At 33.2% G+C, this 57,671-nt stretch carries 51 protein-coding genes and 1 other RNA gene (1 of these 52 running past the window's edge); 27 read left to right on the forward strand and 25 right to left on the reverse strand.

What is annotated here, in order from left to right:
* Positions 1-204 precede the first annotated feature (204 nt).
* Positions 205-906, forward strand: a complete 702-nt coding sequence (locus ACNQGN_RS15570) for a LytR/AlgR family response regulator transcription factor (RefSeq protein ID WP_417988750.1) — start codon at positions 205-207, stop codon at positions 904-906.
* A 195-nt stretch (positions 907-1,101) separates the two neighbouring features.
* The gene (locus ACNQGN_RS15575; RefSeq protein WP_417988751.1) at positions 1,102-2,763 is read left to right on the forward strand and encodes an MFS transporter; all 1,662 of its coding nucleotides are present in this window, start codon (positions 1,102-1,104) and stop codon (positions 2,761-2,763) included.
* Between the two features lie 128 nt (positions 2,764-2,891).
* Here ACNQGN_RS15575 and fsa read toward each other — a convergent pair whose 3' ends face one another.
* The 3 genes from fsa to ffs form a co-directional block, all read right to left on the reverse strand.
* Entirely contained in the window at positions 2,892-3,548 is a 657-nt protein-coding gene (gene fsa, locus ACNQGN_RS15580) for a fructose-6-phosphate aldolase (RefSeq protein WP_417988752.1), read from the reverse strand.
* 137 nt (positions 3,549-3,685) lie between these two features.
* Entirely contained in the window at positions 3,686-4,489 is an 804-nt protein-coding gene (locus ACNQGN_RS15585) for an SDR family oxidoreductase (protein WP_417988753.1), read from the reverse strand.
* Between the two features lie 126 nt (positions 4,490-4,615).
* Positions 4,616-4,713, reverse strand: an RNA gene (gene ffs, locus ACNQGN_RS15590) — signal recognition particle sRNA small type.
* Positions 4,714-4,801: 88 nt separating this feature from the next.
* Between ffs and ACNQGN_RS15595 the strand changes: the two genes are divergently transcribed.
* Together ACNQGN_RS15595 and hutI are read left to right on the forward strand one after the other, a co-directional pair.
* Positions 4,802-5,851 (forward strand): glutaminyl-peptide cyclotransferase, encoded by a 1,050-nt coding sequence (locus tag ACNQGN_RS15595; RefSeq protein ID WP_417988754.1) that lies wholly within the window; start codon positions 4,802-4,804, stop codon positions 5,849-5,851.
* A gap of 10 nt (positions 5,852-5,861) precedes the next feature.
* Entirely contained in the window at positions 5,862-7,100 is a 1,239-nt protein-coding gene (gene hutI, locus ACNQGN_RS15600; RefSeq protein ID WP_417988755.1) for an imidazolonepropionase, read from the forward strand.
* 50 nt (positions 7,101-7,150) lie between these two features.
* On the opposite strand, the gene ACNQGN_RS15605 is transcribed toward hutI, so the two are convergent.
* The gene (locus ACNQGN_RS15605) at positions 7,151-8,035 is read right to left on the reverse strand and encodes a hypothetical protein (RefSeq protein WP_417988756.1); all 885 of its coding nucleotides are present in this window, start codon (positions 8,033-8,035) and stop codon (positions 7,151-7,153) included.
* Positions 8,036-8,138: 103 nt separating this feature from the next.
* On the opposite strand from ACNQGN_RS15605, the gene ACNQGN_RS15610 reads away from it, so the two are divergent.
* The 4 genes from ACNQGN_RS15610 (at position 8,139) to ACNQGN_RS15625 (ending at position 11,563) form a co-directional block, all read left to right on the forward strand.
* On the forward strand, positions 8,139-9,170 hold the full coding sequence (locus ACNQGN_RS15610) for a formimidoylglutamase (RefSeq protein WP_417988757.1): 1,032 nt from the start codon (positions 8,139-8,141) through the stop codon (positions 9,168-9,170).
* A gap of 138 nt (positions 9,171-9,308) precedes the next feature.
* Entirely contained in the window at positions 9,309-10,562 is a 1,254-nt protein-coding gene (locus tag ACNQGN_RS15615) for a DEAD/DEAH box helicase (RefSeq protein WP_417988758.1), read from the forward strand.
* Between the two features lie 175 nt (positions 10,563-10,737).
* Positions 10,738-11,214 (forward strand): Hsp20/alpha crystallin family protein, encoded by a 477-nt coding sequence (locus ACNQGN_RS15620; RefSeq protein WP_417988759.1) that lies wholly within the window; start codon positions 10,738-10,740, stop codon positions 11,212-11,214.
* A 154-nt stretch (positions 11,215-11,368) separates the two neighbouring features.
* On the forward strand, positions 11,369-11,563 hold the full coding sequence (locus tag ACNQGN_RS15625; RefSeq protein ID WP_417988760.1) for a hypothetical protein: 195 nt from the start codon (positions 11,369-11,371) through the stop codon (positions 11,561-11,563).
* 109 nt (positions 11,564-11,672) lie between these two features.
* On the opposite strand, the gene ACNQGN_RS15630 is transcribed toward ACNQGN_RS15625, so the two are convergent.
* From ACNQGN_RS15630 to aroC, 3 genes are all read right to left on the reverse strand, one after another.
* Positions 11,673-13,895, reverse strand: coding sequence for a response regulator (locus ACNQGN_RS15630; RefSeq protein ID WP_417988761.1), 2,223 nt, complete (start codon positions 13,893-13,895; stop codon positions 11,673-11,675).
* 237 nt (positions 13,896-14,132) lie between these two features.
* Complete coding sequence (locus ACNQGN_RS15635) at positions 14,133-15,413, reverse strand: dicarboxylate/amino acid:cation symporter (protein WP_417988762.1); 1,281 nt, start codon at positions 15,411-15,413, stop codon at positions 14,133-14,135.
* Positions 15,414-15,481: 68 nt separating this feature from the next.
* The gene (aroC, locus tag ACNQGN_RS15640; RefSeq protein ID WP_417988763.1) at positions 15,482-16,546 is read right to left on the reverse strand and encodes a chorismate synthase; all 1,065 of its coding nucleotides are present in this window, start codon (positions 16,544-16,546) and stop codon (positions 15,482-15,484) included.
* A 498-nt stretch (positions 16,547-17,044) separates the two neighbouring features.
* On the opposite strand from aroC, the gene ACNQGN_RS15645 reads away from it, so the two are divergent.
* Complete coding sequence (locus tag ACNQGN_RS15645; RefSeq protein ID WP_417988764.1) at positions 17,045-17,551, forward strand: hypothetical protein; 507 nt, start codon at positions 17,045-17,047, stop codon at positions 17,549-17,551.
* Positions 17,552-17,601: 50 nt separating this feature from the next.
* Here the strand turns inward: ACNQGN_RS15645 and ACNQGN_RS15650 are convergent, their stop codons facing one another.
* From ACNQGN_RS15650 to ACNQGN_RS15700, 11 genes are all read right to left on the reverse strand, one after another.
* Positions 17,602-18,030 carry a protease complex subunit PrcB family protein gene (locus ACNQGN_RS15650; RefSeq protein WP_417988765.1) on the reverse strand — a complete coding sequence of 143 codons (429 nt, stop codon included), beginning with the start codon at positions 18,028-18,030 and terminating at the stop codon, positions 17,602-17,604.
* A gap of 52 nt (positions 18,031-18,082) precedes the next feature.
* Positions 18,083-19,216 carry an N-acetyl-alpha-D-glucosaminyl L-malate synthase BshA gene (gene bshA, locus ACNQGN_RS15655; protein ID WP_417988766.1) on the reverse strand — a complete coding sequence of 378 codons (1,134 nt, stop codon included), beginning with the start codon at positions 19,214-19,216 and terminating at the stop codon, positions 18,083-18,085.
* Positions 19,217-19,292: 76 nt separating this feature from the next.
* Positions 19,293-21,296, reverse strand: a complete 2,004-nt coding sequence (locus ACNQGN_RS15660) for a heavy metal translocating P-type ATPase (RefSeq protein WP_417988767.1) — start codon at positions 21,294-21,296, stop codon at positions 19,293-19,295.
* 65 nt (positions 21,297-21,361) lie between these two features.
* Entirely contained in the window at positions 21,362-21,994 is a 633-nt protein-coding gene (locus tag ACNQGN_RS15665) for a phosphatase PAP2 family protein (protein WP_417988768.1), read from the reverse strand.
* 158 nt (positions 21,995-22,152) lie between these two features.
* Positions 22,153-25,149, reverse strand: a complete 2,997-nt coding sequence (locus tag ACNQGN_RS15670; protein ID WP_417988769.1) for a glycoside hydrolase family 3 N-terminal domain-containing protein — start codon at positions 25,147-25,149, stop codon at positions 22,153-22,155.
* Between the two features lie 13 nt (positions 25,150-25,162).
* Positions 25,163-25,645, reverse strand: a complete 483-nt coding sequence (locus ACNQGN_RS15675; RefSeq protein WP_417988770.1) for an ABC transporter ATPase — start codon at positions 25,643-25,645, stop codon at positions 25,163-25,165.
* A gap of 68 nt (positions 25,646-25,713) precedes the next feature.
* Positions 25,714-26,505: a (Fe-S)-binding protein gene (locus ACNQGN_RS15680; RefSeq protein WP_417988771.1), complete on the reverse strand. Its 792-nt coding sequence runs from the start codon at positions 26,503-26,505 to the stop codon at positions 25,714-25,716.
* Between the two features lie 59 nt (positions 26,506-26,564).
* A complete protein-coding gene (locus tag ACNQGN_RS15685; protein ID WP_417988772.1) occupies positions 26,565-27,011 on the reverse strand; it encodes an LNS2 domain-containing protein in 447 nt (148 codons plus the stop codon).
* 94 nt (positions 27,012-27,105) lie between these two features.
* Positions 27,106-28,437: a 4Fe-4S dicluster domain-containing protein gene (locus tag ACNQGN_RS15690; RefSeq protein WP_417988773.1), complete on the reverse strand. Its 1,332-nt coding sequence runs from the start codon at positions 28,435-28,437 to the stop codon at positions 27,106-27,108.
* 4 nt (positions 28,438-28,441) lie between these two features.
* The gene (locus ACNQGN_RS15695; RefSeq protein WP_417988774.1) at positions 28,442-29,407 is read right to left on the reverse strand and encodes an MlaD family protein; all 966 of its coding nucleotides are present in this window, start codon (positions 29,405-29,407) and stop codon (positions 28,442-28,444) included.
* Positions 29,408-29,456: 49 nt separating this feature from the next.
* Positions 29,457-30,617, reverse strand: coding sequence for an N-acetylmuramoyl-L-alanine amidase family protein (locus ACNQGN_RS15700; RefSeq protein WP_417988775.1), 1,161 nt, complete (start codon positions 30,615-30,617; stop codon positions 29,457-29,459).
* 83 nt (positions 30,618-30,700) lie between these two features.
* On the opposite strand from ACNQGN_RS15700, the gene ACNQGN_RS15705 reads away from it, so the two are divergent.
* Positions 30,701-33,448: a putative LPS assembly protein LptD gene (locus ACNQGN_RS15705; RefSeq protein ID WP_417988776.1), complete on the forward strand. Its 2,748-nt coding sequence runs from the start codon at positions 30,701-30,703 to the stop codon at positions 33,446-33,448.
* Between the two features lie 110 nt (positions 33,449-33,558).
* Positions 33,559-33,939: a RidA family protein gene (locus ACNQGN_RS15710; protein WP_417988777.1), complete on the forward strand. Its 381-nt coding sequence runs from the start codon at positions 33,559-33,561 to the stop codon at positions 33,937-33,939.
* Here the strand turns inward: ACNQGN_RS15710 and ACNQGN_RS15715 are convergent.
* The 5 genes from ACNQGN_RS15715 to ACNQGN_RS15735 form a co-directional block, all read right to left on the reverse strand.
* On the reverse strand, positions 33,920-34,294 hold the full coding sequence (locus tag ACNQGN_RS15715) for a methylglyoxal synthase (RefSeq protein ID WP_417988778.1): 375 nt from the start codon (positions 34,292-34,294) through the stop codon (positions 33,920-33,922). The genes ACNQGN_RS15710 and ACNQGN_RS15715 overlap by 20 nt on opposite strands.
* A gap of 5 nt (positions 34,295-34,299) precedes the next feature.
* Positions 34,300-35,151: an N-acetylglucosamine kinase gene (locus ACNQGN_RS15720; protein ID WP_417988779.1), complete on the reverse strand. Its 852-nt coding sequence runs from the start codon at positions 35,149-35,151 to the stop codon at positions 34,300-34,302.
* 143 nt (positions 35,152-35,294) lie between these two features.
* On the reverse strand, positions 35,295-36,299 hold the full coding sequence (gene gap, locus ACNQGN_RS15725) for a type I glyceraldehyde-3-phosphate dehydrogenase (RefSeq protein ID WP_417988780.1): 1,005 nt from the start codon (positions 36,297-36,299) through the stop codon (positions 35,295-35,297).
* Positions 36,300-36,373: 74 nt separating this feature from the next.
* Positions 36,374-37,360: a 6-phosphofructokinase gene (gene pfkA / locus ACNQGN_RS15730; protein WP_417988781.1), complete on the reverse strand. Its 987-nt coding sequence runs from the start codon at positions 37,358-37,360 to the stop codon at positions 36,374-36,376.
* 371 nt (positions 37,361-37,731) lie between these two features.
* Complete coding sequence (locus ACNQGN_RS15735) at positions 37,732-42,159, reverse strand: translocation/assembly module TamB domain-containing protein (RefSeq protein WP_417988806.1); 4,428 nt, start codon at positions 42,157-42,159, stop codon at positions 37,732-37,734.
* A 212-nt stretch (positions 42,160-42,371) separates the two neighbouring features.
* On the opposite strand from ACNQGN_RS15735, the gene tsaD reads away from it, so the two are divergent.
* The 9 genes from tsaD to ACNQGN_RS15780 all read left to right on the forward strand — a co-directional run bounded on the left by tsaD (position 42,372) and on the right by ACNQGN_RS15780 (position 50,476).
* A complete protein-coding gene (gene tsaD, locus ACNQGN_RS15740) occupies positions 42,372-43,394 on the forward strand; it encodes a tRNA (adenosine(37)-N6)-threonylcarbamoyltransferase complex transferase subunit TsaD (protein WP_417988782.1) in 1,023 nt (340 codons plus the stop codon).
* A 3-nt stretch (positions 43,395-43,397) separates the two neighbouring features.
* The gene (locus tag ACNQGN_RS15745) at positions 43,398-44,105 is read left to right on the forward strand and encodes a 16S rRNA (uracil(1498)-N(3))-methyltransferase (protein ID WP_417988783.1); all 708 of its coding nucleotides are present in this window, start codon (positions 43,398-43,400) and stop codon (positions 44,103-44,105) included.
* Positions 44,106-44,131: 26 nt separating this feature from the next.
* Positions 44,132-44,770 (forward strand): DUF4159 domain-containing protein, encoded by a 639-nt coding sequence (locus ACNQGN_RS15750; RefSeq protein WP_417988784.1) that lies wholly within the window; start codon positions 44,132-44,134, stop codon positions 44,768-44,770.
* A gap of 9 nt (positions 44,771-44,779) precedes the next feature.
* Complete coding sequence (locus tag ACNQGN_RS15755; RefSeq protein ID WP_417988785.1) at positions 44,780-45,280, forward strand: TrmH family RNA methyltransferase; 501 nt, start codon at positions 44,780-44,782, stop codon at positions 45,278-45,280.
* 154 nt (positions 45,281-45,434) lie between these two features.
* Complete coding sequence (locus ACNQGN_RS15760) at positions 45,435-46,385, forward strand: zinc metalloprotease (protein ID WP_417988786.1); 951 nt, start codon at positions 45,435-45,437, stop codon at positions 46,383-46,385.
* Positions 46,386-46,602: 217 nt separating this feature from the next.
* Positions 46,603-47,553 (forward strand): zinc metalloprotease, encoded by a 951-nt coding sequence (locus ACNQGN_RS15765; RefSeq protein ID WP_417988787.1) that lies wholly within the window; start codon positions 46,603-46,605, stop codon positions 47,551-47,553.
* 74 nt (positions 47,554-47,627) lie between these two features.
* The gene (locus ACNQGN_RS15770) at positions 47,628-48,719 is read left to right on the forward strand and encodes an AI-2E family transporter (protein WP_417988788.1); all 1,092 of its coding nucleotides are present in this window, start codon (positions 47,628-47,630) and stop codon (positions 48,717-48,719) included.
* 11 nt (positions 48,720-48,730) lie between these two features.
* Positions 48,731-49,903, forward strand: a complete 1,173-nt coding sequence (locus tag ACNQGN_RS15775; protein WP_417988789.1) for a THUMP-like domain-containing protein — start codon at positions 48,731-48,733, stop codon at positions 49,901-49,903.
* A gap of 3 nt (positions 49,904-49,906) precedes the next feature.
* Positions 49,907-50,476: a hypothetical protein gene (locus ACNQGN_RS15780; protein ID WP_417988790.1), complete on the forward strand. Its 570-nt coding sequence runs from the start codon at positions 49,907-49,909 to the stop codon at positions 50,474-50,476.
* On the opposite strand, the gene ACNQGN_RS15785 is transcribed toward ACNQGN_RS15780, so the two are convergent.
* Both ACNQGN_RS15785 and ACNQGN_RS15790 read right to left on the reverse strand, forming a co-directional pair.
* Positions 50,473-51,132 (reverse strand): M15 family metallopeptidase, encoded by a 660-nt coding sequence (locus ACNQGN_RS15785; RefSeq protein ID WP_417988791.1) that lies wholly within the window; start codon positions 51,130-51,132, stop codon positions 50,473-50,475. The genes ACNQGN_RS15780 and ACNQGN_RS15785 overlap by 4 nt on opposite strands.
* Before the next feature lie 550 nt (positions 51,133-51,682).
* Entirely contained in the window at positions 51,683-53,290 is a 1,608-nt protein-coding gene (locus tag ACNQGN_RS15790) for a tetratricopeptide repeat protein (protein ID WP_417988792.1), read from the reverse strand.
* Positions 53,291-53,556: 266 nt separating this feature from the next.
* Here ACNQGN_RS15790 and ACNQGN_RS15795 point away from each other — a divergent pair, with 266 nt between their 5' ends.
* The 7 genes from ACNQGN_RS15795 to ACNQGN_RS15825 all read left to right on the forward strand — a co-directional run.
* Positions 53,557-53,703, forward strand: a complete 147-nt coding sequence (locus ACNQGN_RS15795; RefSeq protein WP_417988793.1) for a winged helix-turn-helix transcriptional regulator — start codon at positions 53,557-53,559, stop codon at positions 53,701-53,703.
* Between the two features lie 208 nt (positions 53,704-53,911).
* Positions 53,912-54,076, forward strand: coding sequence for a hypothetical protein (locus ACNQGN_RS15800; protein WP_417988794.1), 165 nt, complete (start codon positions 53,912-53,914; stop codon positions 54,074-54,076).
* Positions 54,077-54,201: 125 nt separating this feature from the next.
* Entirely contained in the window at positions 54,202-54,810 is a 609-nt protein-coding gene (locus tag ACNQGN_RS15805) for a SatD family protein (RefSeq protein ID WP_417988795.1), read from the forward strand.
* Complete coding sequence (locus tag ACNQGN_RS15810; protein WP_417988796.1) at positions 54,798-55,436, forward strand: DUF3307 domain-containing protein; 639 nt, start codon at positions 54,798-54,800, stop codon at positions 55,434-55,436. Before ACNQGN_RS15805 ends, ACNQGN_RS15810 begins: the two co-directional genes overlap by 13 nt.
* Positions 55,437-55,768: 332 nt before the next feature.
* On the forward strand, positions 55,769-56,422 hold the full coding sequence (locus ACNQGN_RS15815; protein ID WP_417988797.1) for a carbonic anhydrase family protein: 654 nt from the start codon (positions 55,769-55,771) through the stop codon (positions 56,420-56,422).
* Between the two features lie 74 nt (positions 56,423-56,496).
* The gene (locus tag ACNQGN_RS15820) at positions 56,497-57,249 is read left to right on the forward strand and encodes a DUF2490 domain-containing protein (protein WP_417988798.1); all 753 of its coding nucleotides are present in this window, start codon (positions 56,497-56,499) and stop codon (positions 57,247-57,249) included.
* A 159-nt stretch (positions 57,250-57,408) separates the two neighbouring features.
* Positions 57,409-57,671, forward strand: partial view of a Gfo/Idh/MocA family protein gene (locus ACNQGN_RS15825; protein WP_417988799.1) — the beginning only. 862 nt of this gene lie beyond the right edge of the window; 263 of the gene's 1,125 nt are visible here — the first part of the coding sequence; it begins with the start codon at positions 57,409-57,411; its stop codon lies beyond the right edge, outside the window.

Raw genomic sequence — 57,671 nt, forward strand, 5'->3', positions numbered from 1 at the left:
TCTTGTGGACATGTAGGTAATGCGGATCTAAACGCCGCAAATAATATTTTGGAGAAAGGGCAATTTCTCATGGAAGCTAAAGTAGCCTGTTGAGGCAAGCTTTTTCCAAGAATCCTCCTCGCTTAAGCTGGAGGAGTTGTCAAACTTTAGAACAGCTGGTAAAGTTCAATTATTATATCATCCGTTTGCAAATACCTACTCCTAATGAAGATTAAATGTGTTTTAGTTGATGATGAACCACTAGCGATAAAAATATTGCAGAATTATTTTACCAATTTTTCAGATTTTGAAATAATTGGTACATTCAATAATGCATTGGAAGCATTGGATTTTATAAATAACAATACTGTTGATGCTGTATTTTTAGATATAAGTATGCCAATGATGACTGGTTTTGAACTCATCCGATTAATAGAGTATAAAACTAAAATTGTAATCACTACCGCCTTTAGAGAATTTGCTGCCGAAAGTTATGAGTTAGACGTTTTAGATTATTTAATAAAGCCTATACCGTTACCACGATTTATTAAATGTATCACTAAGATTTCAACCGAAATCAATTTAAAGAATAATAGCAAGGTTGAAATGCATCGGATAGAACCACATATTTTCATCAAAGTAGATAAAAAAATGGTAAAAGTAACAATTGATGAAATTCTGTTTATCGAAGGAATGAAAGAATACATTAAAGTTGTGACTACGGACAAAACCTACATTACACACAAATCTTTAACCTCTTTATCGGAAGAGCTGCCACCGGATCGATTTGTGAGAATTCATAAATCGTATACCATTGCAATTGACAAAGTAAAATCCATAGAAGGAAATAGAATACAAATACTTTCGTATACCCTACCAATAGGGAGAAATTATAGCAAAGGTGTAAAAAGCAAAATTCTAGAATAAAATTCAGTTCAATACTTTATTTGAAATCGATAAAATTTTCAAAAAAAAATCATCTTTTTGTAACAAAAAGTGATTATTCAGTAATTTTGACAATATTTATTCTAAATTATTTTTTTTTAATTTACTTAACAAATATATTTACCGTCTTACAGCAAAAAAATAAATAATAAAATTTTAAAAAACCAAAAAAAAATTATGAATTCAGAACAAACCAAGTCGAATAATTCGGCTCTTTATACATTAATTACAGTATTCTTCTTTTGGGGATTTATTGGAGCCTCAAATGGTATTTTCATACCTTTTTGTAAAGCCAAATTTGGCTTAGATCAATTTCAAAGTCAACTTATCGATTTTGCTTTCTATGGTGCTTATTATATTGGCGCTATACTCCTATTCATTTTTAGCAGCATAGCAAAAAAAGATATATTAAATGCTTGGGGATTCAAAAAAGGAATCATTTATGGATTATTGATTAGTACTTTTGGAGCTGTTTTAATGATATTAGCAGTAACACAGGGAAGTTATTTATTCATCCTTGGTGCATTATTCATAGTTGCTCTTGGTTTTTCTTTACAACAAACTTCTGCACAACCTTTTGCAGCTTCATTAGGAGAAGCTCATACAGCATCAAGCAGATTGAATCTTGCTGGTGGAATCAATTCATTAGGAACTACAATAGGGCCAATAGTTGTTTCATTTGCTTTATTTGGTGTTATCTCTGGCGTGAGTATTGAAGAGTTCGCTCAAAAAGAAAATTCATTGGATTCCATGAGAATTCTATATGTATTTGTTGGAGGTCTGTTTTTGTTGGCTGCAACCTTGTTTCATTTTTCTAAAAAATTACCATCAGGAAAAAGCGACTCAACTTTTGAAACAGCAAACAAAGCGATGAAAACCCTTATCGCAATTACAGTAGTTTTAGTAGCCATCTTTGCTTATATATTCTCTCGTTATGAAGACCCTGAATTTATTAGTCGTTTTATAGAAAATAAAGAAAAAGATTATTTGGGATTAGCCTTAACTGTTTCTACTTTACTGGTTGTAGTTATTGGATTATTTTTCGCCAACACTACAGCACAAAAAAATGCTGAAGGCTGGGGTGCAATGAAATATCCACAACTAGTTTTAGGAATGTTAGCATTGTTCGCCTACGTTGGTGTAGAGGTAACAATTGGAAGTAATCTTGGAGAATTATTGGTAACAGCTGATTTTGGTTCCATCTCTGGCCCTGAGTTATCGCCTTACATGTCTATGTATTGGGGAAGTTTAATGATTGGTCGTTGGGCAGGAGCTATTTCTGTTTTTAATCCATCATCACAATTAAAAAAGATTTTACTTATCGTTATACCGTACTTAGCTTTTGGTGTAGTTTTGGCTGCTAATGCTATTTCAGGACAAGATATTACGCCATTGTATGCGTACGCATTCGTAATTTTATTCCAAATTGCAGGTTTCTTTTTAGGTAAAGATCAACCTTCAAGAACCTTAATGATTTTTGGTTTAATGGGAATGGCAGCGATGCTTATTGGTTTATTCACAACTGGAAATATAGCTATTTTTGCTTTTATGAGCGGTGGATTGTTTCTAAGTATTATGTGGCCGTGTATTTTCTCATTGGCAATTGCCGGTTTAGGAAAATATACTTCACAAGGATCTGCATTTTTAGTAATGATGATTTTAGGTGGTGGAATTATCCCACCATTACAAGGAAAATTAGCTGATATCATTGGAATTCACGCCTCTTATTTTATTCCTGTATTGTGTTTTGCATTCATCGCATTCTATGGTTGGAAAGTGATTGGAATTTTACAAAAACAAGGAATCGGACACGACGTAGAAGTTGGTGGAGGACACTAATTTTAATAAAATATAATAACCAAAAAACCAAAAACCAAACCAATAAAAAATCCCACTTCAAATTTTGAAATGGGATTTTTTTATTTAAACCTTTAAGCTAATCAAAGGAACTTAAATTGACAACTATTTTATTTATTTCCTTTCTCGAAATCAGCAACAAACTGTGCCAATCCAATATCAGTCAATGGGTGTTTCAATAAACCATAAATTGCTGATAGTGGTCCAGTCATAACATCAGCGCCAATTTTTGAGCAGTTAACAATGTGCATGGTGTGACGTACAGAAGCTGCAAGAATTTGCGTTTCGTAACCATAGTTATCATAAATCAATCTAATTTCTTCAATCAAAGCCAAACCGTCTGTAGATACATCATCCAAACGACCAATGAACGGAGAAACATAAGTAGCTCCCGCTTTTGCAGCTAATAAAGCCTGACCAGCAGAAAATACTAAAGTTACATTGGTTTTAATTCCTTTATCCGAAAAGTATTTAGCAGCCATAACTCCTTCTTTAGTCATTGGCAATTTCACAACGATTTGATCATGTAAATCAGCTAATTCTTCACCTTCTTTGATCATTCCATCATAATCCAATGCATTTACCTCGGCACTTACATCACCATCTACAAGATTACAAATATCAACATAATGTTTCAAAATGCTATTTTTTCCAGTGATTCCTTCTTTTGCCATCAATGATGGATTGGTAGTAACTCCATCTAAAACGCCTAACGCTTGTGCTTCCTTAATCTGAGCTAAATTAGCCGTGTCAATAAAAAATTTCATAATATATCTAATTAAATTGTGTGTTTATAATTTGGGCGTAACCTGCTGAAAAGCCGGCATTCACTCTTTTGTTTTTTAAAAGTAAAAGCATAATGATTTTCACTATAATCCTTCCCGCTGCTAAAATTCGGTGCAAATTACAACTTATAATGGTTCATAAGCATTTTTTCATATACTTTATCAGGTAAAATTCTCTTCAGGACAATCGAAAATTTCTGCATAAAAACACCTACTTTGTAATGGATTTTAGGTTCCGGCGTTTGGATAATTTTATATACTGCCTCCGCCATTTCATTTGGATTGCTTCCGCTGTCAACATGCTCATCCATTGTTTTTAGAGTAGTGCCATAAGGGCCTTCATATGCAGAACCTTTTATAACTGGAGTATGAAAACGTCCTGAAGCAATGTTAGTGGCAAAATCGCCCGGGGCCACATTAGTAATATGAACACCAAAGGATTTAACTTCCATGCGTAAGGCTTCTGTAATCAATTCAAGAGCTCCTTTAGAAGCTGAATAAATGCTTCGATACGGCAAACCCATATAGGCGGCAATTGAAGTAATATTAATGATTAGACCTGTGTTTTGGATGCGCATTTGAGGCAAAACAGCTTTGATTACTTCAATTGGCCCAAAGAAATTAGTCTCAAAATTATTCTTGATTTCATGCATTGGAATTTCTTCTAGTGGTCCGGTAATCCCCACCCCTGCATTATTAATAACCACATCAAGCCTTCCAGATATCGAAATCACTTTGGCCACAGCTTTATGAATGGAATCCGTATCCCTAACGTCTAACGCTACTAAGGGAAAAACCGAATTGAAAATTTGCTCCGGATTTCTACTGGTTCCATATACAACGAAACCCTTATGGTGCAAAAACTCTCCAATAGACTTTCCTATTCCTGAAGAACCGCCTGTGATTAAGACTACTTTATTCATGTTTTTTACTTTAAATTTAAAACGTAAAGATTTTGAAACCCAATCAAATACTAAAAACGCAACATTTTTTGGATAGCCCAAAAATAAAAAAAGCCTCCCGAAGGAAGACTACTTGTAAAAAATAAAAAATGGCAAGCGACCTACATCGCACCGCTCAACCACGTACCCTTGCTATGTTCCCATCCTGGGGGAGTCTGCAGGAGCTGGTCGTGTAGGACTTGCCGGTGCAAATATACAACCTTTTTATATTTTTGCAAGTGCTTTGCTCCTATAAAAATAACGTTGTATATTGGCGCATCAAAAAATCAAACTATGAGAAATTATAACTTCCTATCTATCATTTTATTAGGAATCACTCTGGCAAACTGCAACGATACAAAAAAAGGTGAAAATACAGTCTTTACCTTTAATATTTCTAAATTTAAGGAGCGATATCAGCCTCAAGAAGCGATAGAATTAGGAATTTCAAACCCAAATTCGAAAGCGGTCGACAGTATTATTTACTATATAAATGACAAAAAAATAACGTCAAAAAAGGGACTTGACAAATACACTTTTGAATTGAAAGATCAAAAATTAGGCTATCAAAACTTAAAAGCATTAGTCTACTATGAAGGAGAAAACTCAGAAGCTACTGTGAGAGTAGAATTAGTTTCTAATATTAAGCCCAAATTATTGAAATATACCATTGTCAATACATTTCCCCATGATAAAGAATCTTTTACCGAGGGCTTAGAGTTTTATAAAGACACTTTATTTGAAAGCACTGGCCAACACGGAAAATCTTATTTTAGAAAATACGATTATAAAACTGGAAAAATATACAAACAGGTCGACCTTGACGCAAAATACTTTGGAGAAGGAATCACTATCTTAAACAATAAAATTTACCAATTGACTTGGCAGGAAAAAACTGGTTTCATCTATGATGCTGCTACTTTAAAACTGGAAAAAACTTTTGCTTACGATAAAGATATAGAAGGTTGGGGAATGACAAATGACGGTAACTATATTTACCAAACAGATAAAACGGAAAAAATCTGGAAAATGGATCCAAACACTCAAAAAATGATTGATTACATCAATGTGTATTCCGGAGAGTCAAAAATCAAATCGATCAACGAGTTAGAATGGATTAACGGCAAAATTTACACTAATGTTTGGCAAAAAGATGCGATTGCTGTCGTAAATCCTGCAAATGGGGCTGTGGAAGCTATTTTAGACCTTTCTGGCTTGAGAAAACTGATTAATGTAACTCCGGACGACTTTTTAAACGGAATTGCCTACAACCCAAAAACTAAAACTATTTTTGTAACTGGAAAAAACTGGGATAAAATGTTTGAAATAAAAGTTTCAGAGTAATTAAAAAAAAATGACAACGCTAATTATCAATATAAGAGAATTACTTCAGGTTCGGGAAACTTTAATTTCTAAAGTTTCCGGTGCAGAAATGGCCATTCTCCCAACACTTAAAAATGCCTTTTTAGTACTTAAAGACAACTTAATTGCTGATTTTGGCTCGATGAATAATTTGCCTCAGATAAATGCTGATAAAACTATCGACGCGACGGGAAAAATGGTTTTACCTACCTGGTGTGACAGTCATACCCACATTGTGTATGCTGGTAATCGAGAACAAGAATTTGTCGATAGAATAAATGGTCTTACCTATGAAGAAATAGCCAATCGTGGCGGTGGAATTTTAAATTCGGCAAAAAAACTCAACGAATCCACCGAAGTTGAAATCTACGAACAATCTAAAATGCGATTGGAAGAAGTTATCCGTTTGGGAACTGGAGCAGTAGAAATCAAATCAGGATATGGCCTGACGTTCGACGGAGAGCTAAAAATACTGCGCGTAATTCAACGTTTGGCGCAAAACTATCCCATAACTATAAAAGCAACTTTTCTGGGCGCTCATGCATTCCCATTGAAATATGCAGCAAACCATCAAGGCTATATTGATTTAATCATTAACGAAATGCTTCCTGAAATTGCCAAAAATAAACTGGCAGACTTCATTGATGTATTTTGTGAAACCGGTTATTTTACTGTAGCAGAGACAGAACAAATCATGGAAGCTGGAATTCGTTTTGGCTTAATACCAAAAATTCATGTCAATCAGTTCAACTCTATTGGAGGAATTCAAGCTGGGATAAAGTACAACGCACTTTCTGTCGATCATCTTGAAGTGATGACAACTGAAGATATTAAAGCTTTAAAGGATACCGAAACAATGCCTGTTGCTTTACCTTCCTGTTCTTATTTCTTGAGTATTCCTTATACGCCTGCACGAGAAATGATTGCTGCCGGGCTCCCCCTGGCGCTCGCAACGGATTACAATCCTGGTTCCACTCCATCTGGAAATATGAACTTTGTAGTAGCAACTGCTTGCATTAAAATGAAAATGACTCCGGAAGAAGCTATAAATGCAGCTACAATCAATGGAGCTTATGCGATGGGGATTTCCGATACGCATGGAAGTATAACCATTGGAAAAAAAGCGAATCTGATTATTACGAAACCTATTCCCTCCTACTTTCAATTGCCGTATGCTTTTGGAAGTAATCTAATTGACAGTGTTGTAATTGAAGGTGAAATTTTTGCATAAAAAAAGAGAAACGCTAAGTTTCTCTTTTTTTATGCAAAAATTTAGAAATATTATCTCAAAATAAAACTTGTTTTTGAAACTAATATATCTCTGTCAAAAATATTAATATAATACGTTCCTTTAGCAAAATCTTTTCCTCTTAAGTCCTCTGAAACAGTAACTGTTTTGTTTTCATATTTAACATTAGTTGTAAAACTATAGGTTAAAGTATTATCTCCAAAAGTTTCTGTTTTTTTATCGCCTAAAACATTATTCTTACTATCAATTACCTGAACGTAATACATTTTATCACCAGATTTAGCAATTGGGTTTTCAGGAATTGTAAAACTAACTCTAAGAACATCAGCTCTACTTGCTTTATCAGTTTCTATTTGTTTACCAGAACTTCTTAGTTTAAAAGCGGATCCTCTAGTGTTTAGAACTGTTAATTTCGAACCTATTTCAACTGCTTTTGCCAATTCTTCATTTTGGCCTGTTAACGCTTCTACATTCTTTTTAGTTTCTCCTAATACTACAACCGTACTGTCACGTTGCACCGTTAAAGTCGTATTTTCTTTTTTCAAACCTTCATTCTCAGCCATTAAAACTTTCATGTTCCCTTGCAAAGCAACGAACTGTGATTTGTACTTTGACATAGAAGCTACATCTCCTTTAGACTTACTTAAATCAGACATTAAGTTTACCACTTTATCTCTTTCTTGAATTAGTTCATCAGACATTGATGTGTTTTCCGCAATTGCCGCATCATAAGTAGATTTTAATTCCTGTAAATCTTTCATAACGGATTCTTTCTCGGTCAATGTAGTTTTTAATTCTGTTTTAACTACATCGGCATCAGACGTCATTTTAAAAATATACACTAAACTTCCCACTAATAAAACTGCCAAAACCGCTATAACCGCTTTAAGACTTGAACTGCTTTTTTGATTTTCCATAATTTGATTTTAATTTTTATTTTATACAAATTTAACAATATATAACTAGGTAATAACGTAAGTTAATACAATTATATTATTTTTGGGAAAAATATTTTTTTTAATGGAAAAAATTATCCCGTTTACTATCAATGATCTTGCAAAAATTACAAACCACAGAAGTGGCGAAATAAAGTTTGGAGAAAAAATGATAACAGTTCCAAAAGAGGCTGACCCTATTGCGTTTCTAAAAACTTGCGACGCTAAATATGTATTGTTAGGAATACCTGAAGACATAGGAATAAGAGCTAATTTTGGCAGACCTGGGGCAGCATCAGCTTGGGATAGTGCGATAAAAAGCATTGCCAACATTCAGCACAACCGTTTTTGTAAGGGAAGTCAATTAGTTGTCTTGGGACAATTAAATGTGACCGCAGAAATGAAAGAAGTGGAGCATTTAGATTTTAATGACATTGATGATCGCTTCAAATTAAGTCAACTGGTGGAGAAAATTGATAAGGATGTTTCTCATATAATTTTTAACATTATAAAATTAGGAAAAACACCAATAGTTATCGGTGGAGGACATAATAACGCCTATGGAAATATAAAAGGTGCGGCACTTGCCAAAGGAAAACCAGTAAATGCAATAAATTTTGATGCTCATTCTGATTTTAGAATTTTAGAAGGACGTCACAGCGGTAACGGTTTTTCATACGCTTTTGAAGAAGGTTTTTTAAAAAAATATTTCATTTTCGGTTTGCATGAAAATTACACTTCTAAAAGCGTCCTGGACATCATAAAAAAAATCGAAGACCGTGTTCGCTATAATACCTATGATAGTGTAAACATCCGAAAAGAAAAAGAATTCAACCAGGAAATGGCCCAAGCCTTAGAATTTATAAATGACGATTATTTCGGAATTGAAATTGACTTAGATGCAATTCCAAACATTGCGTGCAGTGCGATGACTTTAAGTGGTTTCTCAGTGGAACAACTACGTCAATTTATATCCTATTTTGCAAAAAATAAAAATGCTGCTTATTTGCACATTTGTGAAGGTGCACCGGACTTAAGTGAAGAAAAAAACAATCATTTAATAGGTAAACTTATTGGCTATCTTGTAACCGATTTTATTAAATCTAATAATCAATAGTCTGTTTTATTGTTGAATTTCTTCTTTGAAACTCCAGAAATTCTTTCCAGAAGGCCGCATAAATAGCCATCAAAAATATTAATAGTATCTTTGCAAAACTATCTATGTACTTAATACAAGATATTTAATACCAAAATTATGTTATTCGAAGATTTATCGCTCTCAAAAAGTATACAAAAAGCCGTATTTGAACAAGGCTACACCAACCCAACTCCTATTCAAGAACAAGCTATCCCGCTAGTATTATCGGGACGTGATTTAATAGGTTGTGCGCAAACTGGAACAGGAAAAACAGCTGCATTTGCTATCCCAATTATACATCAGTTACACCGAATTGTAGGTTCTTCAAAAAAAGCCAAGCAAATTCGTGCTTTAGTAGTAACTCCAACTAGAGAATTAGCAGTCCAAATTGGACAAAGCTTCGATACATACGGAAAATACACTAATTTGACCCAACTGACCATTTTTGGTGGAGTTTCACAAAACCCACAAGTTGATACCTTGAGGAATGGTGTTGATATTTTGATAGCAACACCAGGAAGATTACTTGATTTACACAAACAGGGTTTTATTGATTTAGATCATTTGCATACGTTAGTTCTTGACGAGGCCGATCAAATGCTTGATATGGGGTTTGTAAACGATGTAAAAAAAATTGTAAAGCTTACGCCAAAAAATAGACAAACATTATTTTTCTCTGCAACAATGCCTATCGCTATTAGAGAATTAGCTGAAATGTTTCTAACGGATCCCGCTACAGTAACTGTTTCACCTGTTTCTTCTACGGCAGAAAATGTAGAACAACGTGTTTATTTTGTTGAAAAAACAGAAAAAAGAAATTTACTGTATCATTTGATTAAAAATGAAAATTTAGCAGATGTATTGGTTTTTTCCAGAACCAAACATGGTGCAGATAATGTTGTAAAAGCATTGCGAAAAAATAATATTGCCGCTGAGGCCATACATGGTGACAAATCTCAAAATGCAAGACAACGTGTTTTGGATGCTTTCAAAAATAAAGAAGTCGGTGTTTTGGTAGCTACGGATATTGCAGCGAGAGGAATAGATATTGATCAATTACCGTTTGTAATCAATTTTGATTTACCAAACATTCCCGAAACCTATGTACATCGAATCGGTAGGACCGGTCGTGCCGGAAATGGTGGAATTGCCATTTCTTTTTGCAGTAAAGACGAACATGCCTATTGGAAAGACATTCAGAAACTAATAAAAGTGGATGTAAAAAACGTAAACGACCATCCGTATCCTTGGCATTCAGGGAGTCCGGAAACAGCTCCTGCAGCTGCACAAAAAAATTCAAATCGAAGTGGTGGAGCTCATAAATCCAGGAAATCAGAGGTTTCAAAACAGAATAAGAAACGCTGGTATTAATAATTCCGCAAAACTAAATTTTCTACTGTAAGAAATGCCTTTTTAACTTTTGTTAAAAAGGCATTTTGCCGTTAATAGTCTTGTTTTCAACGTTTTGTATGTTAAATACCATATTTTAGGGGAATAATTTCACTAAATTTACTTAACTTATTTAAAACATTTAAAAATAAAAACTATGGAAAATTTAGTTAAAAGAAGCAGCTCATTCCCTTTGATTAATACTGGCTTATTTCCGTCAGTGAACACATTTTTTGATGATTTTGTATCTAGAGATCTCTTTGATTGGGCAGATAAAAATTTCACTGCAATTGGCAGTAATTTACCTTCTGTAAACTTAAAAGAAACAGAAGATAAATTAGAAGTAGATTTGGCTGCTCCAGGTTTGAAAAAAGAAGATTTCAAAGTTGAAATTGACAACAACATTCTTATGATTTCTTCAGAAAAAGAAGAGGAGAAAGAAGAAACAAGAAAAAAAGATAATTACATTAGAAAAGAATTTAGTTATCAATCTTTCTTCAGATCTTTCAATCTACCAGAATATATAGATGAAAGTAAGATAGAAGCAAGTTACAAAGATGGAATTCTTCATGTTGTTATTGCTAAAAAAGAAGGCTCTAAGAAAAAAGCACATAAAACTATTGCTATCAAATAAAATTTATTTTTAATATATCCTTAATATTAAACAATAGATTAAAATCGTTAAGCCATTTTAAGCAGCTGGTTTAACGATTTTAATTTTGACTCCTTAGTTTCTCTACGCAACTTATATTGAAAGGCAATTAAAAATAACATCAAAAAGTGATATTATGAAACCGTCAAAATATTTTTTCAAAAAAAATCAATCTTTAATAGATTACAGAAACGTTCAAAATAAAGCGTTCGAATTGACTCATCCAAAACTTGAAATAACAATCACTCTTGATGCTTCGGGAAATAAAAAAACACCACATCCCTTATTGTTGCAAATGTATTCGAAAGAAAACGAAGTCCTTTTTATTTAATTTAAATAGTCTGCAATAAAAAAATGGAGCTTTTACGACTCCATTTTTTTGTTTATCTATGACAGTAAAAATTCTGAAATTTTTGCCCCATTATCTAATAGATCAAAAACTACAAAACAGTTACTAAATCTCGTCTTTTACTTTTTTTTGTAATCAAAACATTGATGATTTTAAATAATTTAGCCGAATCAAAAGGCTTTACTATAATATCATCTATTCCGGCTGAAATGGCTTCTTCGGTAATTTCTTCTTTATCAAATGCCGTTAATGCAATAATAGGAGTCTCAATCCCTTTAAATCGAATTCTTCTTGATGTTTCAAAACCATTAATCAAAGGCATATTAATATCCATTAAAATAATATCAAAACTTTCGTCTTCCAATATTTTTATAGCCTGGTATCCATCGTCAACAAGAGTACATTTATAATTGTTTTTTTTGAGAATTTTATCGGTAACAATTTGGTTTATCTTATTGTCTTCAACTACTAAAACTTTCAATTGTTTGTTTGAGGACAGATCCACTGGAATATTATTAATGATTTCATTGGTTTTCTCAGGATCAAATTCAAATGCAATTGTAAATGTAAATTCTGTTCCTACACCTATTGCACTTTCCAACGAAATATCACTGCCAAATAGCCCCAGTAAGCGCTTTACAATAGACAATCCTAAACCAGTACCCTGATAATCAACTTCTTTTCTACCAACCTGAACAAACTTTTCAAAAATCTTATCTTGATCTTCAATTGCTATACCTACTCCATTATCTTTAATCTTAAACTCGATAAAATGGGACTTATCTACAATTTTTTCTAAATTTACATCAATAAATACTTCTCCATTTTTAGTGAATTTTAATGCATTACTAACTAGATTTATAAGTATTTGGGAAAGTCTTAATTTATCTCCGATTAAATATTCAGGAATTGCCGGATCAATATTGACAATGATAAAATTATTATTATTCTTGGCAAGGAATGATAATGAGTTTTTAATCATGTTTATTTCATCGGATATATTGAACGTTAAATTTTCAAGTATTATCCTATTTTCTTCTATTTTATTAATTTGAAGTACATCATTAACAAGCGATAGCAGATACCTTGCAGAAAATTTAAGGGAGCTCAAATGGGGACTGTTTACCAATTCTTTATGCTCATCTAAAAGCATATTGGTAATTCCTACAACTCCATATAAAGGGGTTCTTAATTCATGGGTTATAGTAGAGACAAATTGTGATTTTAGTATTGAGGCTTCCTCTGCCTTCTCTTTGGCAATAAACAATTTGTCATTGGCCAGCGTAAGTTCATTATTCGTTTTTTTCTTGAAATTATTATTTTTATACAACGTATAGAGCAGCAATAATAAAATACCTAATATAATGACAAACAATACAACGATTATTCTGGATTTTCTCAAACTTTGATATTGCGAATCCCTCTCTATTTCTATTTTCTCAATCTCTCTTTTATATTCATCTAACTCGAGATTAAGGCCTGCCATATTTGCCTTCTTGAGGATCTCTTTATTGAAAATCTCTTCTGATATTTTATCATATAGAACAAGGTTCTCATAGGCCTTTTTGTAATCTCCGATTTTTGATAAATACTTAGAATATTCCTGGTGCGTAAAGGACAGATCTGACTTCTCAATTCCTTCATTTCCTAATTTTATGCCTTGCACAAAAGAAGCGTTTGCTTTTTCATTTTCCCCCTTAAAGCCATAATACATTCCATTGAGCATATTTAAGGCTACAACGGATGATTCATCTCCATGTTTTTTATGGTACTTATTGATAAATTGTAAATGTGGAAAACCTTCTTCAAAATGCCCTATATCAAAATAAGCCCAGGTGATATTGAGTTTCGTCAGGACAATTTCACTTGAATCCGCAATTTTATTACTGTGTTGTAAGGAGCTTTTATAATAATTTATTCCTTTTTTATATTGTTTTTTCTCAAAACAGTAGATGTTTCCCAAATTATTATTGATCCAGGATTTTATGGTATCATTAGGAGTTTTAGTAGCATAGGTTAAAGCTTTTTTATAAAAAAAGATAGCTTTATCATACTCTGATAATTTTTCATAATTGGATGCTATTGTATTATACGAACTGGCTATAAGAGTATTGTCTTTAGCATTTATTGCATGATGTAATGCAAGTCTTGAAGTAATTAAAGACTTTTCAAAATTAGCATTACGCAGGTATTTAGATGCTTCTTTAGTAAGTTTTGAAATCTCTTTCTTTGAGGGAGTTGGAGTTAAAGAATAACAATTAACATTAAATATATTTAATGTCAATAGTAATAAAACGATTCTAATTTGATACATATGTTGCTATTCTTGAGCCAAATATACAATATATTAATAAGAAAAGAGCTCTATCTGTTAATAATATCATAAAATCAAAAATCAGAATGTAAAATATGGATTTTAAAAAAAATAAAAGCAAAAAGTAAAAATACAGCAGTCACTCAGAACCGGAATGAATTAGTATAATGAACAAAAAAAAACCTATTTAAAAAGATTAAATAGGCTTACTGTTTCTATAAAATAAATTTTTTACTATTATTCAGACGCTGCCATTTCATGCTCATCTTCAACTTCCCATTGCCCTACAACTGATGTCGCTAAAGCATTTCCTAAAACATTAGTTGCACTACGAAACATATCACAAAAATGATCTATTGGCAAAATCAAAGCAATTCCTTCAATTGGGATATCAAACATTCCACATGTTGCAGCTACCACAACCAAACTTGCTCTTGGCACACCTGCAATACCTTTACTGGTAAGCATTAAAACTAAAAGCATTGTCATTTGTGTTCCTAAATCTAAGTCGATACCATAGGCTTGAGCGATAAAAATACTGGCAAAAGTCATATACATCATACTTCCATCCAGATTAAAAGAATAACCCAGTGGCAACATAAAAGAAACGATCCTGTCTTTTATTCCAAAACGTTCTAGTTCTTCTGTAAGCTTAGGAAAAACGGCTTCGCTACTTGTTGTTCCAAAAGCAATAATTATAGGACCTATAATTCTTTTAAGCAAAACTGTCATTCTACTTTTAAGAAAAATGTAGCCAATAAGAATCAAGACAAACCAAATTGATGAAATTCCAATTAAGAAAGAACCAAAAAATTTAAAATAGGTGATTGCTAATTCTTGAAAGTCTCTAACCGCAAATACACCCGCTATAGCTCCAAAAACACCAATCGGAGCAAATTTCATTACATAATTCACCATTTTCAAAACAATATGGGAAGTTTTGTCTAAAGCATTTACAACTGGTTTTACATAATCTCCTAAGGCAGCTGCCGCTAAGCCAAAGAAAATAGAAAAAACAACAATTTGTAAAATTTCATTTGTTGCCATTGCCTCAAAAATACTTTTCGGCACAATGTGCTCTATAAAATTATCGAAAGATATATTTTTAGTTTTTGCTGTCACTTCCGATGCAGCAGCTAAATCGACATTTGTCAAATTAAGCCCAACACCCGGCTCAAGTAAGTTTACAAAAAGCATTCCCAATAACAAGGAAATAAAGGAGGCTGTAAAAAACCAAGCTAATGCTTTTCCACCTATTCTACCTACCGCTTTAACATCCCCTAATTTAGCTATTCCAACAACTAAAGTTGTAAATACTAGCGGGGAAATTATCATTTGAACCAATCGAATAAAAATGGTCGCTAATACTTTTATTTTGTTGCTAAAAGATTGGGCTGATTCCGCAGAAATTGAATTATGAATAATTATTCCTAAAACAGCACCTAATAGCATTGCAATTAGAATTTGTCCTGTAAGGCCTGAGAAAAAAGATGGTTTCTTGGTTGTAGTTGAAGTCATTAAATTAGCATATTATTTTCAAGGTTATGATTCCGTATTTAGCTCGTCAAAATACGGAGTATGCAATTCTATTTTATGTACGTTTTATTAATCAAATAAAAATCAGCCAGTACAATTGCCGCCATAGCCTCTACAATAGGAACTGCACGGGGAACAACGCAAGGATCATGACGCCCTTTTCCGGTCATTTCAGTGATATTTCCTTTATTGTCTAGTGATTCTTGTTTTTGCATGATGGTTGCCACTGGCTTGAAAGCCACGCGGAAATAGATATCCATTCCATTACTTATTCCACCCTGGATCCCACCTGAAAGATTGGTTTTAGTTGTTCCATCGGGATTATACAAATCATTGTGTTCGCTTCCTTTCATTTTCGACCCACAAAAACCGCTTCCAAATTCAAATCCTTTTACAGCATTTATCGAAAGCATTGCTTTGCCAAGTTCAGCATGAAGTTTGTCAAAAACGGGTTCTCCTAAACCAATAGGTACATTTTGAATCACACAAGTTACGGTTCCACCTACGGTGTCCCCTTCTTTGCGAATATCGCGAATATATTCTTCCATCACTATTGCCAATGCTTCATCAGGACAACGAACAGGATTATTTTCCGTTTTAGAGAAATCTAATTCTTGGTATGGTTTTTCTAAAAAAATAGGGCCAACAGAAGAAACGTAAGCATTAATTTTAATTTCGGGCAACATTTGCTTTGCTATAGCTCCCGCAACTACTCTACTTGCAGTTTCACGAGCGGAACTGCGACCACCACCGCGATAATCACGCACTCCGTATTTCTTCTCATATACATAATCAGCATGACTCGGTCTGTAATTATCTTTTATATGAGAATAATCATCTGATTTTTGATTGGTATTAGGAATTATAAATCCTATTGGTGTTCCGGTGGTTTTGCCTTCAAAAATTCCAGAGAGAAATTGTACATCATCCGGTTCTTTTCTTTGGGTAACAATAGCCGACTGACCTGGTTTTCTTCTTGACATTTCTAATTGAATTGCTTCTAGATCTATTGCTATTCCTGAAGGACAACCATCAATTATTCCGCCTAAAGCGTCTCCGTGCGATTCTCCAAAAGTGGTTATTCTAAATAGTGTTCCGTAGCTATTTCCTGCCATTATGTTAAGTTTTGAGCAAAAGTACTATTTTAGTTTAAAGTTTAAAACTTTATCCCAAGATTTCAAGGTAAAGTTTAAAAAATTAGGAAATTATTGACCGTATACTGATACTAAATACTTCTTCTATTAATTTATTACCCTCTACTTATATTTGTTGAAAAAGAAAATCCAAATTAATATTTATAGATAAGAATAGCTTGAGCTATGGAAAGTAAGTTAAAACGCACCCGGATAGAAACACAACAAAAAAAGCAATAAAGAGTATACCATGATTCCCCAATCTATTGCCCTAAGAGACAAGATCTCCTTTTAAAATGTGCATATGTTTAACAATAAATTGGTTGCTACATAAATTTTTACAGGCAAATATTTATATTTAAATACCGTTATTAAAATCTTAAAAATTACAAAAACTGTAAATTATATAACTTTTCTGTATAATTTTATAAACTTTCATATCTAAGTAAACTCTATTTTTGCTCTAACAAAAACTCACTTATGAAAAAAATTATTTTATCAGCAATAATGTTAATTGGATTAGCATTTACCGCACAAGCACAAGACATTTCGAAAAATGCATTAGGATTACGTTTAGGTGGCAATAATGGTTTTGGTGGAGAACTTTCTTACCAAAGAGCATTAGGCAGCAACAATAGACTTGAACTTGATTTAGGTTGGAGAAATAGAAACAATTACAACAACAATGGTTACGATGATAATGCAATAAAATTAGCAGCTTTGTACCAATGGGTATGGAATATCGATGGTGGTTTTAATTGGTATGCTGGTGTAGGTGGTGGACTAGGTAGCTACGGTTATGATGATAATGATGGAAATTCTTACAATGATACTTTTGCATTTGCAGCTGGAGATATTGGTATAGAATATAATTTCGACATTCCTTTGTTAATTTCATTAGATTTCAGACCTGAGTTTGGAGGAAATGGATATTATGAAAACAATTATGGTTCTGATATTGCTTTAGGTCTTAGATACCAATTCTAATATTTATCCCAATAAATATACTTAAAACGCCACTATTTGTGGCGTTTTTTTTATTTAATAATAATCTCTTTTTTTGAATTTATTCTCACTACACAAAAAGGATTTGTAAAAGCCTGGGTAACCATTCCTCCTGGTTCAGGATTAGTTTCTTTTATAGTAACTATAATATTTTTATCCGTTTCAACTGCAGTCTCAACCCCTATAGAATACCCTCCTGATGTTTTTTCTCCCATATTTAAAACAATAAAATTAGAAGTCTGAATATCACTTGAACTAATTTTATCTTTTAGATTTTCGTCATTTTGCAACATTTTAATTTCATTTGGCTCCGAAAGAATCTCAAAAAAACGAATGCTTGCTCCTCCATCGGTTTGTTGTGTCAAGACTTCAAACAAAGGTCTTTTAGCCGTACTTTTTGTAGTAGAAGCTCCACAGGAAACTAATAGTACACCCAAAAATAACAACGGTAATTTTTTCATTTTATTTTTTTGATTTTATACATTAATTAAGAACTCTTTTGAAAAGGTAAGCCTATAGATATTTATTTATTGCTTTTTGATATAACTTTTCATACAAAGGCAAAATGTTCTTTATGTCAAATCTTTTTGCTACCGATAATGCATTTTCTTTGAATTTAGCAAGCGTCACGTCGTCTTTTAAAATTTTTAGCGCATTCTGAGCCATTTCATCAGTATTACCCACAGCACTCAAATATCCTGAAATTCCGTCAAAATTCACTTCTGATAAGCCGCCAGAATTACTAGAAATAACAGGAACCCTGCATGCCATTGCCTCAAGAGCTGCCAAACCAAAGCTTTCGGTTTCAGAGGGAAGTAGAAATAAATCTGTCAGGCAAAGAATTTTATCGATTTCATTGCTGTTTCCAAAAAATATCACTTTGTCTACAATACCTAATTCCTGACACAAATATTCCGCTTTCTCTTTTTCAGGACCATCACCCACCATCATTAATTTAGCAGGGATCTCTTTTTGAATATTATAGAAAATTTTGATCACATCCGGTATTCTTTTTACTTTTCTAAAGTTACTGATGTGCGTTATAATTCTTTCATTTTCCTTTGCCATTACCGAACGCTGACAAGGGGCACTGATCTCATTTATATTTTTATCCAATTCTATAAAGTTTGGAATAACCTCAATTTCGTTTTTAATATCAAATAATTTAAGGGTGTCATCTTTCAAACTTTGGGAAACTGAAGTAACAAAATCAGATTTATTGATACTGAAAGTTACCGCTGGTTTATAAAAGGGATGATTCCCGACTAAAGTGATATCAGTTCCGTGAAGTGTTGTTACCATCGGGATGTTGATTCCTTCATCTTTCAACATTTGTTTAGCCATGTACCCCGCATAAGCATGCGGAATAGCATAATGAACGTGCAGTAATTCAATTTTATATAACTTTACCATATCGACCAATTTACTTGACAAAGCCAGTTCATATGGTTGATAATGAAACAATGGATATTCCGGAACATTAACTTCGTGGTAATGCACATTGGGGTTTAAAAGAGCCAGTCGCACGGGCTGACTGTAGGTTATAAAATGTATTTCATGACCACGACGTGCCAATTCAAGACCTAATTCTGTAGCGACAACACCACTTCCTCCAAAGGTAGGATAACAAACAATTGCAATTTTCATGTATCTATTTTAATGAAACGAAATTAATAAAAATAGGAATGGGTTTTATGGAAATTTAAGTTAAATACTATCAAACTTAAAATTTCATTCGTTGAATTCTTACAGCGTTTAAAATTGCTAATAAAGCCACGCCGACATCTGCAAAAACGGCCTCCCACATCGTGGCTAATCCACCGGCACCCATAACTAAAACAATGACTTTAACTGAAAATGCTAAAGTAATATTCTGCCAGACGATTTGTTTTGTTTTTTTTCCAATATTTATTGCTGTAGAAATCTTAGTTGGCTGATCATTTTGAATAACAACATCTGCGGTTTCTATAGTTGCATCGCTTCCTAATCCTCCCATTGCGATTCCTACATCAGCCAAAGCTATTACCGGAGCATCATTTATGCCGTCACCCACAAATGCTATTTTTAAATTTTGTTCTTTTAGTTCTGCAACTTTTTGAACTTTATTCTCGGGTAAAAGCGATCCAAAAGCCGGATCAATATTTAACTCTTTTGCGACAAGCGAAACTATTGCCTGATTATCCCCTGAAAGCATTATAGTTTTAACCTTCAATTTGTGTAAACACTGAATTGCTTCTTTTGCATCCTCTTTAATTTCATCGGCAATAAGAAAGTAACCTGCATATTTTTTGTTAATAGCAACTACTATAATGGTAAATAGCATTGTGTCAATTTCGGCATCATAACTAATGTTGAATTTTTTCATCAGCTTAGCACTTCCTACCAAAATTTCTTTTCCATCCACCACCCCTTTCATACCATGACCCGCAATTTCCTGGACCTCAGTAACGGTAGTGTCTATAACAATACCCTTAGCATATTCAACTATAGCCGAACCAACGGGATGTGTTGATTTAATTTCAATTGCTGCAGTATATTTAACTAAATCAGCTTCAGCAATGCCCACGGCTACCACTTGTTGAACTTTAAAAACACCTTTAGTCACTGTTCCCGTTTTATCCATAACCACCACTTGAATACTGGCCAAAATATCCAGAAAAGTAGACCCTTTGATTAAAATTCCATTTTTACTTGCTGCGCCAATTCCTCCGAAATAACCTAATGGGATAGAAATTACCAAAGCACAAGGACACGAAATTACCAGAAAAATTAAGGCTCGGTACAACCAATCATTAAAAACATAATTTTCTACAAACAGTAATGGCAGTAAACAGATTCCTATGGCCAGAAAAACAACTATTGGCGTATAAATTTTGGCAAATTTTCTAATAAACAGTTCGGTTGTTGCTTTTTTAGCTGTAGCTTCCTGAACCATTTCAAGAATTCTGGATAATTTACTATCCGTAAAAAGAGCAGTAACTTCAACTTGAGCTACAGTGTTAAGATTAATCATTCCGGCAAGAACTATTTCACCACTTCGTTTCGTATCGGGTTTGCTTTCTCCTGTTAATGCTGCTGTATTGAAAGTGGCGTAATCTGAAAGCAGTTTCCCGTCTAAAGCTAGTTTTTCGCCTTGTTTTAACTGGATGATTTCACCAATAGCAATATCCGATGCTTTTTTCGAAATGGTTTCAAATCCTTTAATAACATTTGCTGAATCAGGTCGTTGGTCTAATAACGATTTGATACTTGATTTAGCGCTATTCACTGCTAACATTTGAAATAATTCTCCAATAGAATAAAACAACATTACAGCAACACCCTCTGCATATTGACCAATCGCAAATGCACCAATTGTAGCAATACCCATTAGAAAAAATTCTGAAAAAATATCGCCTTTGCGCATGCTTTCATATGCTTCTTTTAAAACCGGAAAACCTACCGGAATATAAGCAATGATATACCCGGCAATTCGAATCCAACCGTTAAACCACGATTGCGGAAAATAGTTATCAAAAAGTAACGCAATCAGCAATACTACTAAACTTAATAGTGAAGGTACAAACATTGTAAAAACACTTTTGCCAGGGTCTGAATGGTCGTGATTGTGCGCTTGCTGATTTTCAAAATCAGCAGCAGAAGAACAGCAGTCGTTCTCCTGTTGTTTAGGACTCCCTTTCTCTTTTAAAGAACAACAAGAACTTTTATCTTTGCTATTATTATCCATTACTTCAAAAAATTTATTTTTATCAAAAACAGAAAATCAATTTGTTGTTTCAAGACTCCATTACATTATTCTGCATACTCCGCATTCTCTTTAGCTCGTTTCCTATTCAACCATTTATTCATTTTGAAACAAAGATAAGCTGAACCACTTCCAATTATTGCGCCTACCACTACATCACTGGGATAATGTACACCCAAATGCATTCTTGAATACCCTACTGCTCCGGCCCATACAAAAGACGGTGCGATCACGTACCATTTAGGATATTCCATGCTTAACGATGTAGCCGTTCCAAAAGCTAAAGAAGTATGACCTGACGGAAACGAATCACCGAATGCTGATGAAGCTTGCTCAATATCAGGATAGGTTTCAAATGGCCTGGCTCTTTTTACAGCATGTTTTAGTGCAAATGTAATGAACCCATTCACTAAGAAAGTTTCACCAATAAAAACAGCTTGTTTTTTAATGGTTCCTTCTTTCTTTATCAATCCTACAGAATAAATAATAATAGGTGTTGCAATGCTAAAGGGAACAGCACTATTGGTAACTACCTTAAAAGCACCATCTAAGCTCTTATTCCTGTCCTTATTTACATCACGTAAAATAGCGATATCAATATTTTGTCCATTTACAAAAGTGATGCAAAAAAGCAGTAGCATTAAATTTACTATTGCACAACGCTTCCTTATATTTCTCATCAAACGCTTTTTATATCAAATATAGCATAATGCAAGATAAATTTTGGAACTAAATACTTCAAATAAAATTCACAGAAGCTATTTTAATAAAAATAGGCCAAATGAAATGGTTTTACTAATTTCACTTTGGCCTATAGACTACTTATTCCGCAATTATACTAATTTACAATTGCCTCATAAATCACCTTTTGTATATCTTCCCGGATATTTTCTTTGGATAATCTATTTTCGGCAGCAATTGGAAAAGTTCTGTTGGATAAAAACACATAGACGATTTGCGTTTCAGGATCCGCCCAAGCCATCGTCCCGGTATAACCAGTATGTCCAAAACTTGTCATGGAGGCGCAGCCACATGTAGGTCCCTCAGCACCCAATTGTGGTTTATCAAAGCCAACACCTCTCCTATTGCCCGCAGCACAAAAATAACAGGTATTGAAATCTTCAAATGTTTTCTCGGAAAAATACCGCCGATTGCCATAACTTCCTTTTTGCAGGTAAAGCTCCATTATTTTAGCCACATCCATGGCGTTCGAAAAAACTCCGGCATGACCTGAAACTCCGCCTTCTAAAGCCGACGACAAATCATTGACATACCCTTGCAAAAGTTGATGACGGAAGTAGGTATCTGTTTCCGTTGGAGGAATTCTGTTTTTATCAAATTTTGACAATGGATTGAAACTTGAATTATTCATTCCGAGTGAGCGATAAAAGTTTTCCTGAATTAAAACATCTAATGTTTTGCCGGTTGTTTTTTCTAAATAATCCTTCAGAATCATAAAAGTAAGATCGCTGTACTTGTATTCTTTTTTCAATGAAAGTTTACTCTTAACTATCATTTTCATTATTGTATCGCTAAAATCATTTCTAATAAAAAGACTGTCTGCCAATCGTTTAGAAAACATTTCTTCAGGAATTTTTCTAAAGTATTTATCAGATGGAAACTTTGATTTATCCATTGAAGCTTTATAAAAAGGAATTCCCGCAGCAAGTCCTGCATAATGAGATAATAAATCCTTAAAATTAATATTCGCCTTATTCGAATCTCTAAAAATGGGAGACATCGATCCTAATGTCGTTTCCAAATTTATTTTTTGCTGATCGTATTGCAACATTACATTAGGCAAAGTGGCCAGAATTTTTGTCAAGGACGCAACATCATAAATGTCTGAATTTTCAACTTTTATAGTTTTATCATAGGTGTGATGTCCAAAAGATTTTTGATAAATTACTTTCCCCTTTCTCGCGACCAAAACTTGAATTCCCGGAGTCATGCGAGAACTAATTGCTTTATTGGCGATACCATCAATTTTCGACAAAATATTAGAATCCATTCCTACATTTTCAGGAGTTGTGAATCCCAACCGATCTAATTTTTCGGTTACTAATCCATCATTCACTTTGAAGCTTGTATGGATCGAAACAGGTAGTTTTCCTTTGGCTTCAATCGCTCCAAAAATTAGTTCCGCCGAAACAACTTGTGCAATAGCACTATTTTGATAAGAAACGACCAATCCTTCTATAGCATCAAAATTTGTTATTGGTAATAAAGAATACGGCTTAGCAAAAATATCCAAAATGACATTGTTATTTTTGGCTAAAAAATTTATTTTAAACAACTCATTTGACCTTAAATCATCGTTTTTAAAAGCAACATCTGATTTATGATAACCAACGATTACAGTTGTAAACGGTTGCAATTTTACTTGCAAGCTGTCCAGATTAGCATCTGCAATTACAGTGACATCAGAGTATTTTTTCAAAGTTGAGACAAAAGCATCATTGTCGTCATCTCCAATTTTAACGTAGGCTATTTTTTGCTTGTCCAAACTTTTTATTGGTAAAATAGCAGCGGTGTTTTTTAGAACTGTAACTGCATTTTCGTACAACTCATACTGTAAAGCATTATTTTCAGGTGAATTTAAATCAGCATATAAATTAGCTGTTGTAACAGGCTTATAAGAACTTAAACCAGCTTTATATTTGAACTTTAATATTTTTTTAACCGAAAAAGCTAATCTTTCAGCTGAGAATAAATTAGCCGAATAGGCAAGTTTAAATTTTTCGATTGCCTCTGGAACATCTGCAGGAAATAACAATACATCATTTCCAGCCATAAAAGCTTCCATATTAATTTCAGAAGGTAACCTGGAGGCACTTACACTTTTCATATTCAGGGCATCGGTAAAAATAAGTCCCTTGAATCCCAATTCTTTTTGAAGAATATTTGTTACCACATTATAAGAAATCGACGACGGATAATTCGGTCTTGATTCTAAGCTGGGAACGTTTAAATGTGCCACCATAACAGAAGAAAGTCCTTCATGAAACATTTTTTTGTAAGGGTAAAACTCTACCTCCTGCAATCTTTCTTTAGAAAAATTAATTGTTGGCAATCCTTTATGAGAATCTGTTTCCGTATCACCATGACCCGGAAAATGCTTCCCTGTCGAAAATATTCCCTGACTTTGAACTCCTTTCATTAAAGCAACAGCGTGCTGTGTAACCTTAAACTTATCTTCGCCAAAAGAGCGAAAGCCTATTATGGGATTTCGGGGATTTGTATTGATATCGAGAACTGGAGCAAAGTTAAAATGCAGCCCCAATCGCTTGCTCTGCAATCCCATTTGAACACCAACTTTCTCTAACAATTTCATGTCCTGGATGGCTCCAAGTGTCATATTCCAAGGATAGGCAGCCGTAGAATCCAGGCGCATACCCAAACCCCATTCTGCGTCATTCCCAATAAACAAAGGTGTTTTTGATTTAGACTGAAAACGATTAGTTAGTTTTAATTGACGAACCGGACCACCTTGGAAGAAAATCAATCCCCCAATTTTGTTTTCCTGTATTAGTTTATCAATTGCGTTGAAGTGCACGGTATCTTTATTAGAATAAGCGGCAACCATAAATAGCTGCCCTAATTTTTCCTCTAAAGTCATGGCATTATAAAGACTATCAACCCACTTATTGCCTTCGGGTGACAATTCGAAAAGTTTAGGAACAGTACGAGAATTTATACTGTCCAAATCTTTTGTCTTGGACGGAACGTTGGTTAAAATTACTTTATTCTTATTAATTTTTGTACCAACACAACCAGCAGCAACAAAAAGAAATAAGACATAAAAAAAAACAATTTTGATGCCTATTTTTTTCATTGAACTATTTTTATTAAAAAAAGCGACTATGCCAGCTATCCATGGCTGGAACTTCCCACGATTCATTATATTCTTCTATATTATTAACCAGATTATTGAAAACTATAGTATTTTCAGTAACTGCTTTGTCTTTTACCATCTTTTTAAAATCAATCAAAGGCTTGTGCGCAATATGTTCGCCTAATTTAAAAGTCACATTCATTTTATCCAATAAATCAACAGCATATTTTTGTTCCAAGCTTTGGATAAATTCTACAGACGAATCTATAGAGCAGCCCGTGGCAGCCTGAACATCTTGATTTACAGCTATAATAATAAACCTGTTGTATTTCAATTGGTATGATGATTCTAAACTGTTACCATGAGCAGCCCAACCTTCAAGAAAAGATTGCAAGGCAGTTTCGATTTCGGAAAATTCGGCATCCGAAAATTTTCTGTTCGACTGATAAATCCAGATTTTGGATTCTTCGGGTAAATTTTCAAATGGAACGTACATGATATTTAAGTATAAATTGTGAACTATAAATTTAAAATGAAAGTAATAAATATTGAAACAATACTATATTACAAATCTTGAGCATTTGCAATCAATTCTGCGATGTCCATAACTTTTACTTCGCCTTCCTTTTCTTTATTTTTAATACCATCAGTCATCATCGTATTACAAAAAGGGCAACCAGCAGCTATTATTTCTGGCTTTGTTTCTAAAGCATCTTCCGTTCTTTCAATATTGACTTCCTTGTTTCCAGGCTCGGCATCCTTAAACATTTGGGCACCACCGGCACCACAACATAATCCATTTGCTTTAGAACGCTTCATTTCCACTAATTCGGCATCCAACTTAAGAATCAAATCCCTTGGCGCTTCATACACATTATTGGCTCTTCCCAGATAACAAGGATCATGAAAAGTGATTCTCTTTCCTTTAAATTGTCCCCCTTCAATGGTCAATTTTCCAGTATCCAACAACGATTTTAAAAACGTTGTATGATGAACGACTTCGTATTTACCGCCTAATTCAGGATACTCATTCTTTAGTGTATTAAAACAATGAGGACAAGCCGTAACAATTTTTTTAGCTTCATATGCATTTAAAACCTCAATATTCATCATGGCCTGCATTTGAAACAAAAATTCATTACCCGCTCTTTTGGCAGGATCACCGGTACAGCTTTCTTCAGTACCAAGCACGGCAAAAGAGACATTTGCACGATTTAAAATTCGTACAAATGCCTTAGTTATTTTTTTTGCTCTATCATCAAAACTTCCTGCACAACCTACCCAAAATAAAACTTCTGGTTGTTTACCTTGAGCTAACATTTCGGCCATGGTAGGCACTATCAAACTTTCCGACATATATTTTTGTTTAAAGCTTAAGTTCAAAGTTTCAAGTTCTGAAATCTGAAATCTATTATCTATTCGTGCTGACCGTCATCAAAAACTTGAATGGTAACCTCTTTATCAACCAAATCGGTAAATTTCCCTCTGTAACGAGTTGCTTTTACTAAATGGTTATCAATCCAATGGTAGTTTCCTCCTCTTGGTTTCCCCATTACCATTCCATGATATTTGAATCCAAATCTATTCAACCATTCTTCAGTAACTTCTCTGTGCGCTTCTGTTCTTGAAGTAAAAAAGAATATAATATGACCTTCATCATACCATTTATTCAATGTAATTAATGCGTCAGGATATACTTCAGCAGTTGCCATTCTTTCTGGTTCTTCATTAGGAATATCATCACAAATTGTTCCGTCAATATCAATCAAATAATTTTTTACACCATCTGGCAATATTGGACTTATGTGTTGTCCATTTTCTGTTGCCTCAACTAATTTTTTGTCTAAATCTTCTGTGTTCATCTTACGTTTTTTTCTAATTTATTTTTGTCAAAAATGATTAAAAAACTCCTAACCTCGCTTTATAGAAACTTTTTATTTTAATTTATATACTACTTTATTCATTTTTCCAATTCAATCGATCTTGCTGATTGTATTGCCAAGGTGCACCATTATTTTCTATATTGGTCATCATAGCATTTATAGGCATTGGCGCGGCACTTTGCTCCATTACCAGATAGCGTCTCATATCAATAATAATAGACAGCGGACTTATACTTACCGGACATTCCTCTACACAAGCATTACAGGAAGTACAGGCCCATAGTTCTTCCGGTGTAATGTAATCGTTCAACAATCCTTTATTATCCGGAACGAAAACACCTTTATTAGCATCAATATTTCTTCCAACTTCTTCCAGTCTGTCTCTTGTATCCATCATGATTTTACGAGGAGACAATTTTTTCCCTGTTATATTGGCAGGACATGCCGAAGTGCAACGCCCGCATTCGGTACACGTATAAGCGCTCAATAATTGTACCCAATTTAAATCCTGAACATCACTAGCGCCAAACTTAGCCGGCACTTCATTTTCATTAACTGGTGCCGCAGCAAATGGATCTGCAGTAGGATCCATCATCATTTTCACCTCTTTAGTAACAGATTCCAGATTATCAAATTGACCTTGTGGGTTTAAATTTGCAAAATACGTATTTGGAAATGCTAATAGTATGTGCAAGTGTTTTGAAAAATAGAGATAGTTCATAAATATCAAAATTCCGCTAATATGCAACCACCAAAATATTTCTGTAAGAAGCATTACTAACTCATTTGACATTCCGTTGAACCATGGTTCGATGAACTGACTTATAGGAAATGAACCTGCTTTGATAAAATGAGAAAAACCACCAGGTATATTTTGCAAGTGCAAATCTGAAGCATTCATTAATAAAAACAACGTCATCAAAACTACTTCAAAATAAAGAATATAATTAGCATCCTTTTCAGGAGAACCTTTTAAATCAGAATTTGAAAATCGTTTTAATTTGATAATATTTCTTCTTATCCAAAAAGTAAACACCGCAATTAAAACTAAAAGTGCCAATATTTCAAATGAGGCAATTAATACATTATAAAAAGTCCCTAAAAAAGCAAAAATTCTATGCGTACCAAAAAGACCATCTATGATTATCTCCAATAATTCAATATTGATGATTATAAAACCTACATAAACAATAATATGAAGTACACCTGCAACAGGTCTTTTTACCATTTTAGACTGACCAAGAGCTATCATAGCCATGTTTTTCCAACGTATTGCAGCGTTGTCTTTTCGATTTACGGCTGCACCAAGATTAATATTCCTGATGATTTTTTTTATATTACTATAAAAATACCCGAAACCGATAGCTAATAATATGGCAAATAATATATTGTCTAAATAGCTCATATTGCTAGTTTTTTTCTTTTAGTATAGAATCATTTATCGGTGTAACATACGGCTTATTTTTCTTTCCAAATAAAGAAACGTTAACATACCTTGTCGGAGATAATCTTATGTCCTGCAATAACAATTCTAATTCTTTTGTTGTTGCTTTAATATTTTGGTAGAAAGCTTCATCGTTTAACAACTTACCCATTGAACCTTTTCCTGATTCCAAACCACTCATAATACCATCCACTCTTGCCAGGGTTTTATTTAGATTTTTAACCGTTTTTCCAAGATCTGCTTTGCTTAGTGAATCCGATATTTTAGAAAAATCACCCGTTATTTTATTAAAGTTCGTTACAGCTACTTTTATTTGAGCTTTATTATCATCTAACAATGCATTGACACTTATGGTAGTTTTGTGAAATTGCGCTATAGTCTTGCTTAGCTCTGCTAAACTAACCTTCAAATTTTCCTGACCGTTTTTATCCAAAACATTGTTAATCCCTGATAAAAGTTTATCAGTATTAGCCATAACCCTTTCTAATTTTTCCTGCAGAGGAGCTAATTTATCTCCAACTTTATCCGTAAGTCCTAATTTTGTGGTTCCCAGTAATTTTTGACCATCAACAGCTAGGGCTTTATCATTAAAATTCGGATTGATTGCAATTTGTTTTCCGCCAATAAATCCAGGCTCATAGATAGAAGCGGTACTGGATTTCGATATAGGGAAATCCGTTTTTAATTGCAATTCAACCAATAATATTCCTGTATTTTCATTTATTGTAATACTGTTTACTTTACCGATAACCAAACCGTTCAGGGTAACTGGTGCTGAGGCTGCTAATCCTTCTACACTTTCATATTCTACATAAAATGTTTTATAATTAGTAAAAAGATCCCTTCCTTTTAAAAAACTGTAGCCCCAAATGAATAATAAAATAGATGCAATGACTAGTATGGCAGTTTTAATTTCTCTTGTTATTTTCAAAATATAAATGTTTGTGCAAAATTAATATAAAATATTTAACTTGTTATTATTATTTAAGCGCTTCTTGAATACTAATTTTTTCTCCATTTTTAAATGCAATTAAAAAAGCCGAATCATATCCTTTTTCTTTTGCTTCCTGTAATTGCTTTTTTGCCTCATCATAATCCGGAGTTTCACCATACATATATTTGTAAACTCTGTTATCATAAGCGACAGAAATATTTTTCAGTCCTTTAAAATTTTTAGGCGCTAATTCCACTTTTCTAACACTGGCAGAAAGTTGCACTTTGAATAAAGCAGAAGAATTGCCTGCACTTTTCACTGTTTTTTCCGAAGAATTTAAATTTGCTTTAGGCTTTATTGCGGTTGAAGTGTCTTTTATCGGCTTCTCAATAATTTTCTGAGATGGTTTCTCATCAAAAATCTCAGTTTCTCCATTTCCATAATAATCAGTCTTATAACTTACAATAGCTTTTGCAATGGCTTTAGCAATTTCATTTTGACCTTCCTCAGAATTTAAAGTATTGCCCTCAATGGAATTAGAAATAAAACCCATTTCTATCAATACCCTTGGCATGTACGCTTTGTGCAGTACCATAAAAGGAGCTTGTTTAACGCCTCCGCCTCTAATTTTTTTCCCTAAATCCCCAAACTCTTCTTCTATTTTGCTTGCCAGAGAAATACTGTTGTCTAAATACTCCTCCTGCATCAAAGTCATTCCTATCATTGTTTCCGGAGAGTTCGGATCAAACCCTTCGTATTTTTGTTTATAATCCTTCTCCAAGGTAATTACAGAGTTCTCTTTTTTGGCAGCTTCAAGGTTAGAGGCTACTTTATTCATACCCATAACATACGTTTCGGTACCATCAGCCGCTGTATTTCTGTTTGCATTACAGTGAATCGAAACAAAAATATTTGCGTCTGATCTATTGGCGATATTCGCCCTTTCAATTAAATCAATAAAAACGTCCGTTTTTCTGGTATAGGTAACACTAATTTTAGGAGTTGCCTCTAATATCTTTCCGACTTTTAAAACTACAGCCAGAGCAATATTCTTTTCAACACGACCTTCATATACAGCACCAAAATCATGCGCACCATGACCCGCATCTAAGGTTACTCTAAATATATTGGATTGGCTATAACTTGTAAAAGAAACTGTCGCGAGCAGGAGAAAAAATATTATTTTAATTTTATAGGTGATATGCATAAATCTAATAGTTAATTTTAATTAAAACACTAAGGTTATAAATTCTTTATTTGATTATTTTTGACAAAAAATTATATGTAAGTTTGACATCTCAAAAAACAGGCCATAATTTTACAAAAATAGCATTTAAACCTTTGCATACAAACTTATTTAATATCGTTTTATTATCAATTTTCCTAACAATAGGATCTGCTAAATTATATTCACAAGATATAACAAAAAAAACAACAGTTATACCTACTAAAAAACAAACAGATAGCACCAAAACCGTCGCCGGGAATCCTAAAAATTCAATTACAGATATAAAAAAAGAGACAGATTCAGTAAAAAAAGACACTGTCAAACTCAAAAAAGCATTTCTTGATGGTAAAGTAAAATACACCGCTGAAGACTATGCCAAAATTGATCAGAAGAAAAAACTTATCACCCTATATAATAAAGCGGAACTGTATTATCAAGATGTTGAATTAAAATCAGGGATTATCGTCATGGACTATGAAAAAAACGAAGTCTATGCTGGTCGAATAAAAGACTCCACCGGAGCATACACACAATATCCTAACTTCAAACAAGGATCCAATGTCGTAGAACCAGATTCCATTCGTTTTAATTTTAAAACTAAAAAAGCCTTGATTTGGAATTCACGATCAGATCAAGGAGAATTTAAAATAAAAGCAGCTATTACCAAAAAAGAAAACGATTCGGTTTATTTTCTAAAAAAAGCGCGATTCACCACATCAAAAGATGTGGATAATCCAGAATATTATTTTCAAACCAATAAAGTTAAATTTATTCCTGGTAAAAAAGTAGTAACCGGCTTAACCCATATGGTTATTGCTAATGTACCGACTCCAGTGGCTTTACCTTTTGCTTTTTTTCCAATGAGTAAGGAAACCAGCGTTTCTGGATTGATTTTACCTAGTTATAATGATTCTAACACCAGAGGCTTTTCTTTACAAAATGGAGGTTATTATTTTGCCCTTAGCGATAATTATGATTTAACTGTTTTAGGCGATTATTATACCAACGGTAGTTACGGAATGCGTTTTGAGTCGAGTTATGCGGAGCGCTATAAATATCGAGGTAATTTGAATGTACGATTTGAAAATTTAATTAACAGTGAAAGAGGTTATCCTGATTATTCAAAACAAAAAATTTACAACATACAATGGTCTCATTCAAAAGATTCAAAATCGAACCCAAACTCCAGTTTTTCAGCTTCTGTAAACCTTGGGAGTAGTAAATATTTCAAACAATCTATAAATCAAGCCAATATAGGTTCGAATCTTAATAATACATTAAGCTCATCTGTCTCTTATAGCAAAACATTCAATTCGGTGCCACAGGTTAGAATGTCACTAACCGCAACACATTCTCAAAACACACAAACGGAAGAAATCAATATGACTTTACCAACACTTCAAGTAAGTGTGGATCGGTTGTATCCTTTTGTTGGAAAAGATGGCGCTAAAAAAGGCTTCTTTAAAAATATCAATCTACAATATAATTTAAGCGGTAAAAACAGCATTACAACTAACGATTCTTTATTTTTTAAACCTGAAATGTTTAGAAATGCAAAAACAGGTATTGAACACACTATCCCATTAAGCACCAATTTTAAATTATTTAAATACTTCAGTGCTTCCTCCTCCTTTAATTACAAAGAAGTTTGGTACACCAAAACTATTACTAGAAGCTATAACGACGAGCAAAGTAAAGTAGTCGATAATGTAGTAAATGGATTTGATGCTTTTAGAACGTACTCGTTTTCATCAAGTTTAGGAACTACCATATATGGTACTTTTAATTTTGGAGCGGATAAAAAAATAAAATCTATTCGACACGTCATGCGACCATCGGTTTCATATGGCTATACTCCCAGTTTTGAGAAATATTACGACACCTACGCCTCAGATGCAACCGGGACTATGATAAAACAATATTCTCGATTTGAAGGTGGGATTTTTGGAGCTCCAGGGATATCAAACTCAAATAATTTAGGTTTTGATTTGAGCAATACTTTTGAGGCTAAAGTAACAGATAAAGACAGTACGAAGGTTGAGCCAAAAAAAATAATGTTGCTAAACAATTTAAATCTTTCGACTAGTTATAATCTTAACGCTGACGGGGTAACTTCCCTTGCTTTTTCTCCCGTTAGAGTTAGCGGAGGAACGCAACTTTTTGCCAACAAAATGAATGTAAATTTTGGTGCGACCTTAGACCCTTATGCAATTGATAATGCAGGCACGAGAATTAATGTTTTTAATATTGATAATGGTGGAAGTCTTTTTAGAATGACTAGTGCAAATATGACCTTAAATTATGCTATATCGAGCAAAGAAAAAGACAAAGTTAAGAAAGACAAAAACGTTCAAAGTGAAAGAAATGGTGGTCGGGAAGATGATCTATTTGGAACAAATACTGACTTAAGTGATAATAGAAGAAGCCAATTCGATGAAAGTGAAGAAGAAGGCGATGATGTAATTTCAGAATTTTTTAGTGCAAAACTGCCTTGGGATATGACTTTTGCCTATTCCCTAACCTATGGAAACAACAATCGAGAAAAAAAAATCATAGGGAATTCCATAATGATTTCTGCCAATGCAGATATAACTCCTAAATGGAAAGCAGGCGTATCAACGGGTTATGATTTTGTACAAAAAGGAGTTACATTCACCCAACTTCGTTTCGAAAGAGATTTGTTGAGCTGGAGAATGGATTTCAATTGGACGCCATTTGGAACAAATGCAAATTGGGGATTCTTCATTGGGATTAAATCGGGTGTCTTAAGTGATATTAAGTTCGACAAACGAAGTAGTACCAATAGGTAATTACACTTGATTAATCAATTGAATAGACTAAATATTCCACTATATTCTATTATTCTATTTAACAGAAATAATTTAAGGAGACTAAAACAACAATTAATACATCAATTTTTATGAAAAAAATAATTTTTACCGAAAACGCACCTGCGCCACTTGGTCCATACAATCAGGCTGTTCTAAAAGGAAATATGCTTTTTACATCAGGTCAGATTGCACTAAATCCAGCTAATGGAGAACTAGTTACCGCTACAATTGAAGCTGAGACAGAACAAGTGATGCAAAATATGAAAGCAGTTTTAGAGGCTGCTGGAATGACATTTGAAAACGTAGTAAAAACTACAATATTCATAATGAATATGAATGATTTTGCCAAAATAAATACTACTTATGGTTCTTATTTTAACGAAAAAACCGCTCCAGCTCGTGAAACGGTTCAAGTGGCTTGTTTGCCAAGAAATGTAAATATAGAAATTTCTATGATTGCAATGCTATAGCATTTAGCAGTAATTGTGCCGTTGCCTCATTTGTAGCCAATGGCACATTATGTACATCACAAACACGAATTAACATATTGATATCCGCTTCATGAGGGTGACTTGACAATGGATCTTTAAAAAAGAAAACCATTTTAGTCTTACCTTCTGCAACTCTGGCTGCAATTTGAGCATCGCCTCCCAACGGGCCTGAAAGCATTTTTGTTACTTTAAAACCAGAATTTTCAGCTTTGCCACCAGTTGTTCCGGTTGCAATCAATTTAATTTTTTCTTCTTGTAAAATCACTTTGTTTTTTTCTAAAAACTGAACTAAGTCTGCTTTTTTACCATCATGCGCAATAATTGCAATCTCCATAAAATTTATTTATTAGCAATATGATACGCAATAAGTCCATCAATTGGTCTTCTTAGTACGTTACCTAATCTTAATTCATATTTATCGAAAGTCTCTTGCAACTCATCTTTCAAATAAAATGCAATAGAACCTACAAAGTGAACAGGTACTTCTTTGCAATTCTCATATTGTTTAATATAATTTTTGACAAAAGATTTCATTCCTTTGAATATAATTTTCCTGCAAAACTCAGTCTCTTTATGTTGAATTAAGAATTTAGCAAATGTTGCTAAATAAGCATTAGGGTTCGCTTCTTTGTATAGTTTACTTTTAATAGCGTCTGGATCTAAATCATACTCTTTTTCAAATTCAGCTGCCAGTTCCTTTGGCATTTTGTTGAAATAATATTTTCGGATTAATTCTTTACCAAAAACATTACCGCTACAATCATCCATTACTATATAACCTAATGATTGTACTCTTTGGTGCAATTCTTTTCCATCAAAATAGCTACAGTTAGAACCTGTACCTAAAATACTGACAATTGCTTTTTCACCTTTAGGTGTGGTGGCATAAACCGCAGCATAAGTATCCTCTTCTACAACAATAATTGCATTGGTAAAATAGTTTTGAAAAATTTGAGAAAGTGATATTTTCATTCTGTCTGTTCCACAACCTGCTCCATAAAAAAACAAATGAGTCGCTTCCTTTTTATTTTGTAAAATGTCAAAACGGTCATTTAAACGTTCAACAATTTCATCTCCATCTAAAATTTCCGGATTCAACCCTAAAGTTTGTGTTGTAAACAATACTTTTCCATCGTCATCTATCGCAATCCAATCGGCTTTGGTAGAACCACTATCAACTAATAATCTCATTTTTTTTGGTTTTTTTGGTTTTTTTCTGTTTCGTTTTTTTCTTCTTTAAAAAGTATGCTGTAAAAAAATTTCCATTTTAAAAAAGTAAACAAAAAATAAAATCCCGTTAAATATAATATAACGGGATTTGTAAATATAAAGAATTATTTTAAACCTGCAATGTGTACAGATAAATCAATTAATTTGCTAGAATATCCATATTCATTATCATACCAAGATACAATTTTGAAAAAAGTTGAATTCAAACCAATTCCTGCATTAGCATCAACTATAGACGTTCTTGAATCAGAAACGAAATCCTGAGATACAACTGCATCTTCAGTATATCCTAAAATACCTTTCATAGTAGTTTCAGAAGCTGTTTTCATAACAGACATGATTTCTGCATAAGAAGTTTCTTTAGCTAATTTCACTGTTAAATCTACAACAGAAACATCAACTGTAGGAACACGCATTGACATACCTGTTAGTTTTCCGTTTAATTCTGGAATAACCATACCAACTGCTTTTGCAGCACCAGTACTAGAAGGAATCATATTTACAAGAGCTGATCTACCACCACGGTAATCTTTTCTTGATGGTCCATCATTTGTCATTTGAGTAGAAGTAGTTGCATGAACTGTAGTCATCAACCCCTCAACAATTCCAAAATTGTCATTAAGAACTTTTGCTAATGGAGCTAAACAGTTTGTAGTACAAGATGCATTTGAAACCACTGTATCACTTGCCAAAGCTTTGTCATGGTTTACTCCCATTACGAACATTGGAGCATCAGCAGATGGTGCAGAAATAATTACTTTTTTTGCTCCACCAGCAATGTGTGCTTTTGCAGTTTCAATAGTTGTAAAGAAACCTGTACATTCAGCAACAACATCAACATCTACTTCATTCCATTTTAAGTCAGCAGGATTTCTTTCTGCAGTAATACGAATATTTTTTCCGTTTACATAAAGTTTTCCTTCTTTCACTTCAACAGTCCCATTGAAACGACCGTGAACTGAATCATATTTTAATAAATAAGCTAAATGATCTACTTCTAATAAATCGTTGATAGCTACAACCTCTACATTATCTCTGTTGAAAGATTCTCTGAATACAATTCTTCCAATTCTTCCAAATCCGTTTATTCCTAATTTTACTTTTGACATTTTACTTTAATTTTTGTTTGTATTTATTTAACTTATATAAAGTCTAATTTCCTCACAATAAACTTTAACCACTTCTATGTTGACATTATATCTGAAACTCTTAATAACTCTCTGTCAATTTCTGTTTTACCTTTTATGGCTTGTTCCAAAGGTGTTAAGGCCACTTTATCACTTTGTAGACCAACCATATAATTTGATTTGCCTTCCAATAATGATTCAACCGCTTTAACTCCTAATCTACTCGCTAAAACTCTGTCGAAACAAGATGGAGAACCACCTCTTTGCATATGACCCAGAACAGATACTCTCACATCATATTCAGGCAAATTAGCTTCAACATAATCTTTCAATTCGAATACGTTTTTACCAATTTTATCCCCTTCTGCGATAACAACGATACTGGATGATTTTCCCGAAGCTTTACTTTTTTGTAATGATTCTAATAACCTTTCCAATCCTAAATCTTCTTCTGGAATTAAAATCTCTTCAGCTCCTGCACCAATCCCTGCATTCAATGCAATATGTCCAGCATCTCTCCCCATTACCTCTACAAAGAATAAACGGTTATGAGAACTTGCAGTATCTCTAATTTTATCAATTACATCAACCACAGTATTTAAAGCCGTATCATATCCTAAAGTATGGCTGGTACCAAAAATATCATTATCAATAGTACCTGGAATTCCCATAACTGGAAAACCAAATTCAGTATTAAATAATAATCCTCCGGTAAAGGTTCCGTCACCTCCGATTACAACTAAGGCATCAATTCCAGCTTTTACAAGATTTTCATGTGCTTTCTTTCTGCCTTCAGGAGTTCTGAATTCTGTAGAACGAGCCGATTTTAAAATCGTCCCACCTTTATTTACAATGTTATTTACACTGCGAGGTCCCATTTCTTTGAAGTCACCTTCAATCATTCCTTGATATCCTCTATATATACCTATGCATTCTATATTATGATAAGCACATGTTCGAACAACTGAGCGTATTGCTGCATTCATTCCTGGCGAATCTCCACCAGAGGTTAGAACACCAACCTTTTTTATTGTTTTTGGCATTATTTAAGTATTAAAGTGTAAAATTAGCAAACATTCAGCACTTTTAAAGCTGCATTTTTTATAAATTAGTAAAGCGCTCCAAATTCAAACGTTTTCGTTAATAAGTTTTTAAAAAACCAAAATAAAACCTATTTTATTTAACAAAATTAAAAAAAAATCAATTATTATTTGATAATTAACAATTATTTAGATTTTTAAACTCGCAATTCAAAAAGCTTAAAATAACTATAACTACCCGGTAGTCCCCGATTTAGGTACAGTGTTATCGCAACTGATTCAAGAAATAACGAAATACCTATATCAGTATTTATAAAGGAACACTTATAAATCTTCTATCGAAATTCAGGTGTAGAACAAACAGACCAAAAACATTACTCCTCTTCAGGAAGTACAGCATCCTGATTTGCTTTCTGTTTTTTTGTAGCAGGTTTTTTAGACTTCATAAAATTAATATAGTCCGGAGACAAGTTGGAATCCTGATCTTCAGCTGCTGATTCCGACTGGATTTCAAGTTGATGTTTCTTAAATATTTTATTCACTAATTCTTTAAAAGTATCAAAATCTACTTCATAAGAAACCCCTAAACCTTGTGTATATCCAATTCCCTGCCCTATGTAATTAATATCATTTTCTTTATTAAAAAGACGCAGATTCATTGTTCCATCTTCGTTAACCCTGTAAAGCACCTCTAAATCCCCTACAATTGCAGATTCATTTATTCCGCCAAAAGGAACCCCAACTTTACCATTAATCGTAATCCTTTCATTAATTTTTGACGAAATAGTTGCCACAAATCTTCCATCTGTTTCTCTACCTATTCTTTTATCTGCAGAAACAAAATTGATTCCCACTTTGAATTTTTCATTTTCCGTTTGAATTATGCCTCCTAATAAGCTTGTCGCTGTTTCAAATAAACTTGCGGAAAAATCAGATTGATTTACCCCTTCCGGACTTAAAAAACCACCGGAAGATAACAGATACAATGCTTGAGTTTGCCTAACATCCTTATCATTTAACTTGTATTGAATTTCTGATTTCAAAACATTGCTTACTGTTGGGAACTCTATATTAAAATCAGGTTCAGGACTTGTTAAATCACCACGAAGACCTATAATTACTTCAACAGGAACTTTAGTATTAAAGGAAGAATTTTCTAACAACACTGCTGGATTTGCTATTGTTTTATATACGGCCTCCAGATTCAGTTGTGCTTTCATAGGATTGCCTTCCCAAGAAATTGACCCCCCTTTTTTGACAGCAAACTTTTTATCAATAAATCCACCGTATTTAAAGTTATACGTTCCCTCATAGGCCTGGAAATCGCCCCACATATTGAACTTACCCAATGTGTTTATCTTAAACAATAGCGATCCAAAACCTTTTCCTTTCATCCCATGTCCGGTATTTCTATCCAAAATAACTTCCACTTCAGCAGCTGGTGTGATATCAAAATCAAACTCTAATTCAAGTCCGCTATAATTTCTGGTACTCTCAAAAATCCCTTTTTCGATATTGTACTTTTCTTTAGCGGTCACAAAATGAATAAATTTATTGTCACTTACACTTTCAGCATTATTAATCGGAATTTTTATTGCAGTTCCTTTTTCTGATTTCGCATCAACTTTAATAAATAAAGAGTTCTTAGGCCCTTTTATTGTTGCCGTCCCATCTATAAAAGCAGTACCATAATAAGCGGCATCATCGCTGTCTTTTGTATCTAAGGCTAAAAGCCTTTTCGAATTAATGGTTAAGTCTAACTTCCAGTCCGAAAAATTATTATGTTCCACACTTCCATTCAAAGTTCCTTTGGTTCCGTATTTGGTATCTGTTAGGGTGTTATTTCTAAACAAAAACTTTTCATCGGCCAAATCAATGATTGTTTTATCTTTTAATTCGTAGTCCGTACCCAAATATGGAACAGTCAATCCTGCATTGTCTACAAAAAGACGCCCATTGATTTCTGGCTTTTTAAGATTTCCCTGAATAACTGAATTACCGGATACTGATCCTCTAATATTTGATAAAACCTCCCCTCCCAGTGAGCTTAATGTCCCCAAATTGAATTTCTCAAATTTCAGTTTTAAATCTAAAATTGTTTCCTTATTTACGATTTCAAAAGTACCGTTGGCATTGAAAGATTCTACATTTTCATTTTCAATATTCGAATTTATTGTAAATTTCCGGAAGCTTTCATCTCCCTCAATATTAAAACTCAAAATACCTAAATCCGTATTATTCACATTCAATTGATCAATTACAATGGAAGAAGTTGGCTGATAAACATTTTTATCCTGCTTATAATTTACTTCCCCATTTATATTTCCTTTAAAAACAAATTTGTCATTATCAGGTGTAATTTTGTTTAGATCAACATCTTTAAAACTCAGCTTTAAATCTTTAAAGGCAGGCCCTTTTAGGTCCCCCATGAGTGAAATTTCCTGATCTTCGTGAGACAATACGATATTATCAATATTGAAATCTTTAAATTCTTTATCAAAAACAATTTGATTATCAGCAGTCTCTTTTGCATTCAAAAACCATAGATAGTCCTTAAACTTAACTTCGGATTTACTAATTCCAACAACGTTTTTATTGTCTTTATTTATAGTGTGATATAAATTTAAATTATAATAATCTTCCCCACTCGTCCCTCCTTTAAATTCCGAACGGAAGAATAATGTATCTTTCATAGTTACATTTATCAGACTAAAATCCCGAATTTTATAATATTTAGTTTTTATGCTATCCAACTCTATATAAGCATTATAAAGTGGATTTTTATTATCGACTGAAATTCTGATATTATCAAATGTATTATCTGATGCACTAATTTTAGGCGAATTAAAATTGAGTTTAAATTCTTGATTATCCGAGTTAATACTTCCTTTCACAATCGTATTAGATCCGATTGAAATTTCCGGATAAAATATTTCGATGATTTTATTATAAATAGTAAAATCAAATTTCAGAAACTGTCCTTTTTTTACCTTATTTGGTTTGTAATTTGTATAAAGACTCCCCAAAGAATTTGTCACTAAGTTTTTAAGCTGACTAAATTCATACCTACCTACTATTTCACCCTGAACAATATCGGGAGAATTCACGTTTATTGTTCTGATTCTACTTTGGTCAAAGCTGGAAATTATGGTAAAGTCATCAAAATTATAGGTTCCCTTTGCATTTTGATAAGAGGTTTTATTGATGTAAACATTTCCCTGAAAATTTTCTATAGTATTTCCTGTTGCCTGAACTACAACATCCCCTTTGAAAACAGATACCGAATCTTTTATTAACTTTAATTTAGATAAGTCTGCATTTTCAACATTAATATGAAAATCATATCGGCTGTCTTTTTTACTTAAATCCAATAAACCATCAAAAGTCATACTCAAATTTGGATCATTTATAGAAATCTGACCTTTGTAATTCGGCAATTTGAAAGTACCATTTACAACAACATTTGTGTAGGTATAATTTTTATAATCTATTTTTGTAACATCACCTTTAATAGCGGTATCTAAATATTTTTGTTTAAATCCTTTTCCGTCAACATCAATATTTAAAGTCACCCTTCCAAGATCTTTTTGTTCGAATAAAGTTCCAATATCAAAATTTTCTAAAATTACATTTCCTATATAAGAAGCCTTGTCAATTACATCAATATTTTGTATTTCCAAAATAGAAGTCACTTTTCCTAATGCCGTTATCATAGAAAAATCAGCTTCAACAGCAGTAGTGGAAACACTCGAGGTTCCGGAGGCTGAAAATCTACCCAGTTTTTTTAAAGAAGTTGGTAATTTATTTCCTAAGATATTAGGCAGTATGACTACCAAATCCTCATAGCTGGAAGTTAACTTATCAAATTTAGCATACATGGAGAATTTTTGACCTTTTTTGGCAAATAGATTTTTAAAATTGATATCACCGTTCATTTGTGTCTTCCGGTCATCAACCAATTCCAAGTTGCTAAATTTTAAATCATTAAGAGTTCCTTTAATACTTGTCTTAGTGTAAAAATGTTGGTTTTTACCTAATTCCTTATAAAAATAGCGAATATCATTCGAAGATATGGAAGCAGAATTCAATTTAATATCAAACTGGACTTTATCCGTAAAATTGGAGAAATCTTCTATTTTATAATTTAATATGACGGTCCCGTTTACTGTTGATTCCTTTGTTAATAAATCAAGCTTTTCAAGTTTTATATTTTTTTTCGAATAGCTGAATTTTGAGCTTAAGTTTTTTACATACAAACCCCGAAAATCTAAAAATGACATCTTGTTTATATTGGTTGTCACATCCGGGCCGTATATTTGAAAGTCACTTACTGCGGCGTTAAGCTTAGTAAAATCAAGATCTTTTGGATTCTCCCTATTATCATCAGTCAAAATAAAATGTCCGTCATAAATTTGCAGCTTATTTGCTTTCAGCAAAAACTTCTTAGCTGATGGTTTGCCAGTTTCAAAGGCTATAATAAATTTGTCCAGGTTGGATTCTTTCTCATTTTTATACGTTCTTAAATTAAAAAGTAAACCATGCAAATCCAAATCATCGAAAATTAAATCGCCATCTAACAATCTTTTCCCTTCTAAAATTGTAGTTTTTATTCTATCGGCAAAAATAAGCGTATCTTTATGATGGTCGCTTATAAGTACTTTTTTGAATTTCACTCCTCCAAAAACAGATACCGCAACTCCATCTATAGCAATATTGGTCCCAAAATCTTTATTTATGCTACGAACAAAATATTGAGCAATTTTTGTTTGAACATAAGGCGTGGAAAGTGCTATACCAAGCACCAATAAAAGTAAGATAAGTCCAAGTAGAGAACGAAATACTATTTTTTTAAACTTTTTGATACTTATTTATTTGTTTAATTTTTTATAAAAATTTTATTTTGCTTTTGGAAACAACGGCCGCTTTAATAAAAATTCTTTAATTTTGCCCTTTTATGTAAAAAAACATTTTTTACATAGGATTGTCAAATATAATTCAAAATTTGTGCCTTTTTATGCAAAATCCCGAGGTTTTTATTCTTGCTATCGAAAGTTCTTGCGATGACACTGCAGCAGCTGTTTTACAAAAGGACAAAGTATTGTCAAATATAGTAGCTAATCAACTGATTCACAATCAATATGGCGGTGTAGTTCCTGAACTTGCCTCTCGTGCACACCAGCAAAATATAGTTCCCGTTATTGATGCCGCTCTTAAAAAAGCAAATATACAAAAAGAACAGTTGTCGGCAATTGCTTTTACGCAAGGTCCCGGATTGATGGGTTCCCTTTTAGTAGGAAGTTCATTTGCCAAATCATTAGCTTTAGCTTTAAAAATTCCTTTAATTGCAGTGAATCATATGCATGCCCATATTTTAGCGCATTTTATTCATGAAGAAGGATTTGAAAAGCCTACCTTTCCCTTTTTGGCTTTGACAATAAGTGGCGGACATACTCAGATTGTTAAAGTGAATGATTTCTTTGATCTTACAATTATAGGAGAAACTACTGATGATGCCGTTGGAGAAGCTTTTGACAAAAGCGCAAAAATACTTGGACTTCCTTATCCTGGCGGACCTCTGATAGATAAATACGCTCAACTAGGAAATCCAAAGGCATTTGCTTTTACAAAACCAAAAGTTCCAGGCTTGGATTTTAGTTTTTCTGGTTTAAAAACCGCTATTCTCTATTTTATTCAAAAGAAAAAAATAGAGAATCCAAATTTCATTGCTGAAAACCTGACTGACATTTGTGCCTCTATTCAATACACCATTATTGAAATTCTGATGGATAAATTAAAAATGGCGGTAAAGGAAACTGGAATAAAACAAATAGCAATTGGTGGAGGAGTTTCGGCCAATTCAGGAATAAGAAACGCTATGGCGCAAGCCGAAAATAAATATGGATGGAAAACATTTGTTCCTAAATTTGAGTACACCACGGATAATGCTGCAATGATTGGAATTGTAGGTTACCAAAAATTTTTAACCGGAAATTTTGAAACTTCAGCTGTTGTTTCTAAAGCAAGAATACAATTCTAAATTATGCAATTATTTTACAATCCAACTATTAACGACACTACTGAAACCTTTTCTTTTGACAAAGAAGAAAGCAAACATATTATTAAAGTATTACGTAAAAAGGATAGTGATATTTTATATGTTACTAATGGTTTAGGCTATTTATTTAAAACGGAGATCACTTTAGCTTCTGACAATAAATGTACTGTAAAAATCATTTCTTTCGAAAAGTCGGCACCTTCAAAATTTCATTTGCATTTAGCGGTTGCTCCGACTAAAATGAATGATCGTTTTGAATGGTTTTTAGAGAAAGCCACTGAAATTGGCATCCATGAAATCACTCCGATTATTTGCGATCGTTCCGAACGAAAAGTGATTAATAATGAAAGATTTGATAAAATTATATTGACTGCCATGAAGCAATCTAATATATTATTTCTACCAAAATTGAATGATGCAGTATCTTTAAAAGAGTTTGTTAAACAAGAGCGGGAAGGGTTAAATTTTATTGCTCATTGCGAGGAAACAAATAAAAAAAGTTTGAAATCCGCATTAGAGGCAAATAGAAATGTTACCGTATTAATTGGACCCGAGGGAGATTTTACAGAAAAAGAAATCGAATTAGCACTTGACAGCAAATATGTTCCGGTATCTTTAGGCGCTACGAGATTGCGAACAGAAACCGCAGCCATTGTAGCATGTCATAGCGTAGTTTTCATTAATGAAGAGTAAGAATTAATAATGCTGAATTTATAGTTATGAAAAAAATATATTATTTATTGCTATTAGTTTCTACCGCTTCATTTTCGCAGGAAATCGCATTATTAAAGTATAGCGGTGGTGGTGATTGGTATGCCAATCCTACTTCGTTACCTAATTTAATCAAGTACTGTAATGCAAGTATAAATACCAAAATAAAGCTCAGACCGGGAACTGTCGAGCCAGGAAGCCCTGATTTACTCTCCTACCCATTTGTTCATATGACAGGCCACGGGAATGTTGTTTTTAGCGATACTGATGTGATCAATCTCAAGAATTATTTGTTGGCTGGTGGTTTTCTGCATATTGATGATAATTACGGCATGAATCAATACATCAGAAAAGAAATAAAGAAAATATTTCCAGATAATGAATTGATTGAAATCCCTGCAAATCACAATATTTTTCAAAAACCTTTTCTATTCCCCAACGGACTACCAAAAATACACGAGCATGATGGCAAACGTCCGCAAGCTTTTGGAATATTTATCAAAAACAAATTAGTGCTTCTATATACATACGAATGCGATTTAGGCGATGGATGGGAAGATCCTGAAGTAAATAATGATCCACTTGACGTTCGAGAAAAAGCACTAAAAATGGGTGCTAATATCATCAATTATAGCTTTAATAATTAATCTGAATCCGTGCAATTAGAACATAAAGATATTCCTTTTGAAAAAAAAACATTTCCTATTACATTAGTATGTGATAATATTTATTTTCAGCAGAATATTGGCTCATTATTTAGAATTAGTGAGGCTTTTGGTATTGAAAAGATCATTTTCTTAGGAAGAAATATACCCCTTAATCCTAGAAAAATAAATAAAACTTCCCGGAGTACCCATTTACATGTCCCCTATTCCGTAATTGTCCAAACCAAAGATTTAATTGATTATTTACTTGAAAATAATTATGAAATTATCGCCTTAGAAATTACCAATGCAAGCAAGCCGCTCCAAGAAATAAACTTTCCACCTTCAAAAAAAATAGCTTTAGTACTAGGCAGCGAAATAAACGGCATTTGTAACGAAATTTTAACAATCTCAAATCAGACAGTCCATATTAATATGTTTGGAGAAAACAGCAGTATGAATGTGGTTCAAGCTGCAAGTATAGCGCTGTACGAACTCACAAATAAAAGATAATTTACTAATTGGCAATTGCAAACCCTTGTAACTACAACGATATAGTTCATTGTTAAAATTTATTTAAAAAAATTTTTTTAATCGAATAAATTGTTATAAAATTGCAGTATTATTAACCCAAATCATTATTTTATAACAAAAACCATTTATTATTATGAAAAAAATTCTTTTAACTGCAACAGCATTTTTAATGCTATTCTCATGCCAAAATGACCAATCAGAATCAACAGATCCTGCAACCAATGCAATTGCGCAACGTGGTTGTGCATCTCAAGAAGTACTTGAAGCACAATTAAAAGCTGATCCTACCTTAGCTTTAAGAATGAACCAAATAGAAGCATTTACAGAAAAAGCAATGTTAACTGGTCGTTTAGTAAACGGTAAAATTGAAATACCTGTTGTCGTGAATGTATTGTATAAAACTGCTGCAGAAAATATTTCTGATGCTCAAATACAATCTCAAATTGATGTATTAAATCAAGATTTCAATGCTACTAATTCAGATTTCAATTCTGTTCCTGCTTTATTCTCAGGAGCTGCTGCAAATGTGGGCATCACGTTTGTTTTAGAAACAGTTAACAGAAAAGTTACCTCTAAAACCTCTTGGGGTACCAGAGACGCGATGAAAAAAACAAAACAAGGAGGTTTAGATCCTACTTCACCAACTACCAAATTGAACATGTGGGCTTGTACTATCGGTGGAGGAATTTTAGGGTACGCACAATTTCCTGGAGGAAGTACTGCTACTGATGGAGTTGTAATCGATTCAAAATATTTTGGATTATCAGGTTCAGGAGCCTATCCTTACAATTTAGGAAGAACAGCAACTCACGAAGTAGGTCACTGGATGAACTTACGTCATATCTGGGGTGATGCAACTTGTGGAAGTGATTTAGTTACTGACACACCTACACATAACACTGCTAATTACGGTGTGCCAGCTTATCCTCACTATAGCACTTGTACTGGAACTCCAGTAGAAATGACTATGAACTACATGGACTACACAGATGATAGAGGAATGTATATGTTTTCTAACGGTCAGAAATCAAGAATGGCTGCTATTTTCGTTTCAGGCGGAGCAAGAGCAGGTTTCGGAATATAATTTTTTAGTTTTTAGAATTTAAAACTCGCTACTTGTTAGCGGGTTTTTTTTTGTGCAATTTAAATTAATCTAACTTTTACAAAGACTTATTCCAGCCATCTTACTATTGTAGTATTTTGAATATTATACTAAAGGATTAATATATCACAAATATTAATCGTAAATTGCTTGTTATTTACCTAACAAACAGTTGTTTAAACCCTTAAAAACTACTCTTATGAAAAAAATTATTTTAATTGCAGCAGTATTTTTAATGCTTTTCTCCTGTCAAAATGAGCAGACCGAGTCAACAAATCCAGCTAAAGACCAGATTACCCTACGTTCTTGTGCTTCTCAAGAAGTGCTTGAAGCACAATTGAAAGCAGACCCCACATTAGCTTTTAGGAGGAACCAAATTGAAGCCTTTACACAAAAAGCAATGCTAACGGGTCGTTTTGTAAACGGTAAAATTGAAATTCCTGTTGTAGTGAATGTATTGTACAAAACTACAGCTGAAAATATTTCGGAGGCTCAAATACAAACTCAAATTAATGTTTTAAATCACGATTTTAACGCCACAAACTCCGATTTTAATACTATACCTGCTTTATTCTCAGGAGTCGCTGCTAATGTTGGAATTACATTTGTACTCGAGGACATAATTAAAAAAAAGAGCTCTAAAAGTTCTTGGGGAACCCGAGACGCCATGAAAAAAACAAAACAAGGCGGTATAAGTCCTACTTCCCCAGAAACAATGCTAAATATATGGGTTTGCACTATCGGCGGTGGAATTTTGGGTTATGCGCAATTTCCTGGCGGCCCAATAGCAACTGACGGAATAGTTGTAGATTCAAAATATTTTGGATTATCAGGTTCAGGCGCCTATCCATACAATTTGGGAAGAACTGCAACTCACGAAGTGGGTCACTGGATGAATTTGCGTCATATTTGGGGTGATACGACTTGTGGAAGTGATTTAGTTTCTGACACGCCTACTCACAATACTGCCAATTTTGGCGTTCCTGTTTATCCCCATTACAGTACTTGTTCAGGAACCCCGGTTGAAATGACTATGAACTACATGGATTACACAGATGATAGAGGAATGTATATGTTTACTAATGGTCAAAAATCAAGAATTAATGCTATTTTTGTGACAGGCGGAGCAAGAGCAGCTTTTGGAATATAATTTTTTAGATTTTCGAATTGAAAACTCGCTACTTATTAGCGAGTTTTTTTATCTTTATAAACTAAAATAAAGATATGATTACATCAAAAACCATTTCTAATGGTATTCTTCGAGCATTGTTGACAATCGTAGTTAGCGGTTTAATTTTGTTCTTTTTTTATCAAATTCAAACCGTGCTGATTTATCTTGTTGTATCATTTATACTTACATTGATTGGAAATCCTATTTTGGATTTTTTCAGAAAACGATTGAAATTCAATCACATTTTTGCGACGATAACAACTTTATTTATTTTCATATTAATTATATTGGGTTTCATAATGATGTTTATTCCTTTGATTTTATCGCAAGGACAAAACTTATCGCTTCTTAACACATCTGCAATCGAAAACAATATAGTCCAGTTGATAAATCAAATTTCTGCATTCTTAGAAAGCCATCATATTGATTCCTCCCAAGTGCTAAAGGAAGCCAATATTACTTCTAAAATAAATTTCAATATCATCCCTAATTTTTTAAATGCAATCCTTGGTACACTCAGCAGTTTTGGAATAGGATTGGGTGCAGTACTATTTATTACTTTTTTCTTTCTTAAAGATCGATTAAAATTTATACTAGGAGCAAAAAAATTAATTCCGGACAGTCATGAAGACCAAATTTTGAACTCTTTAGATAAAATAAACTACCTATTGTCTCGTTATTTCATTGGATTATTACTTCAATTATTCATAGTATTCCTGTTGTATATGATTGTTTTATTGATTTTTGGAGTTCCAAATGCCATTGTCATTGCCTTTTTATGTGCAGTCCTAAACATCATTCCGTATATTGGTCCGTTAATAGCATCCGTTTTAGCTGCAATTTTAACAATGCTGAGCAATTTAGGAAGCGATTTCCAATCTGAAATTTTGCCAACTACAATATATGTACTAATTGGTTTTTGGATTGTTCAGATTATTGACAACAATTTATCCCAACCTATCATTTTTTCGAAAAGTGTAAGTTCACATCCCTTGGAAATATTTCTTGTCATCCTAATTGCAGGTTTCCTTTTTGGCATATTGGGAATGATAGTGGCAGTTCCTTTATATACCATAATTAAAGTAATGGGTAAAGAATTCTTTCCAGAGAACAAAATTATTTTGCTATTAACGAAAGACATCTAATTTTGGATTTAATGATTCTGGATTCCCAAATTCAACAATTTATCAATGCCAATATTGGTAAAAGCATCTCTACATTAGCGCTCCAAAAAAATCCATTTCCAACTGTAGATTGGATTTCTATTTTGAACCAAATTGAGGCTAAAACAAAAGCAAAAGATAAATTGCCCAATTGGTTTGCCTCCAAAAACATAATTTATCCAACTAAAATTTCGCTAGAGCAAACTTCGTCCGAAAAAACGGCTTCTTATAAAGCCTCGATTGTTTCAGGTGAATGCTTAATTGATTTGACAGGAGGTTTTGGAGTGGACGATTATTACTTTGCGAAAGAAATAAAAAAGGTTGTGCATTGCGAAATTAATCAAGAATTGTCCAACATAGTAAAACACAATTTTAAACAATTGGATGTTACTAACATCACCTGTTATGCAGAAGATAGTTTAGCAACTTTGCTTTCTTTAAACACAAAATGGGACTGGATTTATATCGATCCTTCCAGAAGAAATGATGCAAAAGGAAAGGTATTTATGCTCAAAGATTGTTTGCCTAATGTTCCTGAAAATCTAGAGTTATACTTTAAAAATTCAAATGCTATTTTAATAAAAACTGCTCCTCTACTCGATATATCAGCTGGATTATCTGAACTAAAAAATGTAAAAGCAATACATATTATAGCTTTAGAAAATGAAGTTAAAGAACTATTATGGGAATTGCATACATCCTATTGTGGAAATATAACTATCAAAACAGCTAATATTTTGAAAGAAAAAATAGAAACATTCGATTTTATTTTGGACGAACAGGATAAATTACCTCTCTTTAGCTTACCTCTTAAATATTTGTATGAGGCCAATAGCGCCATAATGAAGTCCGGTGGATTTGATCATGTTGGTTTGTTTTACAACCTAAACAAACTGCACAAACATTCCCATCTATATACTTCAGAAAATTTAATTCCCTTCCCCGGACGCGTTTTTGAAATTCAAAAAACAATTCTTTACAGTAAAACAGAAATGAAAAAGTATTTAGAAAATACTCAAGCCAATATTACGACCAGAAATTTTCCTGATAGCGTGGATAGCATCCGGAAAAAATGGAAAATAAAAGAAGGAGGAAATGCATATTGTTTTTTCACAACTGATATAAATAATCATAAAATAGTTTTAATTTGCACCAAAATAAAATAAAAAATGAAAGCTAAATTTACAATTATACTATTCTTATTAAGCGTTACCCTATTTGCTCAAAAAACATGTGATTATAGCGTGAACGTTACCGATTCTATAGGAACTTACAAATCAACTAAGGAATACATGATTTCCGAGAAAAATTTTGCTGGAAATTCCAGTTATATCTTTTATTCCTTAGCACTGACTGATGGTTTACCAACATTGAATGTACAATTGATTCAAAAAAGTAAAGAATTTATGAAAGCGAATTGCTTTGATAAAAATTCAAAATTATTTTTACAGCTAAATAATGGAAAAATCATAACATTAATCCACATAAATCAGGAGAATTGTGGCACTATGATTCGAGACGATAAAGGTTTTGATAACAGGCTAATATCCGGCTCATTTATGTTTGTGAAAGATAGTTTTGAGGATTTAAAAAGTTCTCCTGTATCCATGATGAGAATTAAATATTTAACAGATACTGAAGATTATATTCTTAAAAAAGAATTTAAATCGGAGCTAAACAACGAGGTTTATCAACCTGAAGCCTATTTCATTAACAACCTGCATTGCGTAGAAAACTAATCACAATCCCATTTTGTATTAGAAATTTCATCATTCAAACCCGATTTTAAGTTGTAATGCCACCATTCTGAATCAAAAGAATTAAAACCCTTTTGAACCATTATTTTTTTAAGTAATTTCCTGTTTCGTTTGATTTTTTCAGATAAGTTTAGATAATTATGACTGGCTTCGATTCCAAAATAATCGAAAGAAGTTCCCATATCCAATTCTTTTCCATTGTAGTCAACTAAAGTAATATCTACTGCTCCTCCTCTATTATGAATGGAGCCTTTAGCAGGATTTGCAACATATTCAGGGTTAGAAACAATTTTCCACATTTTTTTCTGAATATCTAAAGGGCGGTAGCAATCAAAAATTTTGATTCTATATCCTTTTTCAATGAATTTTTTATTAGCTTCCACAAGTCCCCGAACAGTTTTTAAACGCAAAAAACATTCCGAACAATCATAGACTTTTTCTTTCAGAAAATTATCAGGAGTTGCATACTTCATATCATATACAAAATCCGGACTGTATTCTTTTAAATTTACAAATGTAGTATCACTGATAAGCGGGCTATTTTCACCTTCAATATCAGATATAGCTGGTTGCGATTTGCAAGAAACAATCCAAAAAAGAGAACAAAGGAGTAATGATCGTTTGAAATAGAAAGTCATGAATGCTATTTTTATAAAACAAGCTAATATAGGAATATCCCGATCAACAAATAAATGGTATAAATACATTAGTCTCCTAAAATAGTTCTTAATCCCATTTTGCCGTAAAATCTTGTATTTGTTGTTGTAAATGTAGGAAAATAAGAAATACGAAACTAAACGCCACAAACCCACGGAAAAAAGTGGGTTCGTTACGAATCTTATGTTACAAAATTTGAACTCTAAATTAAAATTTTTAAAGGAGATATCATAGATTTGAACAGAATCTATTAAATCTATTCACATACAGGCATCGCAAAGTTGGTCGAAATACAAGCTATAAGTCATCGTCTTTTAAAAACCATGAGGAGCATGTAATGACTAACTTAGCTGCCTAAAATCATCACATAAAAAGGCTGCTACAAAAGTAAAAGGAAACGTTAATCAAGTATTTACTAATGCTTTCAAAAGGAACAATTACCCAAAGTTATTAGTACTTTCATTTACTTCTTTAAAAACAACTTTGCTTTTTCAAGTTCTGGTCTGTTTGCACCAGGTGAATTTGCAATGGCTAACAATTGACGGTAATATATGTTGCTTTCTCAAAATTATTAGCCCTTTCAGCTGCTATTCCCGCACCATATAATCCATTAAATCGGTTGGGATGCTTTTTTAAATTTTCTTCATAAGCTGTTAAGGCTTTAGCCGGTTTATTCGATTGCAATAACATATCAGCCAATAATTCTTTTGCCGGAAGTACTTCACCGGGTGTAACAGCATGTTTCTCGGTTTTGTCTTCCATGTCGACGGCCAGAGTCATTAGTTGTAATGCTTTAGTTTCATTCCCTTCTTTAAATAGTATCCACGCCTCACCTGTTTTAATTTGTATCAACACCTGATTGGCTTTATATACATCGTTTTGCTTCATAAGGTCATTGTGAAGAATATGTAAGTTTTTGAGCTCAGCCTTTGAAGCGTTGATGTCGCCAATATGGACAGCTCCAAGTAATCGGGTAAAATGAATAATTGCTTTTTGCCAAGGAAAGTCTTGCCAAGGAAGGTTTGCTGGATGAATTTTTAAGCTTGCAGCCTCTTTCCACATTTTGTTTTCCAAAACATACCGTGATGGAATTGCAGCAAATGCATAGAACACTTTAAAACTTACTGGTTCAACTTCGTGAATAGTCTTAAGGTAATCCCACTGCTTTTTTGCGGCAGCATTATCAGCTTTTTGTAGGTAGCCATATACAAGGTAATCAAGGCAATGAAGCTCTTCATCCCAATGGCCTATCATTCTGGTTGATTCAGCATAACATTTTGCCGAATAAGCAGCAGCATTATTTGAATTGATACATTCATCCCAAAGCCCAAGTCGGGTAAAAATATGTGAAGGCATATGCTGAGCATGTGCTGAAGATGGTGCAACGGAAGCATATTTTCTAGCTGCAGGTAAGGCTAATGTTGCCAGTTCCGGATTGTCGTACGCGTGGATAATATAATGTACAATTCCGGGATGATTTGGCTGCCCAGGATACAGGGCGTTTAATATAGTACCAGCTTTTATTTGATTGCCGAAAGATTTATCAGCAGGTTCCACAGTAGCTATCAAGGTTAAAGCATAAAATATGGCAACTTCTTTATTGTTCGGATTTGATGTGTAAATTTTACCCATTGCCTTTTCAAAACTCTTGCTACGGGTGCGGTGATCAGTGGTCTTTCGGTTATTATAAAACAATGCCAACGCATTAATATAATCCTCCTCCATTTCTGATTTTTGTTTGAGCCCCTGTGCAATAGCAATTGCTTTAGCGCCTTTTTCAAGTTCTCGTAAAGTAGGTGGAGCCCACAGCGTATGATAATTGCACATGGCTACTCCCCAGTACGCCATTGCACAATCAGGCTGCTTATCAATTATTTTTGCGAAAGCTTTTTCAGCTTCATCATATTCAAAGGAATGAAGTAACGATATAGCAAGCTTAAAGTCTTTTTTTGTTTCATCGGAACAGGATGTTTCAAATCCGACTGTACCAAACTCTTTATCCGGAGGACCACATGAAATGACACCACCACGCTTAAGTTCTATTTCATTTATTGCTTCGTTTTTCCTATTACAAGATACGACTATCAACATCAAAAGGCTTCCCATATAGATTGCTCGTAAAAAATTATTTTTAGTCATGATGAATAAAATTATTTCCACAGTATTATAGTATGCCTTTCGCTATCTGTTATATTGGGTGGATAAAGTGTATTGAATATTGCATACTAAAGTACAAAAATAGATTGAGGCTATCAGATTTTTTTGAAGGAAAAACAACAAAACAACAACACAAGTTACTATTAATAAATACATTATGTTAAAAAAAAAAAATAACATAGCCTTTATGTGCAAACAATAGGTAAACATTAAAAAAATAAAGATCTAAAAAGGAATAATTCTTCCCTTTGTGCAGGAATATCTCCGAAAATTTTATCAAAAAACTGTACGAGCTGGAACAGGATAAAACTATTTCTCCTATCGTGCGGGACCCAAACTTGGTTGAGTACGAGCTGACCCAGTACGGCCGGGCTTTAGAAAATGTCATAATTTAATCAAATTTTAATAGAAAGTATATATTCCAAAATCAGTAAAACTTTTAATAGAGCTTAATAAGTATCAATTTTATCGATTTATAAATTGACAATTAAATTACAAAAAGCTACTTCAAATGAAGTGGTTTCTTTTTGAAGTTATTTTGATTAAGCCAACTGCTTCACGAATCTAAAATTTATCTGGTAAGCTGTTAATATCAATTGTAATATGAGTATTCTCGAGGCTGAAGAAAAGTCCAACAAGAAAAACTTAATTAATAATGACGTTCCATACATTATAGAGGAAGCAAGTCACTTTGTATACGAAGGATTTTTAGCAGAACGCAAAAAGCTGATGGCGAATAAATTAAACAGCTATTATGGGCAGCTATAAAAAACAATCGTAAAACATACATTCTAATTTATATGACAAAAACCATATATATTATTTTATATGGTAAAAAGCATATATTTTGATTTATATGATAAAAAGCATATATTTACAAAAAACGAAGAAATATGGAAGCTGTAATTACCGCCGATATAATCAATTCAAGACAAGTATCTCCTGATATTTGGCTCGGTTTATTAAAAGACACCTTGCAGAATGTAGGTGCGGAATATAGTACTTGGGAAGTGTATCGTGGCGACAACATTCAATTGATCACGAGTCCAATAAACGCATTGAAGTTAGGGATATTATTAAAAGCGGTAACGAAACAAATTCCTAATTTAGACATCAGAATGGCTATAGGGATAGGCGAAATAACATACCGTTCGGAAAAAGTATCTTCTTCAAATGGTCCAGCATTTATCCATTCCGGAGAAGCATTTGATGCTCTCAATAAAAACACCTTAGCTATCAAAAGCCCTTGGAAAGATTTTGATGGGGTACTGAATATCATGTTAGATTTAGCTACACTAACTATGGATAATTGGAAACCTGCAATGGCTGAGATTTTTAAAAAACAATTGGAAAACCCTAATTTGAAACAGGTAGAAATTGCAGAATCATTAAATAAAAAACAGAGTAACGTAAGTTATAGCTTAAAAAAAGCAGGCTATGATGAAATTATGAACTGTGTAGAATATTATAAACGAGAAATAGAAAAATTATGTTGTTCATAAAATTATTGCTAGCCCATTTTTTAGGTGATTTTGTATTGCAATCTAATAAATGGATTAAGCATAAAGAGAAAGATAAGTTTAAATCCATGCACCTATATGTACATACTTTAATTCATGCGGCTTTATTACTTGGGGTATTGGGTTTTGAAAAACAGTATTATTTACCCATAGCTTTTATAACTTTTACCCATTTCGTGATAGATGGAGTAAAACTGTTGAGGCCACTCAATAATGACAGAATATTATTTTTCTTAGATCAATTAGCACATATAGCAATACTTTTTTTTGTGGCGAATGACTGGAGTTTAAACTTTGATATTCATACATATATTACAGAAAAAAATCTACTATTTCTATTAGTGATTATTCTCTTAACTTCCGTTACCTCCATCGTATTAAAAGTTATTTTTAGTATTTGGACAAAAGAAATAGAAGAAATAAGTAAAAAAGACAGTTCGTTAGAAAATGCAGGTAAATATATTGGTATGTTGGAACGATTATTAGTATTTTCATTTGTTTTATTAAACCAATGGGAGGCTATAGGTTTTTTGCTAACAGCAAAATCAGTCTTTAGATTTGGAGACTTAACCAAAGCAAAAGATCGTCAACTCACAGATACATATTAATTGGAACATTACTAAGTTTTGGTATTGCAATAATAATTGGTTTAGCATACCTAGAATTACTTTCCTTTTTTGCTTAAAAACGTATAAAATTCACCGACTCACAATTAGAACATGCCTTTATCAACGTATTGCAAGAAAAGGAAACAACTTATCTTACTGAAAGTGAAGCCAGTAAAAATAATTCAAAGGAACCTCTTACTACAAATCCATAGATAATGATGTTACAGAATTCATAAAAGACTATCAGATAATGCCACGACAAGAATAGTACGGTTGAAAAACAAACTGTATCGAACCTGCTTAAAATTGAAACTTTTTAAAAATAAAAAACAATGAAAACATTAAACAAAGAAATGCAAGATGCCATTACACCTACAATGGCGATTGAAATATTAAAAGAAGGCAATAAAAGATTTATGAATAATCTTAAAGTAAACCGTAATCTTTTGCAACAAGCCAATGAAACATCGGATGGACAACACCCTTTTGCCGTTATTTTGAGTTGCATAGACTCTCGAACTTCGGCAGAGTTGATTTTTGACCAGGGTTTGGGAGACGTTTTTAGTGTTCGTATTGCTGGAAATATTATTAATGAAGATATTTTGGGCAGTATGGAGTTCGCTTGTAAAGTTGCGGGATCGAAAATAATCGTAGTTTTGGGGCATACAAAATGTGGTGCCATAAAAGGTGCTTGTGATCATGTGGAAATGGGTAACTTAACCGCTCTGTTAAGTAAGATCCAACCGGCTGTTTATGATGAAAAAACCGAAACCGAAAATCGCAGTTCAAGTAATGGAGAGTTCGTAGAAAAAGTGGCTACCATAAATGTAAAAAGAACGGTGCATGCCATAATGGAACGCAGCCCGATTCTAAAAGAAATGATAGAAAAAGGGGAGATCGGAATTGTAGGAGGAACACACGACATTACAACGGGACTGGTTACTTTCTATGATGATACCATGATAGTAAATGGGTCTAAAAATTAAAAAAATATAAATAAATATTAATTCACAAAACGTGCAATGATCTATCGACTGTACGTTTTCATATTTAACTGCTTATGATGTCCTTAAAACAACTAACGTTCTTTTTGATGATTACTGGAATAGGAGTTAATTCCTATTCGCAAGAACAAAGAATTACAGATGAAAACAGTATTGGCTGGCTTGCCTATACCGGCACATTTAAAATAAGTCCAAAAATTGCTTTTCATACCGAATACCAATGGCGAAGAGTAGAAGGACTTAAAAACCCGCAACAAAGCTTGTTGCGAACAGGGGTGAATTACGCACTAAGAAAGGATGTGAGTTTAAATGTAGGTTATGCTTTTGCCGAAACGGATCCTTATGGGGATTATCCAAATGCAAATGCTTTTTCTGAACATCGCATTTATGAGCAGATAATTTTAAAAAATCCAATAGGGAAAGTGGATGTGTCCCATAGGTTTACATTGGAACAACGATTTATTGAAAAGTTTTTAAATCAAAATGGAGAAATTAACAAAGACTGGGTTTTTCTGAACAGGATCCGATATAGGCTAAGAACGGAGATTCCTGTATATAAAAACAGTCTGAGCATCATTTTATTGGATGAGGTGTTTGCAGGTTTTGGGAAAAATGTCGAAGCAAATGTTTTTGATCAAAATAGACTAGCTGCATTAGTGGGTTATAAAGTAAATAAAAACATTAAAATTGAAGCCGGTTATTTGAGTCAAATTTTGCAGCAGGGAAAAAAGGTAAATGACAAATCGGTATTTCAATATAACAGTGGACTTATGCTTAGCACGCATTTATCTTTCGATGCTGGGAAATAAGCATACTGAAATAGATATTAGCATTGATTTAGAAAGTGCGAGCACGGAAGAAAACTTCAAAAAAGGTAATTCCCAATTTAACCAAAGTAACGAAAAAACGGCGTGGCGGTTATCATTCTGTTGTAATTAACTCTAAAAACCTTAAAGTATAAATAAAACATGAGAAATAAATCAATCCTAATTTTATTGACGCTAATGACACTACTTGGGCAATCCAATAAATTAAAAGCTCAAAGCACTATAACTAACGAAAAATCACTGCGAATAGGCATTGTTCGGTTAACACACACCCATGTTCATTGGTTATTGGGACGTACGCCGAATGACGACATCAAAATTGTGGGCATTGTGGAACCCAACAGAGAATTGGCACAAAAGTATGCCAAACAGCACGGTTTCAGTATGGATATTGTTTTTGACAC

It is taken from the genome of Flavobacterium rhamnosi (assembly GCF_048286515.1).
Classification (GTDB): domain Bacteria; phylum Bacteroidota; class Bacteroidia; order Flavobacteriales; family Flavobacteriaceae; genus Flavobacterium.

Coding starts and splice junctions, on each gene's coding strand:
- ACNQGN_RS15570 (WP_417988750.1), top strand. CDS start 205: ATGAAGATTAAATGTGTTTTAGTTGATGATGAACCACTAGCGATAAAA.
- ACNQGN_RS15575 (WP_417988751.1), top strand. CDS start 1,102: ATGAATTCAGAACAAACCAAGTCGAATAATTCGGCTCTTTATACATTA.
- fsa (WP_417988752.1), bottom strand. CDS start 3,548: ATGAAATTTTTTATTGACACGGCTAATTTAGCTCAGATTAAGGAAGCA.
- ACNQGN_RS15585 (WP_417988753.1), bottom strand. CDS start 4,489: ATGAATAAAGTAGTCTTAATCACAGGCGGTTCTTCAGGAATAGGAAAG.
- ACNQGN_RS15595 (WP_417988754.1), top strand. CDS start 4,802: ATGAGAAATTATAACTTCCTATCTATCATTTTATTAGGAATCACTCTG.
- hutI (WP_417988755.1), top strand. CDS start 5,862: ATGACAACGCTAATTATCAATATAAGAGAATTACTTCAGGTTCGGGAA.
- ACNQGN_RS15605 (WP_417988756.1), bottom strand. CDS start 8,035: ATGGAAAATCAAAAAAGCAGTTCAAGTCTTAAAGCGGTTATAGCGGTT.
- ACNQGN_RS15610 (WP_417988757.1), top strand. CDS start 8,139: ATGGAAAAAATTATCCCGTTTACTATCAATGATCTTGCAAAAATTACA.
- ACNQGN_RS15615 (WP_417988758.1), top strand. CDS start 9,309: ATGTTATTCGAAGATTTATCGCTCTCAAAAAGTATACAAAAAGCCGTA.
- ACNQGN_RS15620 (WP_417988759.1), top strand. CDS start 10,738: ATGGAAAATTTAGTTAAAAGAAGCAGCTCATTCCCTTTGATTAATACT.
- ACNQGN_RS15625 (WP_417988760.1), top strand. CDS start 11,369: ATGAAACCGTCAAAATATTTTTTCAAAAAAAATCAATCTTTAATAGAT.
- ACNQGN_RS15630 (WP_417988761.1), bottom strand. CDS start 13,895: ATGTATCAAATTAGAATCGTTTTATTACTATTGACATTAAATATATTT.
- ACNQGN_RS15635 (WP_417988762.1), bottom strand. CDS start 15,413: ATGACTTCAACTACAACCAAGAAACCATCTTTTTTCTCAGGCCTTACA.
- aroC (WP_417988763.1), bottom strand. CDS start 16,546: ATGGCAGGAAATAGCTACGGAACACTATTTAGAATAACCACTTTTGGA.
- ACNQGN_RS15645 (WP_417988764.1), top strand. CDS start 17,045: ATGAAAAAAATTATTTTATCAGCAATAATGTTAATTGGATTAGCATTT.
- ACNQGN_RS15650 (WP_417988765.1), bottom strand. CDS start 18,030: ATGAAAAAATTACCGTTGTTATTTTTGGGTGTACTATTAGTTTCCTGT.
- bshA (WP_417988766.1), bottom strand. CDS start 19,216: ATGAAAATTGCAATTGTTTGTTATCCTACCTTTGGAGGAAGTGGTGTT.
- ACNQGN_RS15660 (WP_417988767.1), bottom strand. CDS start 21,296: ATGGATAATAATAGCAAAGATAAAAGTTCTTGTTGTTCTTTAAAAGAG.
- ACNQGN_RS15665 (WP_417988768.1), bottom strand. CDS start 21,994: ATGAGAAATATAAGGAAGCGTTGTGCAATAGTAAATTTAATGCTACTG.
- ACNQGN_RS15670 (WP_417988769.1), bottom strand. CDS start 25,149: ATGAAAAAAATAGGCATCAAAATTGTTTTTTTTTATGTCTTATTTCTT.
- ACNQGN_RS15675 (WP_417988770.1), bottom strand. CDS start 25,645: ATGTACGTTCCATTTGAAAATTTACCCGAAGAATCCAAAATCTGGATT.
- ACNQGN_RS15680 (WP_417988771.1), bottom strand. CDS start 26,505: ATGTCGGAAAGTTTGATAGTGCCTACCATGGCCGAAATGTTAGCTCAA.
- ACNQGN_RS15685 (WP_417988772.1), bottom strand. CDS start 27,011: ATGAACACAGAAGATTTAGACAAAAAATTAGTTGAGGCAACAGAAAAT.
- ACNQGN_RS15690 (WP_417988773.1), bottom strand. CDS start 28,437: ATGAGCTATTTAGACAATATATTATTTGCCATATTATTAGCTATCGGT.
- ACNQGN_RS15700 (WP_417988775.1), bottom strand. CDS start 30,617: ATGCATATCACCTATAAAATTAAAATAATATTTTTTCTCCTGCTCGCG.
- ACNQGN_RS15710 (WP_417988777.1), top strand. CDS start 33,559: ATGAAAAAAATAATTTTTACCGAAAACGCACCTGCGCCACTTGGTCCA.
- ACNQGN_RS15715 (WP_417988778.1), bottom strand. CDS start 34,294: ATGGAGATTGCAATTATTGCGCATGATGGTAAAAAAGCAGACTTAGTT.
- ACNQGN_RS15720 (WP_417988779.1), bottom strand. CDS start 35,151: ATGAGATTATTAGTTGATAGTGGTTCTACCAAAGCCGATTGGATTGCG.
- gap (WP_417988780.1), bottom strand. CDS start 36,299: ATGTCAAAAGTAAAATTAGGAATAAACGGATTTGGAAGAATTGGAAGA.
- pfkA (WP_417988781.1), bottom strand. CDS start 37,360: ATGCCAAAAACAATAAAAAAGGTTGGTGTTCTAACCTCTGGTGGAGAT.
- tsaD (WP_417988782.1), top strand. CDS start 42,372: ATGCAAAATCCCGAGGTTTTTATTCTTGCTATCGAAAGTTCTTGCGAT.
- ACNQGN_RS15745 (WP_417988783.1), top strand. CDS start 43,398: ATGCAATTATTTTACAATCCAACTATTAACGACACTACTGAAACCTTT.
- ACNQGN_RS15750 (WP_417988784.1), top strand. CDS start 44,132: ATGAAAAAAATATATTATTTATTGCTATTAGTTTCTACCGCTTCATTT.
- ACNQGN_RS15760 (WP_417988786.1), top strand. CDS start 45,435: ATGAAAAAAATTCTTTTAACTGCAACAGCATTTTTAATGCTATTCTCA.
- ACNQGN_RS15765 (WP_417988787.1), top strand. CDS start 46,603: ATGAAAAAAATTATTTTAATTGCAGCAGTATTTTTAATGCTTTTCTCC.
- ACNQGN_RS15770 (WP_417988788.1), top strand. CDS start 47,628: ATGATTACATCAAAAACCATTTCTAATGGTATTCTTCGAGCATTGTTG.
- ACNQGN_RS15775 (WP_417988789.1), top strand. CDS start 48,731: ATGATTCTGGATTCCCAAATTCAACAATTTATCAATGCCAATATTGGT.
- ACNQGN_RS15780 (WP_417988790.1), top strand. CDS start 49,907: ATGAAAGCTAAATTTACAATTATACTATTCTTATTAAGCGTTACCCTA.
- ACNQGN_RS15785 (WP_417988791.1), bottom strand. CDS start 51,132: ATGACTTTCTATTTCAAACGATCATTACTCCTTTGTTCTCTTTTTTGG.
- ACNQGN_RS15790 (WP_417988792.1), bottom strand. CDS start 53,290: ATGACTAAAAATAATTTTTTACGAGCAATCTATATGGGAAGCCTTTTG.
- ACNQGN_RS15800 (WP_417988794.1), top strand. CDS start 53,912: ATGAGTATTCTCGAGGCTGAAGAAAAGTCCAACAAGAAAAACTTAATT.
- ACNQGN_RS15805 (WP_417988795.1), top strand. CDS start 54,202: ATGGAAGCTGTAATTACCGCCGATATAATCAATTCAAGACAAGTATCT.
- ACNQGN_RS15810 (WP_417988796.1), top strand. CDS start 54,798: ATGTTGTTCATAAAATTATTGCTAGCCCATTTTTTAGGTGATTTTGTA.
- ACNQGN_RS15815 (WP_417988797.1), top strand. CDS start 55,769: ATGAAAACATTAAACAAAGAAATGCAAGATGCCATTACACCTACAATG.
- ACNQGN_RS15820 (WP_417988798.1), top strand. CDS start 56,497: ATGATGTCCTTAAAACAACTAACGTTCTTTTTGATGATTACTGGAATA.